The sequence below is a fragment of the Acidovorax sp. JHL-9 genome, from assembly GCF_000426205.1.
Classification (GTDB): domain Bacteria; phylum Pseudomonadota; class Gammaproteobacteria; order Burkholderiales; family Burkholderiaceae_C; genus Acidovorax; species Acidovorax soli.
The window spans coordinates 57672-115342 of record NZ_AUEX01000011.1 but is presented as its reverse complement, the minus strand read 5'-3'; the positions used below and the strand labels follow the sequence as shown (position 1 = coordinate 115342).

At 65.3% G+C, this 57671-nt stretch carries 48 protein-coding genes, 1 tRNA gene and 2 pseudogenes (1 of these 51 only partly in view); 33 read left to right on the top strand and 18 right to left on the bottom strand.

Translation table 11 applies throughout. The features are described from left to right. The first annotated feature begins 84 nt into the window (after positions 1-84). From K225_RS20655 to K225_RS0109195, 22 genes and pseudogenes are all read left to right on the top strand, one after another. Positions 85-1083, top strand: a complete 999-nt coding sequence (locus K225_RS20655; protein WP_034712226.1) for a LysR family transcriptional regulator — start codon at positions 85-87, stop codon at positions 1081-1083. 132 nt (positions 1084-1215) lie between these two features. After that, complete coding sequence (locus tag K225_RS0109295; RefSeq protein WP_026436140.1) at positions 1216-2694, top strand: 2-hydroxymuconic semialdehyde dehydrogenase; 1479 nt, start codon at positions 1216-1218, stop codon at positions 2692-2694. 8 nt (positions 2695-2702) lie between these two features. Further along, positions 2703-3086 carry a RidA family protein gene (locus tag K225_RS0109290; RefSeq protein WP_081679640.1) on the top strand — a complete coding sequence of 128 codons (384 nt, stop codon included), beginning with the start codon at positions 2703-2705 and terminating at the stop codon, positions 3084-3086. Between the two features lie 22 nt (positions 3087-3108). Then, entirely contained in the window at positions 3109-3522 is a 414-nt protein-coding gene (locus K225_RS0109285; protein ID WP_026436138.1) for a hypothetical protein, read from the top strand. Next, entirely contained in the window at positions 3519-4505 is a 987-nt protein-coding gene (locus tag K225_RS0109280) for a tripartite tricarboxylate transporter substrate binding protein (RefSeq protein ID WP_034712220.1), read from the top strand. The genes K225_RS0109285 and K225_RS0109280 overlap by 4 nt, the downstream gene beginning before the upstream one ends. Further along, positions 4505-4894: pseudogene (locus K225_RS0109275) on the top strand (sulfatase); the annotation flags it as partial. The gene K225_RS0109280 and the pseudogene K225_RS0109275, both read left to right, overlap by 1 nt. Positions 4895-4935: 41 nt before the next feature. After that, entirely contained in the window at positions 4936-6183 is a 1248-nt protein-coding gene (gene kynU / locus K225_RS0109270) for a kynureninase (RefSeq protein WP_238323212.1), read from the top strand. A 53-nt stretch (positions 6184-6236) separates the two neighbouring features. Continuing rightward, complete coding sequence (locus K225_RS0109265; RefSeq protein WP_026436134.1) at positions 6237-7214, top strand: Bug family tripartite tricarboxylate transporter substrate binding protein; 978 nt, start codon at positions 6237-6239, stop codon at positions 7212-7214. Positions 7215-7238: 24 nt separating this feature from the next. Next, a complete protein-coding gene (locus tag K225_RS0109260) occupies positions 7239-7682 on the top strand; it encodes a RidA family protein (RefSeq protein ID WP_026436133.1) in 444 nt (147 codons plus the stop codon). Then, complete coding sequence (alr, locus tag K225_RS0109255; protein ID WP_051248842.1) at positions 7679-8917, top strand: alanine racemase; 1239 nt, start codon at positions 7679-7681, stop codon at positions 8915-8917. The genes K225_RS0109260 and alr overlap by 4 nt, the downstream gene beginning before the upstream one ends. 47 nt (positions 8918-8964) lie before the next feature. Continuing rightward, positions 8965-9534: a 3-hydroxyanthranilate 3,4-dioxygenase gene (locus tag K225_RS0109250; RefSeq protein WP_026436131.1), complete on the top strand. Its 570-nt coding sequence runs from the start codon at positions 8965-8967 to the stop codon at positions 9532-9534. Next, a complete protein-coding gene (locus tag K225_RS20650; RefSeq protein WP_051248840.1) occupies positions 9531-10571 on the top strand; it encodes an amidohydrolase family protein in 1041 nt (346 codons plus the stop codon). The genes K225_RS0109250 and K225_RS20650 overlap by 4 nt, the downstream gene beginning before the upstream one ends. A 201-nt stretch (positions 10572-10772) precedes the next feature. After that, positions 10773-12692 carry a threonine--tRNA ligase gene (gene thrS / locus K225_RS0109240; RefSeq protein ID WP_026436130.1) on the top strand — a complete coding sequence of 640 codons (1920 nt, stop codon included), beginning with the start codon at positions 10773-10775 and terminating at the stop codon, positions 12690-12692. 80 nt (positions 12693-12772) lie between these two features. Beyond that, positions 12773-13378 carry a translation initiation factor IF-3 gene (gene infC / locus K225_RS0109235; protein ID WP_081679639.1) on the top strand — a complete coding sequence of 202 codons (606 nt, stop codon included), beginning with the start codon at positions 12773-12775 and terminating at the stop codon, positions 13376-13378. A gap of 173 nt (positions 13379-13551) precedes the next feature. Further along, positions 13552-13755 carry a 50S ribosomal protein L35 gene (gene rpmI / locus K225_RS0109230; protein ID WP_005795135.1) on the top strand — a complete coding sequence of 68 codons (204 nt, stop codon included), beginning with the start codon at positions 13552-13554 and terminating at the stop codon, positions 13753-13755. A 25-nt stretch (positions 13756-13780) separates the two neighbouring features. Then, on the top strand, positions 13781-14140 hold the full coding sequence (gene rplT / locus K225_RS0109225) for a 50S ribosomal protein L20 (RefSeq protein ID WP_005795139.1): 360 nt from the start codon (positions 13781-13783) through the stop codon (positions 14138-14140). A 112-nt stretch (positions 14141-14252) separates the two neighbouring features. Beyond that, positions 14253-15305, top strand: coding sequence for a phenylalanine--tRNA ligase subunit alpha (gene pheS / locus K225_RS0109220; protein WP_026436128.1), 1053 nt, complete (start codon positions 14253-14255; stop codon positions 15303-15305). A gap of 121 nt (positions 15306-15426) precedes the next feature. Beyond that, a complete protein-coding gene (gene pheT / locus K225_RS0109215) occupies positions 15427-17874 on the top strand; it encodes a phenylalanine--tRNA ligase subunit beta (RefSeq protein ID WP_026436127.1) in 2448 nt (815 codons plus the stop codon). A 21-nt stretch (positions 17875-17895) separates the two neighbouring features. Beyond that, on the top strand, positions 17896-18228 hold the full coding sequence (locus K225_RS0109210) for an integration host factor subunit alpha (protein ID WP_034712216.1): 333 nt from the start codon (positions 17896-17898) through the stop codon (positions 18226-18228). A gap of 92 nt (positions 18229-18320) precedes the next feature. Further along, positions 18321-18752, top strand: a complete 432-nt coding sequence (locus K225_RS0109205) for a MerR family transcriptional regulator (protein ID WP_026436125.1) — start codon at positions 18321-18323, stop codon at positions 18750-18752. Between the two features lie 27 nt (positions 18753-18779). After that, a tRNA-Pro gene (locus K225_RS0109200) sits at positions 18780-18856 on the top strand. A gap of 141 nt (positions 18857-18997) precedes the next feature. After that, entirely contained in the window at positions 18998-19315 is a 318-nt protein-coding gene (locus K225_RS0109195) for a single-stranded DNA-binding protein (protein WP_026436124.1), read from the top strand. Positions 19316-19476: 161 nt separating this feature from the next. On the opposite strand, the gene K225_RS0109190 is transcribed toward K225_RS0109195, so the two are convergent. Beyond that, positions 19477-22068, bottom strand: a complete 2592-nt coding sequence (locus tag K225_RS0109190) for a [protein-PII] uridylyltransferase (protein WP_026436123.1) — start codon at positions 22066-22068, stop codon at positions 19477-19479. A 72-nt stretch (positions 22069-22140) separates the two neighbouring features. After that, complete coding sequence (map, locus tag K225_RS0109185; RefSeq protein ID WP_026436122.1) at positions 22141-22956, bottom strand: type I methionyl aminopeptidase; 816 nt, start codon at positions 22954-22956, stop codon at positions 22141-22143. 202 nt (positions 22957-23158) lie between these two features. Between map and purL the strand changes: the two genes are divergently transcribed. The 3 genes from purL to K225_RS0109170 all read left to right on the top strand — a co-directional run bounded on the left by purL (position 23159) and on the right by K225_RS0109170 (position 28983). After that, on the top strand, positions 23159-27166 hold the full coding sequence (gene purL / locus K225_RS0109180; RefSeq protein WP_026436121.1) for a phosphoribosylformylglycinamidine synthase: 4008 nt from the start codon (positions 23159-23161) through the stop codon (positions 27164-27166). A gap of 101 nt (positions 27167-27267) precedes the next feature. After that, the gene (locus K225_RS0109175; RefSeq protein ID WP_026436120.1) at positions 27268-28260 is read left to right on the top strand and encodes a DUF808 domain-containing protein; all 993 of its coding nucleotides are present in this window, start codon (positions 27268-27270) and stop codon (positions 28258-28260) included. Between the two features lie 132 nt (positions 28261-28392). Continuing rightward, the gene (locus tag K225_RS0109170) at positions 28393-28983 is read left to right on the top strand and encodes an OmpW family protein (protein ID WP_026436119.1); all 591 of its coding nucleotides are present in this window, start codon (positions 28393-28395) and stop codon (positions 28981-28983) included. Here the strand turns inward: K225_RS0109170 and K225_RS22795 are convergent. Further along, positions 28887-30360, bottom strand: a pseudogene (locus tag K225_RS22795) (NYN domain-containing protein). The gene K225_RS0109170 and the pseudogene K225_RS22795 overlap by 97 nt on opposite strands. A gap of 135 nt (positions 30361-30495) precedes the next feature. Between K225_RS22795 and K225_RS20640 the strand changes: the two are divergent. Continuing rightward, positions 30496-31029 carry an anti-sigma factor gene (locus K225_RS20640; RefSeq protein ID WP_051248838.1) on the top strand — a complete coding sequence of 178 codons (534 nt, stop codon included), beginning with the start codon at positions 30496-30498 and terminating at the stop codon, positions 31027-31029. A gap of 110 nt (positions 31030-31139) precedes the next feature. On the opposite strand, the gene K225_RS0109155 is transcribed toward K225_RS20640, so the two are convergent. The 4 genes from K225_RS0109155 to K225_RS0109140 all read right to left on the bottom strand — a co-directional run bounded on the left by K225_RS0109155 (position 31140) and on the right by K225_RS0109140 (position 38369). Further along, positions 31140-32423: an O-acetylhomoserine aminocarboxypropyltransferase/cysteine synthase family protein gene (locus K225_RS0109155; RefSeq protein ID WP_026436118.1), complete on the bottom strand. Its 1284-nt coding sequence runs from the start codon at positions 32421-32423 to the stop codon at positions 31140-31142. Positions 32424-32540: 117 nt separating this feature from the next. Continuing rightward, complete coding sequence (locus tag K225_RS20635) at positions 32541-35243, bottom strand: cation-translocating P-type ATPase (RefSeq protein WP_051248836.1); 2703 nt, start codon at positions 35241-35243, stop codon at positions 32541-32543. Then, a complete protein-coding gene (locus K225_RS0109145) occupies positions 35233-36267 on the bottom strand; it encodes a sodium:calcium antiporter (RefSeq protein WP_026436117.1) in 1035 nt (344 codons plus the stop codon). The genes K225_RS20635 and K225_RS0109145 overlap by 11 nt, the downstream gene beginning before the upstream one ends. Positions 36268-36365: 98 nt before the next feature. Beyond that, positions 36366-38369, bottom strand: coding sequence for a U32 family peptidase (locus tag K225_RS0109140; protein WP_026436116.1), 2004 nt, complete (start codon positions 38367-38369; stop codon positions 36366-36368). Between the two features lie 225 nt (positions 38370-38594). Between K225_RS0109140 and K225_RS0109135 the strand changes: the two genes are divergently transcribed. The 5 genes from K225_RS0109135 to K225_RS0109115 all read left to right on the top strand — a co-directional run bounded on the left by K225_RS0109135 (position 38595) and on the right by K225_RS0109115 (position 42883). After that, positions 38595-39746: a branched-chain amino acid ABC transporter substrate-binding protein gene (locus K225_RS0109135; protein WP_034712213.1), complete on the top strand. Its 1152-nt coding sequence runs from the start codon at positions 38595-38597 to the stop codon at positions 39744-39746. Between the two features lie 76 nt (positions 39747-39822). Then, positions 39823-40464: an FMN-binding negative transcriptional regulator gene (locus K225_RS0109130; protein ID WP_026436114.1), complete on the top strand. Its 642-nt coding sequence runs from the start codon at positions 39823-39825 to the stop codon at positions 40462-40464. Position 40465: 1 nt separating this feature from the next. Beyond that, the gene (locus K225_RS0109125; RefSeq protein WP_026436113.1) at positions 40466-40717 is read left to right on the top strand and encodes a hypothetical protein; all 252 of its coding nucleotides are present in this window, start codon (positions 40466-40468) and stop codon (positions 40715-40717) included. Between the two features lie 64 nt (positions 40718-40781). Beyond that, positions 40782-41876 carry a tRNA adenosine(34) deaminase TadA gene (gene tadA / locus K225_RS0109120; protein WP_026436112.1) on the top strand — a complete coding sequence of 365 codons (1095 nt, stop codon included), beginning with the start codon at positions 40782-40784 and terminating at the stop codon, positions 41874-41876. A 20-nt stretch (positions 41877-41896) separates the two neighbouring features. Next, the gene (locus tag K225_RS0109115; RefSeq protein WP_034712246.1) at positions 41897-42883 is read left to right on the top strand and encodes an LD-carboxypeptidase; all 987 of its coding nucleotides are present in this window, start codon (positions 41897-41899) and stop codon (positions 42881-42883) included. Between the two features lie 26 nt (positions 42884-42909). Here the strand turns inward: K225_RS0109115 and K225_RS0109110 are convergent, their stop codons facing one another. After that, positions 42910-43257 carry a hypothetical protein gene (locus K225_RS0109110; RefSeq protein WP_026436110.1) on the bottom strand — a complete coding sequence of 116 codons (348 nt, stop codon included), beginning with the start codon at positions 43255-43257 and terminating at the stop codon, positions 42910-42912. Positions 43258-43415: 158 nt separating this feature from the next. Between K225_RS0109110 and K225_RS0109105 the strand changes: the two genes are divergently transcribed. Beyond that, the gene (locus tag K225_RS0109105; RefSeq protein WP_026436109.1) at positions 43416-45959 is read left to right on the top strand and encodes a penicillin acylase family protein; all 2544 of its coding nucleotides are present in this window, start codon (positions 43416-43418) and stop codon (positions 45957-45959) included. Between the two features lie 94 nt (positions 45960-46053). On the opposite strand, the gene K225_RS20630 is transcribed toward K225_RS0109105, so the two are convergent. The 6 genes from K225_RS20630 to K225_RS0109075 form a co-directional block, all read right to left on the bottom strand. Continuing rightward, a complete protein-coding gene (locus tag K225_RS20630; protein ID WP_034712210.1) occupies positions 46054-46752 on the bottom strand; it encodes a hypothetical protein in 699 nt (232 codons plus the stop codon). A 43-nt stretch (positions 46753-46795) separates the two neighbouring features. Then, entirely contained in the window at positions 46796-48070 is a 1275-nt protein-coding gene (locus K225_RS0109095; protein WP_026436108.1) for an acyl-CoA dehydrogenase family protein, read from the bottom strand. A 57-nt stretch (positions 48071-48127) separates the two neighbouring features. Continuing rightward, entirely contained in the window at positions 48128-49213 is a 1086-nt protein-coding gene (locus K225_RS0109090; protein ID WP_026436107.1) for a phosphotransferase, read from the bottom strand. A 24-nt stretch (positions 49214-49237) separates the two neighbouring features. Further along, on the bottom strand, positions 49238-49957 hold the full coding sequence (locus tag K225_RS0109085; protein WP_026436106.1) for a Crp/Fnr family transcriptional regulator: 720 nt from the start codon (positions 49955-49957) through the stop codon (positions 49238-49240). Between the two features lie 162 nt (positions 49958-50119). Continuing rightward, a complete protein-coding gene (locus K225_RS0109080; protein WP_026436105.1) occupies positions 50120-50899 on the bottom strand; it encodes an oxepin-CoA hydrolase, alternative type in 780 nt (259 codons plus the stop codon). 19 nt (positions 50900-50918) lie between these two features. Then, positions 50919-52442, bottom strand: coding sequence for a 3-hydroxyacyl-CoA dehydrogenase (locus tag K225_RS0109075; RefSeq protein WP_026436104.1), 1524 nt, complete (start codon positions 52440-52442; stop codon positions 50919-50921). 50 nt (positions 52443-52492) lie between these two features. On the opposite strand from K225_RS0109075, the gene K225_RS0109070 reads away from it, so the two are divergent. After that, positions 52493-54673: a hypothetical protein gene (locus K225_RS0109070; protein ID WP_081679636.1), complete on the top strand. Its 2181-nt coding sequence runs from the start codon at positions 52493-52495 to the stop codon at positions 54671-54673. A 95-nt stretch (positions 54674-54768) separates the two neighbouring features. Here K225_RS0109070 and K225_RS0109065 read toward each other — a convergent pair whose 3' ends face one another. The 4 genes in view from K225_RS0109065 to K225_RS0109050 are tightly spaced (at most 13 nt apart) and all read right to left on the bottom strand, a layout consistent with a single transcriptional unit that may run on beyond the window. Further along, positions 54769-55698 (bottom strand): thiamine phosphate synthase, encoded by a 930-nt coding sequence (locus K225_RS0109065; protein ID WP_026436102.1) that lies wholly within the window; start codon positions 55696-55698, stop codon positions 54769-54771. Then, positions 55691-56500 carry a thiazole synthase gene (locus tag K225_RS0109060; protein WP_026436101.1) on the bottom strand — a complete coding sequence of 270 codons (810 nt, stop codon included), beginning with the start codon at positions 56498-56500 and terminating at the stop codon, positions 55691-55693. Before K225_RS0109060 ends, K225_RS0109065 begins: the two co-directional genes overlap by 8 nt. Before the next feature lie 13 nt (positions 56501-56513). Further along, positions 56514-56711 carry a sulfur carrier protein ThiS gene (gene thiS, locus K225_RS0109055; protein WP_026436100.1) on the bottom strand — a complete coding sequence of 66 codons (198 nt, stop codon included), beginning with the start codon at positions 56709-56711 and terminating at the stop codon, positions 56514-56516. Further along, positions 56708-57671 carry the 3' portion of an FAD-dependent oxidoreductase gene (locus K225_RS0109050; RefSeq protein ID WP_026436099.1) on the bottom strand. The gene runs 146 nt beyond the window's last position, so the window shows 964 of its 1110 coding nt (coding positions 147-1110); its start codon lies beyond the right edge, outside the window; it ends in the stop codon at positions 56708-56710. Before K225_RS0109050 ends, thiS begins: the two co-directional genes overlap by 4 nt.

Genomic DNA, 57671 nt, shown 5'->3' with positions numbered 1-57671 from the left:
GTATCTGCGGACTGTTGCGCAATCATCGCTCTCGCGGCTGCCGCGCATGCATAGAATGGCCCCGCGTATCCCCGAGGGTGTTTCTTGAAGCAGCAAAGTCCCAAGCATTCGCGCCTGTCGCTGGCGCGTAGACTGCGGTTGCCGCAGTTGGCCGTGTTCGAGAAGGTCGTGGAGATGGGGTCCATCCTCGCTGCCTCGCGCGAGCTGGCCATGACCCAGCCGGCGGTCAGCAAGTCCATTCACGATCTTGAGCAGCAACTGGACGGACTCCTGTTCGTGCGCGGCAAGCGCGGCGTCGTCCTGACGGAGTTCGGCAGCTTGTTCGAGCGGCACACGAAGTCCATGCTGGCCGAGTTGCGCTATCTGGCCGAAGACTTGAATGACTGGCAGTCCGGGGCGTCGGGCCATGTCATCGTGGGCACGCTGATCACGGCCTCGGCCACGCTGCTGCCCGAAGCGATCACGAGGCTCAGGCAAGCTGTTCCCGACGTGGTGGTCACGGTCCGCGTCGGGCCCAATTCGACGCTGTTTCCCGCGCTCGCGCGCGGAGAGCTGGACGTCGTGGTGGGGGTCTTGCCCGGCGACGCCTCCGCGGTGCTGGGCGATGACATCGAGCGCGCGCGGCTGACACATGTGGCCCTCTACGAGGAGGCGCTGTGCATCGTGGTCGGCCGCCAGAATGCGCTGGCCCGCCGGCGCAAGATCCGCCTGGCCGATCTGCACGAGCTCGAGTGGATCGTTCCGACGCAGGACTCCGTCGCCTATCCGTCCGTCAAGGCGCTGTTCGAGAAAGACGGGCTCGGCATGCCGCGGCGCCTCGTCGAGTCCGTGTCGATCCTGACCAACCTGGGGCTGGTGTCGAGTAGCTCGATGGTCGCGCTGATGCCGCTGTCGGCTGCCCAGCGCTTCGCCCAGGCAGGCCTGGTCGCCATTTTGCCGCTGCAGGGACTGAGCCCTTTCAGCGATGTGGGCTACACGGTGCGTTCCGATCGTTCCCCGAGTGCGGCCACCCAACGCTTTCTGACTTCGCTGCGCGAGGTCGGCCAGGAACTTCATCGCCCGCATCGGGCTGCAGCGTCCTGACGGCGTCCGAGCAAGCGGCCCGCACGGCTCATGTATTCCTGATGAGCATATTTATTGCCAAACAATTCATTATTCAAGAATAGATTGGCTGCCTAGACTTCGCCGCATTCCATGTCGGAGTCTGTCGTGACCATCTCCTTTTCCCTTCCTCCTGCGCTGAGTTCGCTGCGCAACTATGTCGACGGCGAGTTCGTCGCTACCGACAAGTGCTTCGACAACGTCAGCCCCTTGCATGGCAAGGTGCTGGCCCCGGTGCACGAAGCCGATGCGGCGCTGGTCGACCGGGCCGTGCAGGCCGCACGCCAGGCGCTGTCGGGCCCCTGGGGCCGGATGAGCGTCGAGGAGCGCGCCAAGATGCTGCACCGCGTGGCCGATGTCATCGAGCGGCGCTTCGACGAGTTCGTCGCTGCCGAGGTGGCCGACACCGGGCGGCCGGTCGAGCAGGCCAGGGCGCTGGATGTCTACCGTGGCGTGGCCAACCTGCGCACCTTCGCCGATCTGGGCAAGGTCGCGCACGGTGACTACTTCGAAACCCGCCTGGCCAGCGGCCAGAACCTGATGAACTACACCGTGCGCAAGCCGCTCGGCGTGATCGCCAGCATCTGCCCGTGGAACCTGCCGCTGCTGTCGATGACCTGGAAGGCCGGACCGGCGCTCATCTGCGGCAACACGATGGTCGTCAAGCCGTCGGAAGAGACGCCTTCCTCGGCGACCCTGCTGGCCGAGGCCTTCCATGAAGCCGGTGTGCCACCCGGTGTCTTCAACCTGGTGCACGGCTTCGGCCCTGGATCCGCCGGCGAGGCGCTGACCCGCCATCCGGGTGTCGATGCCGTCACCTTCACCGGCGAGTCGCGCACCGGTGCGGCGATCATGAAAGCGGTGGCCGACGGTGTGAAGGACATCTCGTTCGAGCTCGGTGGCAAGAACGCTGCCGTGGTGTTCGCCGACGCCGACTTCGACGCCGCGGTGGAGGGCGTCGTGCGCTCCAGCTTCTCGAACTCGGGCCAGGTGTGCCTGTGCTCGGAACGGGTCTACGTCGAGCGGCCGATCTTTGACAAGTTTGTCGCCGCGATGAAGGCCAGGACCGAGGCGCTGAAGGTCGGCTGGCCCGACGAGCCCGGCGTCTTCATGGGCTCGTTGATCTCGCACGAGCACCGCGACAAGGTGCTGTCGTACTGCGCGCTGGCGGTGCAGGAAGGGGCCACGGTGGTGACCGGCGGCGGCGTGCCGACGTTCGGCGACGAGCGCGACAACGGCGCCTTTGTCCAGCCGACCATCTGGACCGGGCTGGCCGACGACGCCCGCTGCGTGCGCGAAGAGGTGTTCGGACCGGTGTGCCACATCGCACCGTTCGACCGTGAAGACGAGGTGATCCGGCGCGTCAACGACACGCCCTACGGCCTAGCGGGCTGTGTGTGGACCACCAACCTGTCGCGTGCGCACCGTGTTTCGCGCCAGTTCCATGTCGGCATCGTCTGGATCAACACCTGGTTCTCGCGCGACCTGCGCACCCCGTTCGGCGGCTCCAAGCTGTCGGGCATCGGGCGTGAGGGCGGGCGCCACTCGCTCGACTTCTATTCCGAGACGACCAACATCTGCGTCGCGATCTGAGGTGCGCCATGCGTGAACTGTTGACCTCCGCGCGGATTCCCGCGCCCCGATTCCGCTACACGCCCTGCGTGAAGAGCGGACCCTTCGGTTTCGTCTCGGGGATGGTGGCGCTCGACCCCGCCACGGGGGCCTTGATCGAGGGCGGCGCCGGTGCACAGACACAGCGCATCTTCGACAACCTACGCCTGGCCCTGCCCGACTACGGCTTCGCGCTCGAGCAGCTGTGCATGGCGCGCGTGTACACGACCTGCTTCGAGCGCTTCGACGAGATCAACCACGCGTGGGAGGCGCAGTTCACCACCGTGGCGCCGCCCGCGCGCACCTCGGTCGGCGTCGGCGCACTGCCGCTCGGCGCACTGGTCGAGATCGAGTTCTGTTTTCACAAGTCATGAGGAGTTTGCAGTGGAGCGTCGTTTGACATCGATTGCCGACCGGCTCTGGCAGGCGAAGCAAACCGGCGAAACCATCGCGCCGGTGCGCGACCTGATCGCGCAACTGGCCGTAGGCGGCGACCTGCTCACGCCGGCCTACCGGGCCCTGCAGGTCAACACGCAGCGGCGCATCGACGGCGGTGCGAGGCTGGTCGGTCGAAAGATCGGCCTGACCTCCGTCGCGGTGCAGCGCCAGCTCGGCGTTGATGCGCTGCCGGCGATCGCGGTGGCCGGCATACGCTGTCATCCGCGGCGGCCGAGGCTCTGCAACCGGGCACCTCTGTGCGATGCCAGATGGGAAGCGGCGCTTCAGCGCCCGGGCGCATCGCCTTCCAGACTCCACGCGCGGCCGTCTGACCACCCTTCATTTCCGACCCCCTTCAAGGAATCCGCATGAACCCGGTATCGATATCTCGCCGCCGTGCCGTCCTGGCCGCCATCCTGGCGACCACCTGGGCCCCCGGCGCATTCGCTCAGGCCTTTCCGAACCGCCCGATCACCTTGGTCGTGCCGGGCCCTGCCGGCGGCACGCCCGACATCGTCGCGCGCCAACTCGGTCAGCAGCTGCTCGGTGATTTGGGGCAACCGCTCATTGTCGACAACCGCGCTGGCGCGAACGGCAACATCGGTGTCGGTGCGGTGGCCAAGGCGTCGCCTGACGGCTATACGTTGCTGATGGGTTTCGCGCAGACCATGGCCATCAACCCGGTGGTGTTCAAGAAACTGCCCTACGACCCGGTGGCCGACTTTGTGCCGATCGCCCGGCTGGTCGAGTTCGAACTGGCGCTAGCGGTTCCGGCCTCGGTGCCGGCAACGAACATGACCGAACTGCTCGCCTGGCTGAAAGCCAACTCGGACAAGGCCTCCTACGGCTCCTTCGGCACCGGGACGCCCTCTCAGTTCGCTGGCGAGATGTTCAACCGCAAGGCCGGGCTGAAGATGGTGCATGTGCCGTACAAGGGATCGGCGCCGCTGGTGAACGAACTCCTTGGCGGGCAGGTGCATCTCGGCTTCGTGGTGCCGCAGGTCGCGCTGCCGCACGTGAAGAGCGGCAAGTTGCGCATCCTGGCCGTGACGGGCGAGCGCCGCAGCGCGAACATGCCTTTGGTTCCGACCATGAAGGAGCTGGGCTTCGAGAGCGTGGTGGCGGGCGGCTGGTATGGCTTGTTCGCTCCCAAGGGAACCCCGGTTGATATCGTCGACCGCATCGGAAAGGCCGTGGGGAGTGCGTTGAGTACGCCGGCGTTGAAAAAATTCCTGATGGATCAGGACCTGAACCCCGCCTACCAGGGGTGGCGTGAGTTCGCTGCCTTCCAGCAGACCGAGATCGCACGCTGGCGCGCGACCGTGGTTCGAACCGATTTCAAGGCCGAAGAGTGATGCCCTCTGCCAGCCGGCCCAACTTCGTCTTCATCATGGCCGATGACCTCGGCTATGCCGACCTGGGCTGCTACGGCGGTCGCGCCCCGATCTCGCCGAACCTCGATCGGATGGCAGCCGAGGGCGTTCGGTTCACCGATGCGTACGCCCATTCGCCCGTCTGTTCGCCGACGCGCTTTGCGCTGATGACGGGTCGCTATCCATACCGGTTGCGCGGCGCCGCGCAAGAACCGTTGACCAGCCGCTTTCGCGGCAGTTCCGAACTCGGCCTGTCACCCGAACATCCGACATTGCCGTCGCTGCTGCGCGACGCCGGCTATCACACCGCGCTGGCCGGCCAATGGCACCTCGGCTTCGCGCCGCACTTCGGGCCGCTGAAGAGCGGCTATGCCTTGAACCCCGGCAAGCAAATCACCCCAAGGAGAAAACCATGAGCATCCCATCCAAGATCATCACGCGAGAAGACGTTGCGATGCTCGACGCCGACGATCCGTTGGCGCGTTGTCGCGATCTCTTCCAGATTCCGGACAGCGTGATCTATCTGGACGGCAACTCGCTCGGTGCGCTGCCCAAATCGGTGCCGCCGCGCATGTCACGGGCGATCGAGCAGGAGTGGGGCGTCGGGCTGATCCGCTCGTGGAATGACGCCGACTGGTACCCGGCGCCGCAGCGCGTCGGCAAGCGCATCGCGCCGCTGATCGGCGCCGCGGCCGACGAGGTCATCGTGGCCGACTCGACCTCGATCAACCTGTTCAAGGTGCTGGTTGCGGCGCTGCGCATGCGCCCTGGGCGTCGGCGCATCGTCGGCGAGCGCGGCAATTTCCCGACCGACGCCTATGTGGCCAGCGGCGTGGCCGAACTGATGGACGCCGAGTTCGTCGCCGTCGAACCCGGGGCTGTGCTCGACGCGATCGACGAGCGCGTGGCGATCGTCTCGTTGACCCATGTGAACTACAAGTCAGGTCGCGTCTACGACATGGCCGAGATCACGCGCCGCGCCCACGCGGTGGGTGCGCTGGTGGTCTGGGACCTGTGCCACACCGCCGGCGCGATGCCGTGCGACTTGAACGGCTGCGACGCCGACTTCGCGGTCGGCTGTGGCTACAAATACCTCAACGGCGGCCCGGGCGCTCCCGCTTTTGTGTTCGTCGCCCAGCGGCACCACGCGGCGCTGCGCCAGCCGCTGACGGGTTGGCACGGCCATGCCCGGCCGTTCGCGTTCGTCGAAGGCTATGAGGCCGCACCGGGCATGGATCGCATGCTGGTCGGCACGGCGCCCCAGATGGGGCTGATTTCGCTCGAGGCAGCGCTCGAAGCCTTCGACGGCGTCGACATGCAGGCGCTGCGCCGCAAAAGCGAGGCCATGACCGACCTGTTCATCCGCCTCGCGGACCAGGAACTGGCCGGCTTCGATTTCGGCCTGGCGACACCGCGCGACGCCACGGTACGCGGCAGCCAGGTATCGCTGACCCATCCGGAAGGCTACGCGATCATGCAGGCGCTGATCGCGCGCGGCGTGATCGGCGACTTCCGCGCGCCGGACATCCTGCGCTTTGGTTTCGCGGTGATGTACCTGAGCTTCGGCGACGTCTGGGATGCGGTCGCAACGCTGAAGGACACCATGGCCAGGAAGGCCTGGATGGCGCCCGAGTTCCGACAGCGCAAGGCAGTCACGTGAGCAGGGGACCTTCGGTCGCAACCCATTCGAACTATCCAACCAGGAGCGGAGACATGTCGTTGAGCGTATTGAAGAAGGTGTTTTTGAGTTTGTGCACCGTCGCGTCGGTACTCGGCACCGCGGCAGCGCAAACCAGTGATCGTGTCAGCGGGCCGGTCAAGCTGCTCGTCGGATTCCCGGCCGGCGGCGCCGGCGACATCATTGCCCGTGTCGTCGCCGACAAGCTGTCGACCTCGCTCGGCGCGACGGTGATCGTCGAGAACAAGCCGGGCGCTGGCGGTCGCATCGCCGCCGAAGTGTTGAAGAACGCGCCGGCCGACGGCAACACGGTGCTGATCACGCCGTTGGCGCCGATGGTCATCGCGCCGCTCACCTTCCGCAAGCTGAGCTATCACCCCGAGGCCGACTTCGTCCCGGTCGCGCAGTTGGTGAAATTCCCGTTGTCGATTGCCACTGGCGCGAACAGCCCTTATAGGACCTTGGCCGAGCTTGTCGCGTGGCTCAAGGCGAATCCGACACGGGCGACCTTCGGCACCTCGGCGGCCGGCAGTCAATTGCACTTCCTCGGTGTGATGCTCGGACAGGCGATCAAGGTGGAGATGACGCATGTGCCATACCAGGGCGGCGCGCCGCTGGTGACCGACCTGATCGGCGGCCAGATTCCGGCCGCGATCGATCAGTTTCCGGTGGAGCTCTACAAGGCAGGGAAGATCCGCCTCCTCGCGACGTCGGGCGCAACGCGGTCGCCGATCACGCCCGATGTGCCCACCTTCAAGGAGCAGGGCTTCCCAGGGGTCGAAGGGGAAGCCTGGTTCGGTGCCTACATGCATGCCAAGACGCCAGCGCCGATCGTGCAGCGCATCAGCGAGGCCCTGGTGAACGCGGTCCGGCAACCGGACGTGAAGGAAAAGCTCGCGTTGGCCGGCCTGGAGGCGACGGGACTGAAGGCGCCGGAGTTCGCCGCGCTGGTGACGGCGGATCGCGCGCGCTGGAAACCGGTGATCGAGGCATCTGGCTTTCGCGGCGACTGAATCGTGCACCATCCAGAGGACCCTATGACATCCGTATCAGACACAGAAGCCACGGTCGTGCCCGGCAAGGCCACCCCGCGCGGGCGCTTCCCGCACGCCAAACGCGCCGGCGACTTCTTGTTCGTCTCCGGCACCAGCTCGCGTCGGCCCGACAACAGCTTCGTCGGCGTTGAAGTCGACGCCATGGGGGTGACGAAGCTCGACATCCGGGCCCAGACGCGCGCCGTCATCGAGAACATCCGCGACATCCTGCAAAGCGCCGGGGCGGACCTGTCCGACCTGGTCGAGACCCAGGTCTTCCTCGTCAACATGAACGACTTTGGCGGCTACAACGAAGTGTGGGCCGAATTCTTCGACTACGACGGGCCGACCCGCACCACGGTCGCGGTACACCAGCTGCCGCATCCGCACCTGCTGATCGAGATCAAGGCGGTGGCCTACAAACCCTCTGACACGAGGCAACCATGAGAGCCAACCGCCGAACCTTCACCATGTCGATGCTGGCCCTGGGCCTCGGCTCTCACGCTTCGGCCGCTCCTGTCTTGATGTCCGAGCTGAACCGCGCGTCGAGCACCGATGTCACACGATGGTCCAACGCCTGGCTGGAGATCGATGCCTCGGTTTTCGAGGAGAACCTTCAGCGAGTGAAAGACCGGCTGAGCGGCCAGACGCAAGTCTGCGTCGTCATGAAAGCCGACGCTTACGGTCATGGCATTTCGCTGCTGATGCCGTCGATCATGAAAATGAAGATTCCCTGCGTCGGCGTCACCAGCAACGAAGAGGGAAGAATGGTCCGCAGCAGCGGCTTCAAAGGGCGGCTGATGAGACTGCGCGCCGCATCGCTGGGCGAAATGGTGGAGGGAATGCGCTATGGATTCGAGGAATTGCTCGGCAATCTGGAGATCGCGCGCCAGTTCTCTCTGGTGATGCAAAAGCGCGAGAAGACCGTTGCTTATCACCTGGCGCTGAATTCCGGCGAAATGAACCGCAACGGGCTGGAACTGGATGACGACCAAGGCAGGCAGCAGGCGCTGGAAATACTCGACATGAAGGGCTTGCGTCCGGTCGGCATCATGACCCACTTTGCCCTGGACGAGAAGGATCGGGTATGGGCCGGAATTGCCGAATTCGAACGGGACGCCCACTGGTTGATCGAGAAGGCCGGATTGCGGCGCAAGAGCATCACGTTGCACGCCGCCAACTCGTCTTTGACCATGGAGGTTCCGCAAACCCATCTCGATATGGTCCGGCCAGGGCGAATCCTCTATGGATACTCTCCCAAAGGCGACTTTAAGAAGGCCATGACGCTGAAGACGCGCGTCGCCAGCGTCAATGTTTATAAGGCCGGCAGCGGCGTCAGCTATGGCCATACGCATAAGCTGCAGCGTGACTCCCGGCTCGCGAACATTCCGGTCGGTTATTCCGATGGTTACCGCCGGGTTTTCGCAAACAAGGCGCAGGTCCTGATCAACGGGCACAGGGTTCCCATTGTCGGCGCCATCACCATGAACACATTCATGGTCGATGTCACTGACTTTCCGGATGTCAGGGCGAACGACGAAGTGGTGCTGTACGGCAGGCAAGGCCGGGAGGAAATAACCCAGGCGGAGCTGCAGGTCATCATGAAAGACCTCCTGGTCGACATGGCCACGCCTTGGGGCAGCACAAACCCCAGAGTACTCGCGCGACGAAACACCCATTGAAATGCGCGTCCGCGCCAAGACCCTCACATTTTCCAAAGGAGTTCACCATGCTCAAATACGGCTACCCCCTCAACTTCCCGCGCTGGCTGGAGGACAACGCGCACTTGCTGAAACCGCCGGTGGGCAATCAGCAGATCTGGAAAGACGGTGACTTCATGGTCACCGTGGTCGGAGGTCCCAACGGCCGCAGCGATTTCCACGACGACCCCGTGGAGGAGTTCTTCTACCAGTTCAGGGGCAATGCCTATCTGCTGCTGTGGGACCGGGGTCGCTACGAACGTGTCGACCTCAAGGAGGGCGACATCTTCCTCATGCCGCCGCACACCCTGCATTCGCCGCAGCGACCCGAGGTCGGCAGCTTGTGCCTGGTGATCGAACGCCAGCGTCCGGCCGGTGCTCTCGACGCGTTTCAGTGGAGCTGTGCGCACTGCGGGCATCTGATCCAGCGCCGCGAGGTGCTGTTGCAGAGCATCGTTGACGACCTGCCGCCGCTGTACGAGCGCTTCTATGCCAGCAGTGAGGAAGAGCGGCGCTGCCCCAGTTGCGGGCAGGTGCATCCAGGTCGCGATTACCGAGCCTGGCACGGCAGTCTCAAAATGCCGGTGAGCGCGTCATGATCGACATGCATTCGCACTTCTTTCCCGCCATCACCCGCGGGGAGGCCCATGCATTCGATGCCGAGCAGGCGCCCTGGCTCGCCGTCGATCCGGGCAGCCCGGCAGGGCAGATCATGGTGGGGGACCGGCCCTTCAGGCCGGTGTACCAGGCCCTGTGGGATCCCGACTTTCGTGTTGCAGAGCTCGACCGGCAAGGGGTGGCGGTCCAGATCGTCTGCGCTACCCCGGTGATGTTCGGTTATGCATGGGAAGCGGAGAAAGCCGCCGACTGGTCCGCCCGCATGAACGATCGGGCGATTCATTTTTGCGCGGCGCATCCGCAACGCCTCAAGGCCTTGGCCCAGGTGCCGCTGCAGGACTTGAAGCTTGCCTGTGCAGAGGCCTCACGTGCCAAGGCTGCGGGCTGCGTGGGCGTGCAGATCGGCAACCACCTCGGCGACAAGGACCTCGACCATGAACAACTGGTTGACTTCCTGATCCACTGCGCCGAGCAATCGATCCCGGTACTGGTGCATCCATGGGACATGATGGGTGGCAACCGCATGAAGAAGTGGATGCTGCCCTGGCTGGTGGCCATGGCGGCCGAGACACAGCTGGGCATGCTGTCGCTGATCCTGTCGGGTGCGATGGAGCGCATCCCGGAGTCGCTGAAGATCTGCTTCGCGCATGGTGGCGGCAGCTTCGCTTTTCTGCTCGGCCGCGCGGACAACGCCTGGAAGCACCGGGACATCGTGCGCAAGGACTGTCCGCGGCCACCGTCGGAGTATGCGCGGCGCTTTCATGTCGACAGCGCAGTGTTCGACCCGGGCGCCTTGCGCCTCCTGGCCGACGTGATGGGGGTCGACCGCGTGATGCTCGGCTCCGACTACCCGTTTCCGCTGGGAGAGCAGGAGCCTGGCGCGCTGGTGCGCTCGTGCCAGTTTTTGGACTGTGAGCAAAAGGGGCGCATTCTGCAGGGAAACGCCAAGGCCTTTTTTCGACTGGATCGCGAGCCGGCTGCAGCAGAGAAGACCTTTCCAGCCTTGCCTTATAATTGAAGCCAGAAAATCCACAAGAACGAGAAAGGCATCCCGGTTATGACACCGCGAACTACCACCGAGAGGTTCACGACCTGCTGAGGGTCGGGTGGTCGCGCATGTACTGAATTGGTCCAGCCTTGAATCGGACCAGAGTTCCCTGAAATGAAGCGCGGCAACCGACCGCGCTTTTTTTATTCTTGTTCCTGAGGTTGCCAATACATGATCCAAGTCACGCTCCCCGACGGCTCCAAACGTGAGTTTCCCGGCCCTGTCACCGTCGGCGAGGTCGCCGCTTCCATCGGCGCCGGGCTGGCCAAGGCCGCCCTGGCTGGCAAGGTCGACGGCAAGGTGGTCGACATCAGTTTCGTCATCGACCACGACGCGCCGCTGTCCATCGTGACGGCCAAGGATGCCGACGGCCTGGAGGTGATTCGCCATTCCACGGCCCACTTGTTGGCCTACGCCGTGAAGGAGCTGTTCCCGGAGGCGCAGGTCACCATCGGCCCGGTCATCGAGAACGGCTTCTACTACGACTTCGCCTACAAGCGCCCCTTCACGCCGGAAGACCTTGTCGCCATTGAAAAGCGCATGACCGCGCTCGCCGCCAAGGATGAGCCCGTGGTGCGGCGCGTGCTGCCGCGCGATGAGGCCGTGGCGTACTTCAAGGGCCTGGGTGAGCACTACAAGGCAGAAATCATTGCCAGCATTCCCAGCAACGAAGATGTGAGCCTTTACCGCGAAGGCAGTTTCGAAGACCTGTGCCGCGGCCCCCATGTGCCCAGCACCGGCAAGCTCAAGTTCTTCAAGCTGATGAAGGTGGCGGGCGCCTACTGGCGCGGCGACCACCGCAACGAGATGCTGCAGCGGGTCTATGGCACGGCCTGGGCCACGAAGGACGAACTGCAGCAGTACCTCACCATGCTGGAAGAGGCCGAAAAGCGCGACCACCGCAAGCTGGGCCGTGAGCTCGACCTGTTCCACATCGACGACCACGCGCCGGGCGTCGTTTTCTGGCACCCCAAGGGCTGGACCGTGTGGCAGGAGGTGGAGCAGTACATGCGCCGCGTCTACCGTGACAACGGCTACCAGGAAGTCAAGGGCCCGCAGCTGCTCGACAAGACCCTGTGGGAAAAGACCGGTCACTGGGACAAATACCGCGACAACATGTTCACGACCGAATCGGAAAAGCGTGAATATGCCCTGAAGCCCATGAACTGCCCGGGCCACATCCTGATCTTCAAGCAGGGCATCAAGAGCTACCGCGACCTGCCGCTGCGCTACGGCGAATTCGGCCAATGCCATCGCAACGAGCCCACGGGCGGGCTGCACGGCATCATGCGTGTGCGCGGCTTCACGCAGGACGACGGGCACATCTTCTGCACCGAAGACCATATCCTGCCCGAGTGCACGGCCTACACGGCTTTGCTGCAGAAGGTCTACAAGGACTTTGGCTTCGAAAACATCATCTACAAGGTGGCCACGCGCCCGGAGGCGCGCATTGGTTCCGACGAAAGCTGGGACAAGGCCGAGCACGCACTGATGGAGAGCCTGCGTGCGTCGGGCTGCGAGTTCGAAATTGCGCCGGGCGATGGTGCCTTCTACGGCCCCAAGATCGAATACACGCTCAAGGATGCGATCGGCCGGCAGTGGCAGTGCGGCACCATGCAGGTGGACTTTTCCATGCCTGAGCGCCTCGACGCCGAATATGTGGGCGAGGACGGTGCGCGCCACCGGCCCGTGATGCTGCACCGCGCCATTGTGGGCAGCCTGGAACGCTTCATCGGCATCCTGATCGAGCAGCATGCGGGCGCGTTGCCGGTGTGGCTGGCGCCGGTGCAGATTGCGGTGCTCAACATCACCGATGCACAGGGCGACTACTGTCGCGAAATTGCCGCGAAACTGCAAAAATCGCTGCCCCATCAAGACCTTAGGGTGGCGCTCGATCTGCGCAACGAGAAGATTACGTATAAAATACGCGAGCATTCGTTGCAAAAGCTGCCTTATATACTCGTCGCTGGTGACAAGGAGAAGGCAGCAGGTGCCGTCGCAGTGCGCGCCCGGGGCAATCGAGACCTCGGTGTGATGTCCGTTGAAGCGTTCGCCAAGCTGATCGCCCAGGACATCGCTTCCAAAGTGTGATTCTGAATGAAAACATGCTCTGGCGTGCGTTCGTTGTGCGGTGTTAGCTACTTATTTCGTAGCATTTTGATTCAAGGAAGATAGCCATCGCTACTGAATTTCGTGATCGCCGCCACCGTGAAGAGCGCAAGCACCGCCTGAACCGTGAAATCATGGCCCCGGAAGTTCGTCTTTCCGGTCCTGACAATGAGCCTTTGGGCGTGGTCAGCCTCATGGAGGCCTTGCGCATGGCCGGTGAATTGGATGTGGATCTGGTGGAAATTGCCGCCACCGCCAATCCTCCGGTGTGTCGCCTCATGGACTACGGCAAGTTCAAGTACCAAGAGCAAAAGCGTGCTGCGGAAGCCAAGGCCAAGCAGACGGTCATCGAGATCAAGGAAGTCAAGTTCCGTCCGGGTACGGACGATGGCGACTACAACATCAAGATGCGCAACATCCGTCGCTTTCTGGCGGATGGTGACAAGTGCAAGATCACGCTGCGGTTCCGTGGCCGTGAAATCACGCACCAGGAATTGGGCTTGGCCTTGCTGAATCGCATCCGCGACGAACTGGCAGATTCCATCATCATCGAGCAGTTTCCCAAGCTGGAAGGCCGCCAGATGATCATGATGATTGCACCGGGCAAGAAGAAGCCTGCAGCCAAGCCGGTGGCAGAAGCTGCTCCGGCGTCCGGCACTTCGGCCTGAACTGGATTGGAGAATTTGAACGCTGCACCCGCAAGGGTGCCGTGTTCAATCAGGTGGTGCTTTGGCACTGCCGCACGAGAGGCGAAAGCCTTTCGATAAAAGTGGCTCGGGGCCAACAAGTTTGCAGATCGGTTTGCAAACGCCTCACGAGCACAACGAAAAGGAGCATTCACATGCCCAAAATGAAGACCAAGAGCAGCGCGAAAAAACGTTTCCGCGTTCGTCCCGGTGGCACCGTCAAGCGCGGTCAAGCCTTCAAGCGTCACATCCTGACCAAGAAGACCACCAAGAACAAGCGCCACCTGCGTGGTGCAGTGAATGTGCATGAGACCAACATGGGCTCGATCGCACAAATGCTGCCCAGCGCTGGCCTTTAATAACTGACGAACAAGGAGTACATACATGCCTCGCGTCAAACGTGGTGTAACGGCCCGTGCCCGTCACAAGAAAGTTCTCGCCCTTGCCAAGGGTTTCCGTGGTCGCCGCGGTAATGTCTTCCGCATCGCCAAACAGGCGGTAATGAAGGCTGGGCAATATGCCTACCGTGACCGCCGCACCAAGAAGCGCGTGTTCCGCCAGTTGTGGATCGCCCGTATCAACGCCGCTGCCCGTGAACTGGGCCTGACCTACAGCCAGTTCGCCAACGGCCTGAAGAAGGCATCCATCGAGATCGACCGCAAGATGCTGGCTGACCTCGCAGTGCACGACAAGGCTGCCTTTGGCAGCATCGTGGAGCAAGTCAAGGCCAAGCTGGCTGCTTGAGTTCACGATGAGCAGCTATCGTTCTGATAGCTGCTTGCGCAATAACAGCAAGGGCTAGGGCTTGTAAAGGCACTAGCCCTTGTTCATTTTCACGAGTCGATAAAGAGTCGATATGAACGAGTTGGATTCCCTGGTCGAGAGCGCGACGCAACTGTTTGCCCAAAGCGCCACTCCCGCTGATCTGGAAAACGCCAAGGCGCAGTTTCTGGGCAAGTCGGGCCGCGTGACCGAGCTCATGAAGGGCATGGCGCAGCTTTCCGTCGAGGAAAAAAAATCTCGCGGCGCAGCCATCAACGTCGCCAAGCAGGCCATCGAGGCGGCCCTCACGGCGCGCCGCCAGGCGCTGGCCGACGCGGAGCTGCAGGTGCAGCTCAAGGCCGAGGCGCTGGATGTGAGCCTGCCGGGCCGCCAGCGCGGGCAGGGCGGGTTGCATCCGGTATCGCTCACGCTCGAACGCATCGAGGGCATCTTCGGCTCCATGGGCTTTGACGTGGCCGAAGGCCCCGAGATCGAGACCGACTGGTTCAATTTCACTGCGCTGAACACGCCTGAGGACCATCCCGCGCGGTCCATGCATGACACCTTTTATGTGGAGGGCGGCGCTCCCGGCGCACCAAACCTGCTGCGCACGCACACCAGTCCGGTGCAGGTGCGCCATGCCGTGCAGCATGTCAAGAAGCACCGTGCACTGCTGGACGCGGGCCAGCCGATGCCCGAGATTCGCGTCATCGTGCCGGGCCGTACCTACCGAGTGGACAGCGATGCCACGCATTCGCCCATGTTCCACCAGTGCGAGGGCCTGTGGATTGGCGAGAACGTGAGCTTCAAGGACCTGAAGGTCATCTTCACGGCCTTCTGCCGCACTTTCTTTGAAAGCGATGACTTGGTGCTGCGCTTTCGGCCCAGCTTCTTCCCGTTCACCGAGCCCAGCGCCGAGATCGATATCCAGTTCCAGTCTGGCCCGCTGGCTGGCCGCTGGCTGGAGGTGGCGGGCTCGGGCCAGGTGCACCCCAATGTGGTGCGCAACATGGGACTCGACCCCGAAAGGTACATCGGTTTCGCCTTTGGCATGGGGCCTGACCGCCTGACGATGCTGCGCTACGGCGTCAACGATCTGCGTTTGTTCTTTGATGGCGACATCCGTTTCCTGTCGCAGTTTCAATAACGCAAAAAGTGAGCTTCCAGCGCTGATATTCATTGGGTTTTAATACATCTTTATATTGAAATCTATTGTTGACAAGCGCAACCAGCTATATTTTTAAGAGCTAACGCCAAAGAATCTCCCTATGCAATTCCCCGAGTCCTGGTTGCGCGAATTCTGCAATCCACCGCTGACCACCCAAGAACTGGCCGACATGCTGACCATGGCCGGCCTGGAGGTCGAAGAGCTGCGTCCCGTCGCGCCGCCGTTCACCCGCATCGTCGTGGGCGAGATCAAGGAGGCCGTGCAGCACCCTGACGCCGACCGCCTGCGCGTGTGCCAGGTGGACGTGGGGCAGGGCGCCTTGCTCAACATCGTGTGTGGTGCGCCCAATGCCCGCGTGGGCATCAAGGTGCCTTGTGCGCTGGTGGGTGCCGAGTTGCCGCCTGGCGACGATGGCAAGCCGTTCCTCATCAAGGTGGGCAAGCTGCGCGGCGTGGAGAGCCAGGGCATGCTGTGCTCGGCACGCGAGCTCAAGCTGTCGGAAGACCACGGCGGCCTGCTGGAGCTGGATGCTTCGGCGCCCGTGGGCCAGGACATCCGAGCGCACCTGAATCTGGATGACACGCTGTTCACCCTCAAGCTCACGCCCAATCTGGCGCATTGCCTGAGCGTCCATGGCATTGCGCGCGAAGTGTCGGCACTTACGGGCACGCCGCTGCAGCAACCGTCGTTCCCTTCTGTGGGCGCGACGCTGTCCGACAGGCTGCCCGTGAAGGTGAGCGCCCCCGATCTGTGCGGCCGCTTCTCGGGCCGCATCGTGCGCAACGTCAATACGCGCGCCGCCACCCCGCAGTGGATGCTGGACCGCCTAGCCCGCTGCGGCCAGCGTGGCGTGTCGCCGCTGGTGGACATTTCCAACTACGTGATGTTCGAGCTGGGCCGCCCCTCGCACATTTTTGACCTGGACAAGATCCATGGTGGCCTTCAAGTCCGCTGGGGCAAGCCGGGCGAGCAGCTCAAGCTGCTCAACGGCAATACCATCACGGTGGATGAGAAGGTGGGCGTGATCGCCGATGATCGCCAGGTCGAATCGCTGGCCGGCATCATGGGTGGCGACGCCACGGCGGTGTCCGACGACACCAAGCATATCTACATCGAGGCCGCCTTCTGGTGGCCCAAGGCGGTGGCAGGGCGCTCGCGCCGCTTCAACTTCTCGACCGATGCCGGTCACCGCTTCGAGCGCGGCGTGGATCCGAGCCTGACGGTGGAGCACATCGAGCGCATCACCCAACTTGTCATTGACATCTGCGGTACGCCCGACACGGCGTGTGGCCCCATGGATGACCTGGCGGTGAATTTGCCGGTGCCCCAGTCCGTCACGCTGCGCGTGGCGCGTGCTGCCAAGGTCATTGGCATGCCGCTCACGCAGGTGCAGTGTGCCGATGCATTGCAGCGCCTGGGGCTGCCCGTGGTGCAGGGCGACGGCAAGCTCACCGTCACGCCGCCGTCGTTCCGTTTCGACATCACGATCGAGGAAGACCTGATCGAGGAAGTGGCGCGCATGGTGGGCTACAACCACCTACCGACCACACCGCCGCTGGCGCCCATCACGCCCAAACTTTCACCGGAGGCCACGCGCAGCCCGTTTGCGGTGCGCCGCTCCCTGGCGGGGCTGGGTTATCAGGAAACGATCAACTTCAGTTTTGTGGAAGAGCGTTGGGAGCTGGAGTTGGCTGGCAATGCACAACCCATCAGGCTGCTCAACCCGATTGCAAGCCACATGAGCGTCATGCGTTCCAGTTTGCTGGGTTCTTTGCTACAGGTTTTGAAATTCAACCTGGACCGCAAGGCCGAGCGTGTGCGCGTGTTCGAGCTGGGACGGGTGTTCCTGCGCGACGCTGGCGTGCGCAACACGGACACCACGGTGGAAGGCTTCCATCAACCCATGCACGTGTCCGGCCTGGCCTATGGCCCGAACGATGCATTGCAATGGGGCCGCAAGGAACAGGCCATCGACTTCTTTGATGTAAAGGGCGATGTGGAGGCCTTGCTGGCGCCGCTGCGCGCCACCTTTGAGCCGGGCACCCATCCCGCCATGCACCCCGGGCGCTGTGCCCGCGTTTTGGTGAATGGGCGCGCCATCGGCTTCGTGGGCGAGCTGCATCCGCAGTGGCGCCAGTCGTGGGATCTGCCCCAGGCGCCGGTGCTGTTCGAGCTGGAGCTGGATGCCGTGCTGCAGCGCGTGGTGCCCCAGTTCAAGGCGGTGGCCAAGCACCAGGCGGTCGAGCGCGATCTGGCCGTGGTCGTGGCCGAGCGGGTGACGCATGCGCAGGTGATGGATGCCATCACGGCGGCCATCCCCGGCGGCATGTTGCGTTCTGCCGTGCTGTTTGACGTGTACCGTCCCAAGCCTTTGCGCGCCGGTGAGACGGCTCCCGCAGGCGGCCTGGCTGCCGGCGAAAAAAGCCTAGCGGTGCGCCTCACGCTGGGACGCGACGAGGCCACACTGACCGAAGCCGAGATCGAGGCTGCGGTGCAAGCGGTGGTGGCCCGATGGGTAGCCGACACTGGTGGACGGTTGCGTGTTTGATCTGGAATCGGGAGCGCCTGCGTGATTGAATTTGCGGTAGACAGTATCGAAACCCCTGCGCTGACCAAGGCGCAGCTGGCCGATCTCCTGTTCGATCAGATCGGGCTGAACAAGCGCGAGTCCAAGGACATGATCGACGCTTTCTTCGACCTCATCGCCCAACGCCTGGTGGATGGCAAGGACGTCAAACTCTCGGGTTTTGGCAATTTCCAGATCCGGACCAAGGCGCCACGGCCAGGGCGCAACCCGCGCACGGGTGAGGCCATCCCCATCCAGGCACGCCGGGTGGTGACTTTCCATGCCAGCAGCAAGCTCAAGGAGCAGATCCAGTCAGCTGCTTCGGTGGCTGGGTGAAGCGTGAACAGCTTGACTCCATTGTTGTTTCATTCTGGCGTTCGCAGCCTGTCTGCAGTACGCTAGCCAGCTTTCCGTCCGAACCAGTACCTATGGGCACCCAGCTTCCTTCGATTCCCGCCAAGCGGTACTTCACGATTGGTGAGGTTGCGGAGTTGTGCGGCGTCAAGCCACATGTCTTGCGCTATTGGGAACAGGAATTCACCCAGCTGCGGCCCATGAAGCGGCGCGGCAACCGCCGGTATTACCAGCACCACGAGGTGCTCATGATCCGGCGCATCCGTGATCTGCTGTACGACCAGGGCTTCACCATCAGCGGGGCGCGCAATCGCTTGCAGGAACCGGTGCCTTTCGCGCACGATGAAGCGCCGCCGCAGGTGCTGGTGCCGGAATCGGTGCACGGTGTCGTGACCGGCGATGCCATGGAAGGCCTGTACGCCGATTCCGCCAGCACCTGGCTCGACAGCCATGGGGTGCGCCAGGAATTATTTGAAATTCGCGCACTTCTTTCCGGGGAGCGATGAATTATCTGTATATAATCTAAGTCTTGTCGGCGTGTAGCGCAGCCTGGTAGCGCACTTGCATGGGGTGCAAGGGGTCGCGAGTTCGAATCCCGCCACGCCGACCATTGATAGCAAAAGCCCAGAGCCGCAAGGTTCTGGGCTTTTTTGCCATGTGCAGGCCGGGGCCCGCGGGTCTTGGCCAGAGCCTGTGCACGATCCCCTGCGAGATGGTGAACAGGCTCTTATCCTCCCCTACCGGAAATCCCATGATCAGTGGACTCGTTGCAGGCAAGCTTTTTGGATCGGTAGAACTGCGCACCGACAAGGCGGGCAAGCCCTTTGCCGTGGCCAAGGTGCTGGCGACCAGTGGCGATGGCGAAACGCTGATCGTGAATGTGATTGGCTTCGAGCCAGCCTTGTGCGCTGCCTTGCAGGCGCTGGGTGAGGGCGAGCCCGTTGCCCTGGCCGGCGGCCTTACGCCCAGGGTATGGACCGACAAGCAGGGCAATACCCGGCCCGCGCTGGATATGGTGGCTCACCGTGTGCTGACGGCTGGCGACGCAGGCGACGGCCGCAGGGCGTGATCGCCTGGAGGCGGCGGGGGAATCGACCGCCGCCACTCATACGGTTTTGCCTTCAAACGTATAACTTCGTTGGTTCGCCTTGCCGTGCTAGAGCACTGTCTGCGGCTTCCCGCCTCGTTATCCGCTTGAATGCAAGACCGTATCCGGCCATGGACCGTCATTCAGGCCGAAAGGGCTTGCAGCAACTCGGTCTCGATCTCGATCTGCCGGGCGTTGCTTTGCAGTTCCGGGCCCTGGATCAGGAAGGTGTCCTCGACGCGTTCGCCCAGTGTGCTCACCTTGGCCAGCTGCACGCTCAGCTGGTGGCGGGCCAGGATGCGGGCCACCAGGTAGAGCAAGCCGGCGCGATCGCTCGCCGAGATGGCCAGCAGCCAGCGCTGTGCTTTTTCGTCCGGGCGCAGCGTGACGCGGGGCGCCACCGGAAAGCTCTTGACGCGGCGTGACACGCGCCGGGCGGCGGGGTCGGGCAGCGGCCCCCCGGTTTCGATGGCGCGCACCAGATCGTTTTCGACCATGTGCGTGAGTTCGCGGTAATGGCCCGGCTGGTTGGAGGCAACGACCTGGAAGGTGTCGAGCGCGTGGCCATTGTTGGCCGTGTGCACGCGCGCATCCAGAATGCTGAATCCCGCACGATCGAAGTAGCCGCAGATGCGGGCAAACAGGTCTGCCTGGTCGGGTGCGTAAACCATGACCTGCAAGCCATCGCCCGCGAGCGACTGGCGTGCGCGCACCACCGGGTGGGCCGCACCCACATGGCGCGACAGGTGGCGGGTGTGCCAGGCGATGTCGGCGGCCTCATGGCGCATGAAGTAGCTGACATCCAGCGTGGCCCACAGCGCCTTGTGGGCCTCGAAGGGCAGGGCATTGAGTGCCAGCAGCACCAGCGCCTCGCGCTTGCGGGCCTCGATTTCGGCCGCCGCGTCGGGTGCGCGTCCGCCCAGGGTGCGCAAGGTGGCGCGGTACAGGTCTTCGAGCAGCTTGCCCTTCCAGGCGTTCCAGACCTTGGGGCTGGTGCCGCGGATGTCGGCCACCGTGAGCAGGTACATGGCTGTCAGCTTGCGCTCGTCACCCACGCGCTGCGCAAAGGCGGCGATCACGTCGGGGTCGCTCAGGTCCTGCTTTTGCGCCACGGTGCTCATGGTGAGGTGCTCGCGCACCAGGAACTCGATGAGCCGGGCGTCTTCCCGGGCCACACCATGCTGGCGGCAAAAGCGGCGCACTTCCGTGGCGCCTACCAGCGAATGGTCGCCACCGCGGCCCTTGCCGATGTCATGGAACAGCGCGGCGATGTACAGGATCCAGGGCTTGTCCCAGCCCGCGGCGAGCTGCGAGCAGAACGGGTATTCATGCGCGTGCTCGGCCATGAAGAAGCGGCGCATGTTGCGCAGCACCATCAGGATGTGCTGGTCCACGGTATAGACGTGGAACAGGTCGTGCTGCATCTGCCCCACGATGCCGCGAAATGCCCACAGGTAGCGCCCCAGCACCGAGGTCTGGTTCATGAGCCGCATGGCATGCGTGATGCCCGAGGGCTGCTGCAGGATGCGCATGAAGGCGGCGCGGTTGACCGGGTCGCGCCGAAAGGCGCCGTCCATCACGCCACGTGCGTTGTACAGCGCGCGCAGCGTGCGCACCGAGAGATCCTTGAGGCCCACGGTGGTCTGGTAGAGCAGGAAGGTCTCCAGGATCGCGTGCGGGTCGCGTTCGTACAGGTCATCGCTGGCCACTTCGATGAGCCCGGCTTTCTCGAAAAAGCGCGCGTTGATCGGCCGTGGTTCGTGGGTCGATGGACTCAGGCGCTCTTCGATGTTGAGCAACAGGATCTGGCTGAGCTGCGACACGGCCTTGGCCGCCCAGTAATAGCGGCGCATCAGGGTTTCACTGGCGCGCATGGGCAGGCGTGTGCCATCGGGCGCTTGCGACCGGTAGCCAAACGATTCGGCCACGGCCGTCTGCAGGTCGAACACCAGCCGGTCCTCGTGCCGGCCGGCGGCGGCGTGCAGGCGGGCGCGGATCAGGCACAGCAGGGCCTCGTTGTGTTCGATCTGGCGCACCTCGAACGCCGTGGCCAGGCCGCTGGCCGCCAGCTCTTTCCAGGTGCTGCCCAGGCCTGCGGCGCGCGCCACCCACAGGATCATCTGCAGGTCGCGCAGCCCTCCGGGTGACTCCTTGCAGTTGGGTTCCAGCGCGTAGGGCGTGTTTTCGTATTTGGTATGCCGCTGGCGCATCTCCAGGGTCTTGGCCACCAGAAAGGCCTGCGCGTCCATCTGGGCGCCGTACTGCTGGCGGAACTGCGCAAACAGGGCCGGGTTGCCGCAGACCAGGCGCGCCTCCAGCAAGGAGGTCTGCACCGTCACATCCAGCGCCGCCTCGGCCAGGCACTCTGCCACCGTACGCACGCTGGAGCCTATTTCCAGGCCCGCATCCCAGCAACTGCCAATGAAGCTTTCGAGCCGGGTGCGCAGCTCGCATCCCGCCTCGGGCGTGCTGCCTTCGGGCAGCAGCACCAGTACATCGACGTCGGAAAAGGGAAAAAGCTGCTCCCGTCCAAAGCCGCCCACCGCCACCAGGGCCAGGTCGGGCGGAAGTTGGGCGCGTTGCCACAAGGTCTGCAGCAAGCCGCCCGCCAGGGTGGAGAGCTTGCGCAGCATCACGCGGATGCCACGGGTCGAGGCGCCTGTGGCCTGCATGCTGGCCAGCAGGGCCGCCTTGTCGAGGCGGTAGGCGTCCCGCAGGGCGTGGATTTCGGTCATGGGCAAGGGAAATGAAGAAAGTGATGGGCCATGACCTGGGCAAGCAAGAGTCGTGCTCGCGGCGTGCGCACCTCAGGTGGCCGTGGCGGTCACAAAGGTGGGCAGCGGGGGTGAGCCGGCCGATAAGGTCATCACCTCGTAGCCCGTTTCGGTGACCAGCACGGTGTGCTCCCACTGGGCCGACAGGCTGTGGTCCTTGGTGACGATGGTCCAGCCGTCGTTGCCGAACTCCTTGATTTCGCGCCGGCCGGCGTTGATCATGGGCTCGATGGTGAACACCATGCCGGGCCTGAGTTCTTCGAGCGTGCCGGGGCGGCCATAGTGCAGCACCTGGGGCTCCTCGTGGAACACCTTGCCGATGCCGTGGCCGCAGAACTCGCGCACCACCGAAAAACCATGGCCCTCGGCAAACTTCTGGATGGCGTGGCCAATGTCGCCCAGCCGCGCGCCGGGCTTGACCTGCACGATGCCATGCCACATGGCTTCAAAGGTCAGCGCCGACAGGCGCTTGGCGGCGATCGAGCACTCGCCGATCAGGAACATGCGGCTGTTGTCGCCGTACCAGCCGTCCTTGGTGATGACGGTGACGTCCACGTTGACGATGTCGCCCTTCTTGAGCGGTTTGTCGTTGGGGATGCCGTGGCACACCACGTGGTTGACCGAGGTACACAGCGACGCCGGGTAGGGCGGGTAGCCCGGCGGCTGGTAGCCCACGGTGGCCGAGATGGTGCCCTGCTGGGCCATGCATTCGGCGCCCAGGCGATCGATTTCCTTGGTGGTGATGCCGGGTTTGATGTGCGGCGCGATGTAGTCCAGCACTTCAGAGGCCAGGCGGCAGGCGAGGCGCATGCCGGTGATGTCCTCTGCGGTTTTGATGGTGATACTCATGCCGCAATTATCCCATCGCCCCCCAAGCCTTGCCGGGCAGGGGCATGGGCAGTGGGCTGCTCCCGGTAAAATGGCGGGCTGCGCCAAAAGCATCCCTTGCGTCATCTGGCCGGGCAGTGGCCACCTCTGCGGGGTGGCCGAACCCGGTGACGCAGGAGGCCCGTCGCACCTTATCCCCTCTCATTTCGAACAGGCCGCTACCGTGACCTTGCACATGACCACGCTGGCGGGCGGCAACGCCCTCAGCTCCTTTCGCGCCCAGCAACTTCAACCCGCGCTGGAGGCCATCCACCCCCGGATCAGCGGCATTGCGGCACGCTTCGTGCACCTGATCGCTACCGATGCAGCCCCCACGCCCTCCGAAAAAGAGCGCCTGGCAGCGCTGCTGGCCTATGGCGACCCGTATGCGGGTCCGGCCGATGGCACCGTCCTCATCGTCACGCCGCGCCTGGGCACGCTCTCGCCCTGGGCTTCCAAGGCCACCGACATCGCGCGCAATTGCGGCCTGGCCATTCGCCGGGTCGAGCGCATCACCGAATACCATGTCAGCCTCAAGGCCGGCCTGCTGGGCAAGGCGCCCGAGCTGACAGCCGAGCAACTGGCCCAGGTGGCCGCCCTGCTGCACGACCGCATGACCGAATCGGTGGTGGCCGACCGCAGCGCCGCTGCCGCGCTGTTCACCGAGCTGCAACCCGTGCCCATGGAGCATGTGGACGTGCTGGCCGGTGGCCGCGCTGCCCTGGAGGCCGCCAACACACGCTTCGGCCTGGCCCTGGCCGACGACGAAATCGACTACCTTGTGACCGCCTTCACGGGCCTCAAGCGCAACCCCACCGACGTGGAACTGATGATGTTCGCCCAGGCCAACAGCGAACACTGCCGCCACAAGATCTTCAACGCCCAGTTCACCATCGACGGCGTGGCGCAGGACAAGAGCCTGTTCGGCATGATCCGCAACACGCACCAGCTGGCGCCCCAGCACACGGTGATCGCGTATTCGGACAACGCCTCGGTCATGGAAGGCCACCAGGTGGAGCGTTTCGTGGCAAAAATGGCCACAAGCGCCAATGAATCAAGCGTTAACAGCTATCAAAAGAGTAGCGTTATCCAGCATGTGCTGATGAAAGTGGAAACGCACAACCACCCCACGGCCATCTCGCCGTTCCCGGGCGCATCGACCGGCGCGGGCGGCGAGATCCGTGACGAAGGCGCCACCGGCCGCGGCTCCAAGCCCAAGGCCGGTTTGACCGGGTTTACCGTCTCCAAGCTGTGGGGCAGCGCCGTGGGCAAGCCCGAGCACATTGCCAGCCCGCTGCAGATCATGGTCGAAGGCCCCCTGGGCGGAGCCGCGTTCAACAACGAATTCGGCCGCCCCAACCTGAACGGCTACTTCCGCGAGTACGAGCAGAACGTGGGCGGCGTGCAGCGCGGCTACCACAAGCCCATCATGATCGCGGGCGGCGTGGGTGTGATCGATGCCGAGCTGACGAAGAAGATCGAATTCCCTGCGGGCTCGCTGCTGATCCAGCTGGGTGGCCCCGGCATGCGCATCGGCATGGGCGGCAGCGCTGCCAGCTCCATGGCCACCGGCACCAACGCGGCCGAGCTGGACTTTGACTCGGTGCAGCGCGGCAACCCCGAGATCGAACGCCGCGCGCAAGAGGTCATCAACCACTGCTGGGCGCAGGGCACGGCCAATCCCATCCTGGCCATCCATGACGTGGGCGCGGGCGGCCTCTCGAACGCCTTCCCCGAGCTGACCAACGACGCCGGCCGTGGCGCGCGCTTTGACCTCCGTGCCGTGCAGCTCGAAGAGTCCGGCATGAGCCCGAAGGAAATCTGGAGCAACGAGTCGCAAGAGCGCTATGTGCTGGCGATTGCGCCCGAATCCCTGCCGCTGTTCCAGGCCTTCTGCGAACGCGAGCGCTGCCCGTTTGCCGTGATCGGCACGGCCACCGAAGAGCGCCAGCTGGTGCTGCACGACCCCGCCGCCACAGAGGGCGACCAGAAGCTGCCCGTGGACATGCCCATGAACGTGCTGCTGGGCAAGCCGCCCAAGATGCACCGCGACGTGGCCACTGTGGCGCGTGAGTTTGCCCCCATGGACCTGACCGGCGTGCCGCTGCAAAAGGCCGTGATCGACGTGCTGGCCCACCCCACGGTGGCGTCCAAGCGCTTCCTCATCACCATCGGCGACCGCACCGTGGGCGGCCTCAGCCACCGCGACCAGATGGTCGGCCCCTGGCAGGTGCCCGTGGCCGATTGCGCCGTGACGCTGGCCGATTACAAGGGCTTTGCCGGCGAGGCCATGAGCATGGGCGAGCGCACGCCGCTGGCCGCCATCAACGCGCCCGCGTCGGGCCGCATGGCCGTCGCAGAAGCCATCACCAACCTGCTGGCCGCACCCATCGAACTGCCCCGCGTGAAGCTCAGCGCCAACTGGATGGCCGCCTGCGGCGAACCGGGCGAAGACGCTGCGCTGTACGAAACCGTGAAGGCCGTGGGCATGGAGCTGTGCCCCGCTTTAGGCGTGTCCATCCCCGTGGGCAAGGACAGCCTGTCCATGCGCACCCAGTGGAACGAAGGTTCGGACAAGAAGAAGGTCACGTCCCCCGTCAGCCTGATCGTGAGCGCCTTCGCCTCGCTGTCCGACGTGCGCGGCACGCTCACGCCCCAGCTCGATGCCACCGAGGCCGACACCACGCTGGTGCTGGTCGACCTGGGCAAGGGCCAGAACCGCATGGGCGGCAGCATCCTGGGCCAGACGCTGGAGCAGAGCGGCGACGTGGTGCCCGATGTGGACGACCCCAAGGATTTGGTGAACCTCGTCAACGCCGTGAACGCGCTGCGTGCGCAGGGCCGCATCCTGGCCTACCACGACCGCAGCGATGGTGGCCTGCTGGCGGCAGCCGCTGAAATGGCCTTTGCGGGCCATGTGGGCGTGGCGCTGAACGTGGACATGCTGGTCACCGAAGGCGACGGCATCAGTGACAGCCGCATGGAAACCGGCGACGCCAAGAACTGGGCGCAGCAGGTCAGCGCGCGCCGCGAAGAACTCACGCTCAAGGCCCTGTTCAACGAAGAGCTGGGCGTGCTGCTGCAGGTGCGCACGGCAGACCGCAACGACGTGATGCAGACCCTGCGCGAGCACGGCCTGTCGAAGTTCAGCCACTTTGTGGGCAAGACGCGCCCTGCGTCCTCCGAAATCGACGCGGGCAAGGGTGAGCTGCAGGTCTGGCGCGATGCCAAGGCTGTGTTCAGCGCCAAGCTGGCCGACCTGCACCAGGTCTGGGACGCGGTGAGCTGGAAGATCTGCCAGCAGCGCGACAACCCCGCCAATGCCGATGCCGAGCACGCCGCAGCAGGCGAGCCCACCGATCCTGGCCTGCATGTGCAGCTCACGTTCGATGCCGCCGACAACGTGGCCGCGCCGTACCTGAACCTGGCCCGCCCCAAGGTCGCCATCCTGCGCGAGCAGGGCGTGAACTCGCATGTGGAAATGGCCTACGCCTTCACCGAGGCGGGCTTTGAGGCATTCGACGTGCACATGACCGACCTGCAGACCGGCCGCGTCCAACTCGAAGACTTCAAGGGCGTGGTGGCCTGCGGCGGCTTCAGCTACGGCGACACGCTGGGTGCAGGCATTGGCTGGGCGCGCTCCATCACCTTCAACCCCGTGCTGGCCGCGCAGTTCCAGGGCTTCTTCGGCCGCACCGATACGTTCGGCCTGGGCGTGTGCAATGGTTGCCAGATGTTTGCCGAGCTGGCCGACATCATTCCCGGCGCGCAGGACTGGCCGCGCTTCACCACCAACCAGAGCGAGCGCTTCGAGGCCCGCCTGTCGCTGGTGGAAGTGCTGGAGTCGCCCAGCCTGTTCCTGCAGGGCATGGCGGGCAGCCGCCTGCCGATTGCCGTGGCGCACGGCGAGGGCTATGCCAACTTCAAGTACCGCGGCAACGCCGACAAGGCCATTGCCGCCATGCGCTATGTGGACAACCACGGCCGCGCGACGGAGCAGTACCCGTTCAACCCCAACGGCAGCGCGGGCGGTCTCACGGCGGTGACCACGGCCGACGGCCGCTTCACGGCCATGATGCCGCACCCCGAGCGCGTGTTCCGCAACGTGCAGATGAGCTGGACCAGCGAGGACAAGGCGCAATACAGTGCCTGGATGCGTATCTGGCGCAACGCGCGCAAGTGGGTTGGGTGAGCGGTTTTTTGCTATTGAAATAGAAGCTTAGTGCGTATGCTGTATAAGCGCTAGGCGCTATTTTTATATGTAAACATCTCGTCAAACTCTGGGAGTGATCCATGGCCGCTGGCAGCCTTCTTGCCTTGTTGGACGACATTGCCACCGTCCTCGACGATGTGGCTCTCATGACCAAGGTCGCTGCCAAGAAAAGTGCCGCCATGGCCGATGACGTGTCGGTCATGACCAAGGTGGCGGCGCAAAAGACGGCGGGCGTGCTGGGCGACGATCTGGCGCTCAATGCCCAGCAGGTCACTGGCGTGCGCGCCGAGCGCGAGATTCCGGTGGTCTGGGCCGTGGCCAAGGGCTCGCTGGTGAACAAGGCGATCCTGGTGCCGGCGGCGCTGCTGATCAGTGCCTTCGCGCCCTGGGCGGTGACGCCGCTGCTCATGGTGGGCGGCGCATTTCTGTGCTTTGAGGGGTTTGAGAAGCTGGCACACAGGTTTTTGCACAGCCCGCAGCAGGACGAGGCCGCGCACGAAAGCCATGCCCAGGCCAACGCCAACCCGGCCGTGGACCTGGTGGCTTTTGAAAAGGGCAAGATCAAGGGGGCCGTGCGCACCGATTTCATCCTGTCGGCCGAAATCATCGCCATCACCCTGGGCACGGTGGCCGGTGCGCCTTTCGCGCAGCAGGTGGCGGTGCTGGCCGGCATCGCGGTGGTCATGACGGTGGGCGTTTATGGCTTCGTGGCGGGTATCGTCAAGCTCGATGATCTGGGGCTGTGGCTCCACAACCAGCCCGGCGCAGCGGCCCGTGCGCTGGGGGCAGGCATTGTGCGCGCCGCGCCCTGGTTGATGAAGGCACTCTCGGTGGCGGGCACGGCGGCCATGTTTCTGGTCGGCGGCGGCATTCTGGTGCACGGGGTTCCAGCACTGCACCACGCCGTGGAGGGCGTGGGTGCGGCGGCGGCGCTTTGGCCTGCGGGTGGACTGTGGGGGGTGCTGGTTCCCAACCTGCTCAACGCCGTGATCGGCATCGTGATGGGCGGCCTGGTGGTGGCGGGCGTGACGCTGGTGAACCGGCTGCGCAAGGGCACTGCCGCGGCCCCTTGATGCCGAGGTGCGTGTGCCGCACCACGCTCAGGGTAATTACCAGGAGTTTGACCTGAGGCAAGGTTGACCATTTTGCTAACAGGCTCAATGGCGGTACGGGGGTTGTCCCCGTTCAACCGCATCGAGTTCTGTATGAAAAAAAATCTGCTGGCTGTCGCCGTTCTGTGTGCCTTGACCTCTGGCGCTGCCTTTGCGCAGCAGGCCGAAAGCCCTTGGCTGGTGCGCGTGCGCGCCGTTCATCTGGACAGCGCCAACAAGGACAGCACGGGGCTGGGCCTGTCGGTCAACAACAAGACGATTCCTGAAGTCGACATCACGTACTTCTTCAACAAGAACGTGGCTGCCGAGCTGGTCCTCACGGTGCCCCAAAAGCACGACGTGCGTTCCAACGGCACCAACATTGGCACGCTCAAGCACCTGCCGCCTTCGCTGCTGCTGCAATACCACTTTGATGCCCCCGGCTTCAAACCCTATGTGGGTGCTGGTGTCAACTACACGCGCTTTTCCAGCCTGAACTTGCCCGCTGGCGTGGGCATCGATCGCAACAGCTGGGGCGGCGCCCTGCAGGTGGGCCTGGACATTCCACTCAACAAGAACCTGTCGCTGAACTTCGACGTGAAGAAGGTCTATATCAAGACCGATGTGTTTGCGGGCGGCGCCAAGGCAGGCACCTTCAAGGTCGATCCCGTGCTGGTGGGCGTGGGCCTCGGTTGGCGTTTCTGATGCGAAGGCGCTGCCTGCGCGGCGCCTGGCATCACATGGCTCCAAGGTAAAAGGGCTGGCGCCTGCGCCGGCCTTTTTTTTTGACGGGGCGATTTTTCCCGACCACGGCGCGCTGGCAGTTTGCGGGCGTGCGGCTGGCCGGGGACATGGGCTGAGGCGCGCGCGACGGGGAGCTGTGGCCGCAAGCGGCAACAGCTCCCCGCATTACGGGGCGGTGCTGCCTGCGGGTGGCTTGCGTGGTCGGCGGGGCCGGGCAGGGGCCTTTGGGGGCTTCTGTGGATCATTTTCCGCTGCGGCCTGCGGCAATGCGCTGGCCGCGCTGGAAGGCGCTTGCGGCACTGGCTGCGCTTCGGGTGCCGCGGTTGCGGCGGGTTCCGCGGCCACTTCGGCGGCCGGCGTTGCCGCTGTGCGGTTGCGGCCACGGCCGCGCGCAGGGGCCGCTGGCGGCGCGGGCTCTGCCACTGCGGCAGGCGGCGCTGCGGCAGGTGCTTGCTGCCGGAAATAGCTGCTCACGGGCCGCTCTGCCGTCGCGTCGGGCAGCGCCGGGGCGGCATTGCCCGTGCTGCGAAACACGTAGGCGCCGGATTTTTCGTCGCGGCCAAACTCCAGCAGTCCGCGCTGCTGGGCTTCTTCGAGCAGGTTGCCAAAGGCCCGGAAACCATAGTAGCTTTCGCTGAAATCGGGTTTGCGGCGCTTGATGGCTTCCTTGAGCACGGACGCCCAGATCTTGCCGCTGTCGCCGCGCACGGAGAGCAGGGCGTCAAACGTCTCCACCGCCAGCTCGATGCCCTGGGTGCGGCGCACCTCCTGCGCTTCCTTGCGGCTGCGCTCTTCCTCGGGTGAGCGCCGGGCCATGGGCGCGGCATCGGGCGGTTGGCGCCGCGCCTGCGCGCGCTGGCTCTCGCGCACCAGGTCGTCGTAAAAAATGAACTCGTCGCAGTTGGCGATCAGCAGGTCCGAGGTGGACTGCTTGACGCCCACACCGATGACCTGCTTGGCGTTTTCGCGCAGCTTGGAGACCAGTGGAGAGAAGTCCGAATCGCCGCTGATGATGACGAAGGTGTTGACGTGCGACTTGGTGTAGCACAGGTCCAGCGCGTCCACCACGAGGCGGATGTCGGCCGAGTTTTTGCCCGACTGGCGGACATGGGGGATCTCGATCAGCTCGAAATTGGCCTCGTGCATGGTGGCCTTGAAGCCCTTGTAGCGGTCCCAGTCGCAATAGGCCTTCTTGACCACGATGGAACCCTTGAGCAGCAGGCGTTCGAGTACCGGCTTGATGTCGAACTTGTCGTATTTGGCGTCGCGCACTCCCAGTGCGACATTTTCGAAGTCGCAAAACAGTGCCATGCTGATGTTGTCGGTGGGGGAGGCCATGGTGATTCCGGTAACGTTGCTGGCTGGATCATCACACGGAAACTGCGGTACACCGTGAATGGTTTCGGCATGGGCCGGGCAGAGCGGTGGGCGCGGGCATACTCCCCATCCTTTGCTGTCTCCACGGATTGCCACATGCCCGATTCCCCATCCACTGCGCTGGCTTCCTCCACCCCCACCCGCCGTGGCGTCAGCGCGTGGTGGCGGGCGCTGGCCATTTCCCTGATGGTGCTTGCACTCATTGCCTGGGCGGCTAGCGCGAGCATGCTCGAACAGCTCAAGGCCCAGATTGCGCACCTGCAGTCCAAGGTGAGCGTGGTGGCCCAGGTGCAGTACCTGTCGGTGCTGCTCGACGGCCAACAGCTGCCGGCCTTGCTGGTCACTGCCGATGTGCAGGGCAGCATGTTGCAGCTGCAGCGCCTGAACGAAGTGCGCGAGGGCCGGGACGACAGCATGCAGCTGTGGGCCTTGGAGGGCGACAAGCCCCCGCGTTCGCTGGGCGTGGTCACCAGCGCCTACCAGACGCTGCAACTGCCGACTGCCACCGCCGCACTGGCGGGGGTGCAGGAACTGGCCATCAGCGTGGAAGACAAGGGCGGAGTCGCCGAAGCGCGCGGGCCCCGCTTGCCTTATCTGTTCAGGGGCGCACTGGTCAAGAAAGCCCTCTGAGGTTTGCTATTGAAAATATGGCCAATGGCGCTTGTTGCATAAGCGCCAGAGCCTGAAATGGCTCAATTATTCGCCCACCGCGCAGTGCGACCCGCGCGGTGGGCGCTGCCTCAGACTTTGTCGAGCGCCTGCACCAGGTCGGCCTGCAGGTCGTCGATGTGCTCGATGCCCACCGACAGGCGCACCATGTTCTCGCTCACGCCCGCCTTCGCCAGCTCTGCGGGGTTGAGCTGGCGGTGCGTGGTGGAGGCCGGGTGCGTGGCCAGCGACTTGGCATCGCCGATGTTCACGAGGCGCGTGAACAGGCCCAGCGCATCGAGGAAGCGGGCGCCAGCAGCGCGCGGGTCGGCGTCGCTGGCCTTCAGGCCAAAGCTCAGGATGCCCGAGGCGCGCCCGCCCAACTGGCGCTGCGCCACGGCGTGGTCGACGTGGTCGGGAAGGCCCGCGTAGCGTACCCATTCGACCTTCGCATGGCTTTGCAGGAACTTCGCCAGTGCCAGCGTGTTGTCGCAGATGCGGTCCATGCGCAGCGGCAGGGTCTCGATGCCCTGCAGCGTGAGCCAGGCGTTGAACGGCGAGAGCGCCGCGCCCATGTTGCGCAGCGGCACCACGCGCGCGCGGCCGATGAAGGCGGCTGCGCCCAGCGCCTCGGTGTAGACCACACCGTGGTAGCTCACGTCGGGCTCGTTCAGGCGCTTGAAGCGGGCCTTGTGCTGGGCCCAGGGGAACTTGCCGCTGTCCACGATGATGCCGCCGATGCTGTTGCCGTGGCCGTTCATGTATTTGGTGAGGGCGTGCACCACGATGTCGGCGCCGTGCTCGATGGGGCGGCACAGGTAGGGGCTGGGCACGGTGTTGTCCACGATCAGCGGCACACCATGGTCGTGCGCCACCTTGGCGAGTGCGGCGATGTCGGTCATGTTGCCCAGCGGGTTGCCAATGGATTCGCAGAACACGGCCTTGGTGCGTGCGTCGATCAGCTGGGCAAAACTGGCCGGGTCGCGCGGGTCGGCAAAGCGCACCTCGATGCCCTGCTGCGGAAAGGTGTGGGCAAACAGGTTGTAGGTGCCGCCATACAGCGTGCTGGCGCTGACGATGTTGTCACCGCTCTCGGCAATGGTCTGGATGGCCGCCGTGATGGCCGCCATGCCAGAGGCCAAGGCCAGCGCCGCCACGCCGCCTTCGAGGGCTGCCACGCGCTGCTCCAGCACGTCGGTGGTGGGGTTCATGATGCGCGTGTAGATGTTGCCCGGCACCTTCAGGTCGAACAGGTCGGCGCCATGCTGGGCACTGTCGAATGCATAGGCCACGGTCTGGTACAGCGGCACGGCGGCAGACTTGGTGGTGGGGTCGGGCTGGTAGCCGGCGTGGACGGCCAGGGTTTCGATGTGCATGGGGCAGTCTTTCGGTGGTGGGGTTTGTCGATGAGCCGCAAAGTCGCGGCGCCAGCGCGCATTCTTGCACCGGCCGCTGCTGGGGCCCATCGAATCGTTCGCAATGTGCTTATGGGGCTACGGGGTGGGGTCGTCCATGGCGCTGCCGCCGGCCTTGCGCTGGCGCCGCCAGGCCTTTTCCAGCTCGACCACGCCATACACCACCAGGGCCGCTGCCAGGCAAATGCCCAGTTCGCCCAGGCTCAGGGGCTCGGTCTTGAAGATGGGGTTGAGAAATGGCACGTAGATGGTGGCCATCTGCAGCAGGAACGTGAGCAGCACGGCGTAGAGCAGGGGCCGGTTGCTGGCCAGGCCCAGTCGCCACAGGGGTTCGCTTTCGGAGCGGATGGCCATCACATGGGCCATCTGCGCGAGGGTGAGCACGGTGAACACCATGGTTTGCCAGTGCGCATGGCCGGTGTGCAGGGCCCAGGCCTGCACGGCCAGGCACAGGCCGGCGATCAGCAGGCCCATGCCCAGGATGTGCTGCCACATGCCCTGGGCGAACAGGCTCTCATTCGGCGGGCGGGGCGGGCGCTGCATGATGCCGCGCTCGGCGGGTTCGGCCGCCAGGGCCAGGCCGGGCAGGCCATCGGTCACCAGGTTCACCCACAGGATGTGGATGGGCAGCAGCGGAATGGGCAGCAGCAGCAGGGGCGCGAGAAAGATGGTCCAGATCTCGCCCGAGTTGCCGGTCATGGCATAGCGCACGAACTTGCGGATGTTGTCGTAGATGCGCCGGCCTTCCTTCACCGCCGCCACGATGGTGGCGAAGTTGTCGTCCAGCAGCACCAGGCTGCTGGCCTCGCGCGCCACGTCGGTGCCGCCCTTGCCCATGGATACGCCGATGTCGGCGCGCTTGAGCGCCGGAGCGTCGTTCACGCCGTCGCCCGTCATGGCCACGAAATGGCCCTGGGCCTGCAGCGCCTCGACGATGCGGATCTTTTGCGCCGGGTCCACGCGGGCATATACATGCACCTGCTCCACCCGGGCGCGCAGGGCCGCGTCGTCCAGCTGGGCCAGGTCGGCGCCGGTGAGCACGGGCGCGTCGGCGCTTGGCACGATGCCCAGCCGGTGCGCAATGGCGCGTGCGGTGGCGGGGTGGTCGCCCGTGATCATGACGGGTGTGATGCCTGCGCTGACGCAGTCGCGCACGGCGGCCTGCGCCTCGGGGCGTGGCGGGTCGATGAGGGCGATCAGGCCCAGCAGCTCCAGCTGGCTTTCCACGGCGTCGATGTCGTTGGTGTCCGGCAGGCGCGCATGGTGGCGGCGCGCCAGGGCCAGCACGCGCAGGCCCTGGGCGGCCAGCTGGCTGGCGGTGGCCAGCACCGTGTCGCTGTGCAGTGCGGCGGTGCCGTCGGGCGACCAGTGGGAGGCGCAGCGGGGCAGCACGGATTCGGGGGCGCCTTTGGTGTAGGCCACGAACCCCTGGGCGTCCCGATGGAACGTCGTCATGCGCTTGCGGTCGGAGTCGAAGGGCTGCTCCTGCACGCGTGGCCAGGCGGTGTCGAGCTGGGCCTTGTCCAGCCCGCCCGCGTACGCGGCCAGCACCAGCGCGGTCTCGGTGGGGTCGCCCTGCCAGTGGGCGTCGGTGGGGTGGTCGTCGCCCGTGGCCTGGCGCGTGGCGTCGTTGCACAGGGCGGCGGCACGCAGGGCCTCGGCGTGGGCCGGGCCTGGCAGGGGGTCGCCGGGCACCCAGCGCGTACCGTGGGCCACCAGCAGTTCGGCGTGCATGCGGTTTTGCGTGAGCGTGCCGGTCTTGTCCGAGCAGATGGTGGTGACCGATCCCAGGGTCTCGACCGAGGGCAGGCGCCGCACCAGGGCATTGACGGCCACCATGCGGCGCGCGCCCAGCGCCAGCAGCACCGTGACCACGGCAGGCATGGCCTCGGGGATGGCGGCCACGGCCAGGCTGATCGCGGTGAGGGCCATGAGCAGCGGGGCCTCGCCGCGCAGCACCCCCACCACGAAGATCACGAGGCAGATGCCCAGCACGCCAATGGCCAGCCGCTTGCCAAATGCGGCCAGGCGCAGCTGCAGCGGGGTGCTGCGATCGTCGGTGTCGAGCAGCGTGGCGACCTTGCCCAGCTCGGTGTGCATGCCGGTGGCCACCACCAGCCCGCGCGCCCGGCCGTGGGTGGCGGTGGTGCCCTTGAAGGCCATGTTGGTGCGGTCGCCCAGGGCGCCTGCGTCCTGTGCGGCCAATGCCTCGGTCTGCTTGGCCACGGTGACCGATTCGCCGGTGAGGGCCGATTCGTCCACCTGCAGCTGCGCGATCTCGATCAGGCGCAGGTCGGCCGGTATCTGGTTGCCCGCTTCCAGCAGCACGATGTCGCCGGGCACCAGCACCGTGGCGGGCACCACCTGGATCTCGCCGCCGCGCAGCACGGTGGCGTGCGCCGCCGCCAGCTGGCGCAGTGCTGCCATGGCTTGGTCGGCGCGCCAGGCCTGCACGAAGCCGATGATGGCGTTGAGCACCACGATGACCAGGATGACCAGCGTGTCGGTAAGGTCCCCGATCACGCCGGAGACCACTGCCGCGGCCAGCAGCACCAGCACCATGAAGTCCTTGAACTGGTCGGCCAGCAGCGCCAGGGGGCTGCGCTGCGCGTGGTTCTGCAATTCGTTGGCGCCGTGCTGCATGGCGCGCTGCGTTGCCTCGTCATCGTGCAGGCCGGTGTGGGGGTTGACGCGGTACACCTGGGCGAGCTCCCGGGCGTCACGCAGGTGGGCATTGGCTGGTGGCGGAATGCCGGACGGGAGAGTGGTTTCAGGCGCCATGAAGGAAGACCACGTAGGTGTTGAGAAGATAGACGGCCGCCAAGCCGAGGCTGACAGCGCCCACGGCGCGCAACACCCGGCCACGCGGGCGAAAGAACAGCCCCACCAGTGCAAGCCCGGTCATCACGATGGCTGAACTGGCGGTAACTGCATGGACCAGCGAGACATCTGACAGCAGCACGCCGGGTCGGTAGAAAAAGTCATCCACGGCAATAATGGTCACGTTGAACAGGTTGCTGCCCAGCAGGTTCCCAATGGCCATGTCCAGAGCGCCCAACCGCAGTGCCGACAGCGTGACTGCCAGTTCCGGCAGCGTGGTGGCCATGGCCACGAACAGGCTGCCCACGAAACTGCGATTCCAGCCCATGGTGTTGGCCAGCTCCACGGCGGCGAAGGGCAGCCACAGGCCGGCGATCACCACCACCGATGCTGCCAGGGTGAAGCGCACCAGGGCGTGGCGCAGCGGCAGTGAGGGAGGGGCATCTGCTGCGGCGGATGTGTCGGGGTGCGAGCGCTCGTAGGCAAAAAGGGTTCGCATGGCGATCAGGTACAGCATCAGCATGATGGGTGTCATCAGCCCAACGCTCCATACCGATACCTGGGTGGTGCCCGAGGAAACGGATGGGGGGCGGAGTTGACCAATGAGCAGGCCTGTCAGCAAAAAGCCCAGCAGCACCACACCAAAGGCGGCAGCCAGCACATGGCCTTTGCTCGCCCGGCTCCAGACCGCCTCGCGGCGGTAGATGAGGTCGATCAGCACCAGAAAAGCGAGGTTCAGCACGCAACTGCCCAGCGCATTGCCCACCGCCAGGTTGGGCGCCCGGGCCAGTGTCACGCTGGTGATGCCTGTGGCCAGTTCGGGCAGCGAGGTGACGCTGGCCACCAGCGTCAGCCCGATCCAGCTCCCGGACAGCCCCGTGTGCTGCGCAATGGCGTCGCCGTAGCGAGAGAGCTGGAAACCCGCCGTTCCGATGAGTGCCGCACAGGCAATGAATTGCAGCCAGGCCCAGACGGGCGCACTCATGAGGTCACGCCCCGGCGAGGGGCGATGGGGGTGGCTGCCGTGATGGGAAATCGCTGGGTCACGGGGCTGTGCATCCTTGTGTCCAGCCACCCACAGGGTCAGGCGGTGTGCTGGGGGCGGGTGGTGTAAAACTTGACGGGAGTCTCGTTCGTCTGCTGCAGCACATGGCGTTTCATGCGGCCTACCACATGCATTTCACAGGGCTTGCAGTCAAAGCGCAAGGTCAGTTTCTCCTTGCCATTGATCAATATCAAGGGTTCGGCCTTGATGGTGCCCTGCACGCCCGTGACGCCCTTGGCCTGCTTGGGACACAGGCTCATCGAGAAGCGCACGCAGTGCTTGGTGATCATGAGGCTGACTTCGCCTTCTTCTTCATGCGCCTCGTAGGCCGCGTCGATCACCTTCACGCCATGGCGCACATAAAAATCGTGCGCCTTGTGGTTGAACACGTTGCCCAGAAAACTCAGCGTGTCGTCGGGGTAGGGTGCTGGCGGCTCGGCCGGTGTGGCGCGCGGCAGGCGCGCAAAGCCCTTGGCGCGTGCCGCCTCCAGCTGTTCCAGCGCTTCGCGGCGCAAGGCGTTGAGCGCCGAGGCGGGCACGAACCAGGGCTGCGAGAGCTGCAGCGCGATGTCGTTCACTGCAAAAATGCTGGCGCCAAAGCGACCGAGCTGCTCGCGCAGCGATGCCTCGGCCCTGGCGGTATCGGTGGCGCTCTGGTGTGCGTGGGCCATGCGTGCGCTGCCGGTGGTGCCGTCTTCGTCGGTCAGCGTGAGGGCAAAGCCCTCGGGTGTTTCGGCCAGTTGCACCCACAGGCCGATGCGCCGGTCGCTCGATTTTTTCTCCAGCGTGCGCACCCAGTCCATGTCGCGGTTGCGGTTGACCTCGGTGCCCTTGCGCAGATCCTTGAAGCCCTCCATCGGGTCCTTGGGGAACACGCGCCACAGGCCGACGCTGCGGGCCGACACCGGCTCGGCCCGGTTGATGGCCATGCCCACCAGCTCCTTGTGCAGGTCGTAGTAGCACAGGCCGTCGCCGTTGTGCAGCACGGTGGCGGGGTCGCTCACCTCCAGCTCCACAAAGTCGGGGCCGAGCTTGGTCACCCAGCCAATCGCCTGGCCGGGGTTCTTGGGGCTGTCGAAGGCGCCGATGTCGTCCTTGCGGCCGGTCACGAAGTAGTCGGTGAACTCGCGGTTGAAGTTCTGCAGCGGATCGGGCGTGAAGGTGAAGGTGGTGCGCCCGCTCGACGAGCGCGCCAGCGGATGGCCCGAGGCCTCGCGCTCCTCCAGGATCTCGTCGATGAGCGTGCGGTAGTGGGCGGTGATGTTCTTCACATAGCCCATGTCCTTGTAGCGGCCCTCGATCTTGAAGCTGCGCACGCCGGCGTCGATCAGCGCGCGCAGGTTGTCGCTCTGGTTGTTGTCCTTCATCGAGAGCACATGCTTGTCGTGCGCGATGAAGCGGCCCTGGGCGTCGGTCACCTGGTAGGGCAGGCGGCAGGCCTGGCTGCAGTCGCCCCGGTTGGCGCTGCGGCCGGTTTGGGCATGGCTGATGTTGCACTGGCCGCTGTAGGCCACGCATAGCGCGCCGTGGATGAAGAACTCGATGTTGGCGCGGCCCGGCGCATCCACCGGGCCCAGGGCCTTGTGCACCGCGGCGATCTGCTGCACGGTCAGCTCCCGCGCCAGCACCAGTTGCGACAGGCCCGCGTCCTGCAGAAAACGCGCCTTCTCGGGCGTGCGGATGTCGGTCTGGGTGCTGGCGTGCAGCTGGATGGGCGGCAGGTCGATTTCCAGCAGGCCCATGTCCTGGATGATGAGCGCATCGGCCCCGGCGTTGTAGACCTGCCAGGCCATCTGGCGGGCGGCTTCGAGCTCGTCGTCACGCAGGATGGTGTTGAGCGTGATGAAGATGCGGCTGTTGAAGCGGTGGGCGTGCGCGATCAGGCGCTCCAGATCGCGAATGTCGTTGCCCGCACCGGCCCGGGCGCCAAAGGCGGGGCCGCCGATGTATACGGCATCGGCGCCGTGGTTGACCGCCTCGATGCCGATGGCGGCATCGCGGGCGGGGGAGAGCAACTCGATCTGGTGGGGCAGCAAAGACATGGGGCGATTATCCCAGCGCCGGCTGCTGGGCGTGGATTTCCCGCGCATCCGTGGGTGTTGCCCGCATGGCGGGAGGCGTACCTTGGTTTATTAGTTGAAGTGATAAGCATGAAAAATTCATGCTCTATTGCTAATGGGCTGCCTGGGGCCGGGCGCGGGCGTAGGATGCGGGGTTTTTCGCACCCTTGAAGGTTGCGTGCTTCTTATATTGATGGAGATTGAGCCATGCTGCCTGTTTCTCGCCTGCGTTTTTCCCTGCAATGGACCGCTGCCGCCGCCTTGGCTGTCGCCTGCGGCGCCACGCTGGCCCAAGAGGTCCAAACCGTCAAGATCGGCCATGCCGGCCCGATTTCCGGCGGCATTGCCCACATCGGCAAAGACACTGAAAACGGCGTGCGCATGGCCGTGGACGACCTGAACACGCAGAATCTGGTCATTGGCGGCAAGAAGATCAAGTTCGTGATCGCCGCCGAGGACGACGCCGGCGATCCACGCCAGGCCACCGCCGTGGCGCAAAAGCTGTGCGACCAGAAGGTGGCCGGCGTGGTGGGCCACCTGCAGTCGGGCACATCCATTCCCGCCTCGTCGGTCTACAACAAATGCGACCTGCCGCACATCACGGCATCGGCCTCCAACCCCGACCTGACCAAACCCGGCTACAAGACGTCCTTCCGCCTCATCGCCAACGACAACGCCCTGGGCGCCGCGTTGGCCCTGTTTGCGGCCGACACGCTCAAGCTCAAGACCGTGGCCATCATCGACGATCGCACGGCCTATGGCCAGGGTGTGGCCTCGGTGTTCAAGGCCACGGCCCTGCAAAAAGGCCTGAAGGTGGTGGGCGAGGAGTTCACCAACGACAAGGCCACCGACTTCATGGCCATTCTCACGGCCATCAAGAACAAGAAGCCCGATGGCATCTTCTACGGTGGACTGGATGCGCAAGCAGGCCCCATGCTGCGCCAGATGGAGCAACTGGGCCTGGGCGATGTGAAGTACTTTGGTGGTGACGCCCTGTGCACGCCCAAGCTGCCCGAGCTGGCCGGCAAGTCGCCTTCCGTCAAGAACGTGACCTGCGCCACCGGCGGCGCATCGGTGGACAAGATGCAGGGCGGCAGCGAATGGAAGAAACGCTACGACGCCAAGTTCCCCGGCCAGTTCCAGATCTACAGCCCCTACGCCTACGACGCCGCCATGGTGCTGGTGGATGCCATGAAGCGCGCCAACTCGGTGGACCCCGTGGTGTACGGCCCCTTCCTGAGCAAGACCCAGTACAAGGGCGTGACGGCCAACATCAGCTTCATTGCCAAGGGTGAACTGGCCGCGCCTGCCGTCACGCTCTACACCTACCAGGATGGCAGCCGCGTGCCGCTGAACTGACGCGCGGTTGACGTGCACGGGACGCGCCGGGGCTTCCCGGCGCTTTCCGGGGGATTTGCCACTACAGTGAGGCCCCATGTACCTGCCGCCCCAGTTCCATTCGCACGACCCGGCCCACGCCCGCGCATTGATGCGCGCGCACCCGCTGGCCAGCCTGGTTTCCAATGACGACGCAGGGTTTCCCTTCGTCACTCATTTGCCGCTGCATGTGCAGCAGCGCGGTGATGCCCTGGTGCTGCTGGGCCATTGCGCACGGCCCAACCCGCACTGGCGCTACCTGCAGGCGCGGCCCCAGGCCCTGGTCACCTTCATGGGGCCGCAGGCCTATCTTTCGCCCTCGGTGTACCCGGATCTGGCCCGGGTGCCTACATGGAACTACCTGGCCGTGCACTGCCGTGTGCAGGCAAGTCTGGTCGAGGAGCCCGCCGCCAAGGATGCGCTGCTCAAGCAGCTGATCGGCGACCACGAACCGTCCTATGCCGCGCAGTGGCGCGCTCTGGGCGAGGACTTCGCCCGCAAGATGCTGGCGGGCATCGTGGCATTCGAGCTCGAAGTGCTGGAGCTGCAGTGCAAGCTCAAGCTCAACCAGCACCGGCATGAATCCCATGCATCCCTGTACGCGCAGTACCGGCAAGGCAATGCCGATGCCCGGGCGCTGGCGCAATGGATGGAGCGGCTGGGCATGGCGCCCGGGTCCGCGCACAACCCGGAGGTCTGAGATGCGTGCTGTTTTTGGGTTGGTGGGCTTGGTGGTGGCGCTGGCCATTGTGGGTGTGCTGGCCAAGAAGCAGCTGGCGGCCACGCGCGCACCGGTGTCTTCGCTGCAGCTGCCGGCGGCGCCCGGCGGTGCAGCCGCCCCGGCGCCAGCAGACTCGGTGCGCGCACAAGGCCAGCAGGTGCAGCAACAGGTCAGGCAGCAGATGGAGGGCCTCATGCAGCAGGCCCGGCCCATGCCCGATGATCCCAAGTAATTTTGAATGAAAATGGCCTGTGGCGCATATCAGCAAATCGCTTGATGCTATTGAATATATAGCAATGCAATTGCGGCAAGACGAGCACTGGATGCGCCAGGCGCTGGCCCAGGCGCAGGCCGCGGCGCTGGCGGGCGAGGTGCCGGTAGGGGCTGTCGTGGTGAAGGATGGCCAGGTGATTGCCACCGGCCGCAACGCCCCGGTGCAGGGGCATGACCCCACCGCGCATGCCGAAATCGTGGCCCTGCGGGCCGCGGCACAGCGGCTGGGCAACTACCGGCTCGATGGCTGCACGCTCTACGTCACGCTGGAGCCTTGCGCCATGTGCAGCGGCGCCATGCTGCATGCGCGCGTGCCGCGCGTGGTGTTTGGGGCCAAAGACCCCAAGACCGGCGCTGCGGGTTCGGTGCTCAACCTCTTCGGGCATGCCGCCATCAACCACCAAACGCAGGTGCAGGGCGGGGTACTGGCGCACGAGTGCGGCACGCTGCTGAGTGCGTTCTTTCGCCGCCGGCGCGCCCAGCAGCGCGCCGAGGCGCTGGCGCAGCATCCGCTGCGCGACGATGCCTTGCGCACACCCGACGCGGCCTTTGCCCATCTGCCCGATTACCCCTGGGCGCCGCATTACCTCAGCGACCTGCCCAGCCTCGCGGGGTTGCGCATGCACTACCTCGACGAGGGGCCCGTGCAGGCACCGCGCACCTGGCTGCTGTTGCACGCGAGCCCGGCCTGGAGCTACCTGTTTCGGCACGCAGTGCCCATCCTGCTGGCCGCCGGGCACAGGGTGGTGGCGCCCGACCTGATTGGTTTTGGTAAAAGCGACAAGCCCAAGAAAGAGGCCGTGCACCGCCCGGATTGGCACGCGCAGATGCTGCAGGAGTGGGTTACTCGGCTGGACCTGCGCAATGCCGTGCTGCTGGCGCAAACCGGTGCGCCGGACATGGCCATGTCTGCGCGCGCCACCTTCGAAGCCCCAGCGCCCCGGGGCAACGCTTATGAAGCGCCATTTGCCGATGCAGGTCACCGCGCCGGATTGCGTGCCTTTGCGCGCTTCGGAGCCCGCGTGGTGGTGGGGCCACTTTTGGGGACTTTTGATCTGGATCGCCCTGAAGCGGCCCGGCAGCTTGTCGAGCAGGCCATGCAATACTTTGACCATTGATCTCAACCGCGCACACCATCTTGTCCTCCTCACACCACCACAGCACCGAAGACGGCCACGCCCATCACCATGGCCCCCAGCACATCTACATCTACTCGCCCGCCGGCTCCATCCGCGACAAGGCGGCCTTCAAGCGGGGCATTGCGCGCCTGAAAGCCCTGGGCCACGAAGTGGAAGTGGACCCCGACGCCCAGGCCGTGCACACCCGCTTTGCCGGCGACGACGCCACGCGCCTGGCCGCCATCCACCGCGCGGCGGCCAGCGGGGCCGATGTGGCGCTCATCACGCGAGGGTCTTACGGCCTGACGCGCATCCTGCCGGGCATCCGCTACAAGGCGGTGGCCAAGGCCATCGACGCTGGCCTGAAATTCGTGGGCCTGAGTGATTTCACGGCATTCCAGACGGCCGTGCTGGCGCAGACCGGTGCCGTGACCTGGGCCGGCCCCGGTCTGCTCAGTGACTTTGGCGTCGAGGGTGAGCCCGACGACATCATGCTGGCCTGCTTCGACGATCTGCTCACGGGCCACGGTGAGGGGACGGGCTGGCGCATGGCGCGAGAAAAACCGCAGGCCGACGGCAAGCCCGCAGTGCCGGACCTGTATGTGAAAAACGCCACCCTCTGGGGTGGCAACCTGGCCGTGCTCACCGGCCTGGTGGGCACGCCCTACCTGCCTGCGGTGCGTGGCGGCATCCTGTTCGTGGAGGACGTGGGCGAGCACCCCTACCGCATCGAGCGCATGCTCACGCAACTGCTGCATGCGGGCATCCTGGCGCAGCAAAAGGCGGTGGTGCTGGGCCAGTTCACCAACTACAAGCTGGCGCCCCACGACAAGGGCTTCAAGCTGCAATCGGTGGTGGACTGGCTGCGCAGCCAGATCAAGGCGCCCGTGCTCACCAACCTGCCGTTCGGGCATGTGCAGACCAAGGTGGTGTTGCCAGTGGGGGCCAAGGTGTCGCTGTCGGTGGAGGACCGCGATGCGCTGCTGTATTGGGGGCACCAGCACTGAGAACGTGAACACGTCCTGAGGACTGATCAAAGGTGGGTGGGCTTGGATGCCCCGCCCAGCGCGCGGGGAAGCTGCCCCTGGAACAGCAGTGTCAATTGGGCCAGTGTGGCATGGGCGAGTGCCTCGCCCCGCAGTGGAGTGAGCACGGCGAGCAAATCGCTGCGCAGGTACCACAGCGCCTCTATGTCGCCTGCGTAGCGCAGCCGCATGTTCATGCGGGCGACGTCACTGCCACTGAGGCCCGCCAGGGACTGGATCATTGCATACCGGATATCTTCGAGGTCCTGGTTGCGCACCCAGGCCGTCGATGCTGGAGCATCGCGGCCCAGAAGGCCGTGCAGGCTGCTGCGAAGATTGGGTTTGTTCCAGCGCATGAAGAGTTGCAGGAATGTCCACGAGTGGCAGGGCAGTTCAAGTTACGCGGGAGCGAGACTGTGCGCAAGGGGCGTGCTCCTTTTTTTGCATAAAGACAACAAACTGCGCCCTTTTATTTCAATTCGCCGATGCGGAAGCGGTCAAGGAGACAGACACCATGGTGTGGTTACAGCGTGCAATCGTCGGATGGGTGGCAGCGGCCTTGCTGGCGGGTGCCGGCGTCGCCCTGTATGTGCAGCGTGCTTTTCCGGCACTGGACGGGCGCATCGTGGTGGACGGGTTGCGCGAGGAGGTCAGCGTGCAGCGCGACGCTGCCGACGTCACGCACATCCGCGCGCAGTCTGCGCAGGATGCGTGGTTTGCCATGGGTTACGTGCATGCGCAAGAGCGCACCTGGCAACTGGAATTCAACCGCCGCGTGATGCACGGCGAGCTTTCCGAAGTCTTCGGGCCCGCTACGCTGGAGACCGACAAGCTCATGCGCGGGCTCGACATCATGGGCCATGCACGCCAGCAATATGCCGGGCTGCCCGCCCACGCCCGCGAGGCCCTGCAGGCCTACAGCCAGGGCATTCATGCGTTCCACCAAAACCTGCCGCAGGCATTGCCGCCCGAGTTCCATGTGCTGGGGGTGAGGCCCGGTGGTACCGCCGGCGCAGTCTGGGAGCCCGAGGACAGCGTGGCCTGGGCACTGATGATGGCGCTGGACCTGGGCGGTAACTGGGGCAATGAGTTTGCCCGCCTGTCCGTGGCCAGAACGCTGGACACCGGGCGCCTGTGGCAGCTGATGCCGCCCTATCCGGGCGAACCACCCGCTGCATCTGCCGATCTGGCGTCGCTGTACCGGCAACTGGGCATCTACCGTGAGGCGCAGGCACCTTCTGCGCCCGCAGACAGCGGGGGTGAAAAGCCCGTGGCAACGGGGGCCGGGCCGCAAGAGCCTGCGGGGGGCGTGTTTTCACCAGAAGTCAGCCAGGGCATGCTGGCCTGGGCGCAGGACCTCACGCGCAATGCGGGCACCTCCGAAGGCAAGGGCAGCAACAACTGGGTGCTGGCAGGCTCGCGCACGGTCAGCGGCAAACCCCTGCTGGCCAACGACCCGCACCTGGGCCTGAGTGCGCCGGCCATCTGGTATTTCGCGCGGCTGCAGGCACCGGCGGGCGTGGCTGCAGATGGCACCCCCATCGGTGCGATCGACGCTGTCGGCGCCACCTTGCCGGGGCTGCCCTTCGTGGTGCTGGGGCGCACAGGCAGCGTGGCCTGGGGGTTCACCAACACCGGCCCCGATGTGCAGGACTTGTACCTGGAGCAGATCAACCCCGCCGACCCGACCCAATACCGCACACCCGAGGGCTGGCTGCCTTTTACGCTGCGCACGGAAACCATTCGCGTCAAGGGGCAACCGGATGTCGTGCTGCCGCTGCGCGCCACGCGCCATGGCCCGGTGCTGAGCGATGTACAAAAATCGCATGCCGAGGTGCTGGACTTGCGCAAATACGTGCTCGCGCTGCGCTGGAGCGCGCTCGATGCCGACAACCAGACGGTGCTTGCCGGCCTGCAGAGCAACCAGGCGCAGTCGGTGGACGCGCTTTTCCAGGCGCTGGAGCCCTACCACTCGCCCATGCAGAGCGTGGTGGCCGCCGATGTGCAGGGGAACATCCGCTTCAAGGCCATGGGCAAGGTGCCTGTGCGCCATGCCGGCAACGATATTCGCGGCATCGCGCCGTCGCCCGGCTGGGATGCGCGCTACGACTGGCAAGGCTGGCTGCCTTCTGCCCAGACGCCCGAGGATGATGGCCGCAGCGGCTGGGTGGCCACCGCCAACCAGCGCGTCACCGCGCCCGGCTATCCGCACTACCTCACGCAGGACTGGGTCTTGCCCTACCGCCATGACCGCATCGCCCAGCTGATAGCGGCCACCCCCCGGCATGATGCGGCCAGCATGCAGGCGATTCAGGCGGATGCCTTGTCGCTGGCCACCCAGCGGCTGCTGCCCCATCTGCGCAAGGCCGCGCCGCAGCACCTGCTGGCGCCCTCCGCGCAGGCCCTGCTGCGTGATTTTGACGGGGTGATGGACGCCAACCGGGCTGCGCCGCTGGTGTTTGCGGCCTGGACGGATGAGCTGGCGCGCGGTGTGATTGCCCCCCGTGTGGGCGACGACCGTTTCAAAGCCACCTACGGCAAACGTGACTACCGCGCGGCCCTGGAGGGCATTCTGGAGCGCGACGATGCCTGGTGGTGCCAGCCCCTGTCGTGTGCCGACCAGTCGGCTGCCGCGCTGGCGCGCGCGCTCGATCGCCTGCAGGCCGCTTACGGCGCCGACCCGGCCCGGTGGCGCTGGGGCGATGCCCACCCCGCGCTCAGCAGCCACAAGCCTTTGGGTAACGTGGCCCTGCTGGCGCCGTATTTTGATGTGAGCGTGCCTTCGCCCGGCGATGCCTACACGGTGAACGTGGGTCAGTACAACCCGGGCGACGCCAAAAACCCTTTTGTGAACCGCCATGCAGCTTCGCTGCGGGCGGTGTATGACCTGGCCGATCTGGAGCAGTCCCGGTTCATCTACCAGACGGGCCAGAGCGGGCTGGTGTTCTCGCCGCGCTACCGCGACATGCGCGCCACCTGGGTGCAGGCGGATTACCGCCACTTGCAGCGCGAGCCCGCGCACATGCGGCACGACCTGCGGCTGGTTCCTGCGCCATAGGGGTCTGCTGAGCCCTGAAATCGTTGGCTGCGAATCCGGCAAGGCTGATCCATGCGGCAGCCTCAGGATGTGAGGAAATCATGCTGCTGGCGCTTTATGGGTACGCGCTGGCAGCGACGAATAGGGAGGCAAATGATTCCGTGTCGGGCAGTATGTAGGCTACGCCGCTGGAGTGCCCGAACAAGGGGGCAATCCACTGGTCGTAGAACACCTCGGGCGTGTTGATGCAGCCGTAGCTGATGCGCTTGTCCTGCACGCCATGGCTGGCCAGGCGCTGCAGGCGCCGCTCGGCGGCGCTGACGCTGCGCACGCGGTGCAGCGAAACGGCGGCGTCGTAGTCAATCCAGACAATGTCTTCGCCGCGCAGGTTGCGGCCTGGCTCGGTCACAAAACGGCCGGCGGGGGTGGTGCGCTCCTCGGGCCGGATCTGGGCCAGCGGGCGCTGGCCGATGCCGGGCACCGAATGGTCGCCGCGCGCCGCCCCCAGCAGCACGGGGGCCGTGCCCAGCCATAGTGCCTGTGCCGAAAAGATGTGGATGCGGGCAGCCAGCTTGTCCACCACGGCAAACGGCAGGCCCTGGTTGTCGCCCGTGCCTTCGATCCAGCGCACCAGCTGGCGTGCCTGCGGGGTGGCGCGCGCAGCAGGCCAGGCGCTTTTTGCAGGGTTCTCATCCGCGGGCTGGCCGGTTGGCGCCGCCTGGGCCTCGGGCCATGCCGCAGCCGCCAGCAGTGCGCCCAGGCCACACAGCACGGAGCGGCGGCGCAGGGGCGGGGTGGTGAAGAAAAGGGGCACAGTGCCCCCATCGTAGCGGTTCGGTGCGTGCTTGCGCTGGCGCTCAACAGCCGCGCGTGACCGGGGGGGGCGCCTCGTGCCGGGGCGCTGCGTACTTGCCCAGCTCCCATTTCGCGATGGCATTGCGGTGCACTTCGTCGGGGCCGTCGGCAAAGCGCAGCGTGCGCGCACCGGCGTAGGCGTAGGCCAGCGGGAAGTCGTCGCACATGCCGCCGCCGCCGTGCACCTGCATGGCCCAGTCGATCACCTGGCAGGCCATGCTGGGCGCCACCACCTTGATCATGGCGATCTCGGTGCGTGCGACCTTGTTGCCGGCGGTGTCCATCAGCCAGGCTGCCTTGAGCGTGAGCAGGCGCGCCATGTCGATCTTGCAGCGGGCTTCGGCAATGCGCTCCTGCGTCACGGTCTGCTGGGCCACGGTCTTGCCAAAGGCGGTGCGGGAGCTGGCGCGCTTGCACATCAGCTCCAGCGCGCGTTCGGCCAGGCCGATCAGGCGCATGCAGTGGTGGATGCGCCCGGGGCCCAGGCGCCCCTGGGCGATCTCGAAGCCCCGGCCTTCGCCCAGCAGGATGTTGCTGACCGGCACGCGCACGTTGTCGAACGTCATCTCGACATGGCCGTGCGGCGCATCGTCGTAGCCGAACACGTTGAGCGGGCGGATGATGGTGATGCCCTGGGTATCGGCGGGCACCAGCACCATGCTTTGCTGCGAATGCTTGGGGGCTTCGGGGTCGGTCTTGCCCATGGTCACGAACACGGCGCAGCGCGGATCAGCGGCACCCGAGATCCACCACTTGCGGCCGTTGATGACGTATTCGTCGCCCTGGCGCTCGATGCGGGTCTGGACGTTGGTGGCGTCGCTGGATGCCACCTCGGGTTCCGTCATGGCGAAGGCCGAGCGGATCTTGCCTTCGAGCAGCGGCTTGAGCCAGCGGGTCTTGTTGGCTTCGTCGCCATAGCGCGCGATGGTTTCCATGTTGCCGGTGTCGGGCGCCGAGCAGTTGAACACCTCGCTGGCCCATTGCACGCGGCCCATGATTTCGGCCAGGGGTGCATATTCCTGGTTGGTCAGGCCGGCACCGTCATAGCCCGACGCCGCCGCGCTGTCCACGGGAAGGAACAGGTTCCACAAACCGGCGGCCTGGGCCTTGGGCTTGAGGTTCTCGATGGTCTGGAGCGCGCTCCAGCGCTTGCCGGCGGCCGTGTTGGCGGCCAGTTCGGTGGCGTAGGCGGCTTCAGCCGGGTAGATGTGGTCGTCCATGAACTGGAGCAGCCTGGCCTGCAGTTCCTTGGTTTTGGGCGAGTAGTCAAAGTCCATGGGGTTCTTCTCCTTTGGTGATCGTGGGGTGATGGCGCCTGTGCCCGTGTTGCGTCCTCAGCCCCGCTGCGCGAACGACCAGGCCAGCTCGGCCATCGGCCGCGCCGTGTCGCCCGAGGCCTTGGCCTGTGCGCTGGAGGCGGTGCCCGCCTCCACGCGCTTGGCAATTCCTTGCAGGATGGCCGCGATGCGGAACATGTTGTAGGCCATGTAGAAGTTCCAGTCGGCGCGCAGCGCCTCGGGCGTGGTGATTCCGGTGCGCTCGCAGTACCGGCGGATGTAGCTGTCTTCGCTGGGAATGCCGAGGGCGGCAAGGTCTTGCCCCGCAATGCCGCGGCCCATTGCCGCCGGAATGTGCCAGCTCATGCAGTGGTAGCTGAAGTCGGCCAGCGGGTGGCCCAGCGTGGACAGTTCCCAGTCCAGCACGGCGATCACGCGCGGCTCGGTGGGGTGGAACATCAGGTTGTCCAGGCGGTAGTCGCCATGCACGATGGAAACCTTGCTTTCATCCCGCGCGCTGGCGGGCATGTTTGCGGGCAGCCATTCCATGAGCTTGTCCATTTCGGCAATGGGCTGCGTGATGGATGCCACGTACTGCTTGCTCCAGCGGCCGATCTGGCGGTCGAAGTAATTGCCGGGCTTGCCGTAGCCGGCCAGGCCCCGGTCGGCAAACTGCACGGTGTGCAGCGCCGCGATCACGCGGTTCATCTCGTTGTAGATGGCGCCGCGTTCGGCTTGCGACATGCCGGGCAGGGACTGGTCCCACAGCACACGGCCCTGCATGCACTCCATCACATAAAAGGCGCGGCCAATCACCGACTCGTCTTCGCACAGCACATGCATGCGCGGAACGGGCACGTCGGTGCCATGCAGGCCGCGCATCACCGCAAACTCACGCTCGATGGCATGGGCCGAGGGCAGCAGCTTGGCCACGGGGCCGGGTTTGGCCCGCATCACATAGCTGGCGGTGGGCGTGTTGAGCTTGTAGGTAGGGTTGGACTGCCCGCCCTTGAACATCTCCACGGTCAGGGGGCCGGCAAAGCCCTCCATGTTCTGCGCGAGCCAGGCGCTCAGCGTGGCGATGTCGAACGCGTGCTGGTCGGAGACGGGCCGGGTGCCAACGAAGTGGTCAAAGTTGCTCATGGATGGCGAGGCGTTGGTTGTGCTTCAGTTGTCGGTTTCGGCAATGCGCATGAGTGCAGCGCGATCGCGCACCACCAGACCCCCCGGCTCGATGCGGATCGCGTCCTCGCGTTCCATGGCCTTGAGTTCCTGGTTCACCCGCTGGCGCGATGCGCCCAGCAGTTGCGCCAGCTCTTCCTGCGCCAGTTGCAGTCCGATGCGCATCTCGCTGCCATCGGACAGGCTGGGAATGCCGTAGCTGCGCACCAGATGCACCAGTTGCTTGGCCAGCCGCGCCCGAAGGGGCAGGGTGTTGAGGTCTTCCACCAGGCCGTAGAGTTGCCGGATGCGCCGCGCATGCAGGCGCAGCATGGCTTCGGAGAACTCGGTGTGCGCCGCAAGAATTTTCTTGAAGTCTGCCTTGGCCACGCACAGGATCGTGGTGTCGCCGTGCGCATAGGCATCGTGCGTGCGCCGATCCCCGTCGAAGATCGCCACATCGCCAAACCAGATGCCTGGCTCCACATAGGTCAGCGTGATCTGCTTGCCCGAGATGGAGGTGGAGCTCACCCGCACGGCACCGCGCGCGCAGGCAATCCACTCCTCGGGCGGGTCGCCCCGGGCGGCGATGAGGCCGCCGTCCTTGAAGCGTTTGACGTATGCACATCGGAGGATGTCGTGGCGCAGGGAAGGTGAAAGAGAAGAAAACCAGCGACCGGAGTTGATCGCTTCACGTTCATCAATGGTAAGAATCGGGTCGTCCATGGCCTGTCTTGTGTGTGACTGGAAACCGGTTCATTGTCGCGTGAGGGACGGACGCCTGACGTCAGGGGTGTCGCCTGCGTGTCTGCGGCCTTTGCAGAAAGCAAAACCCCCCGAAGCCTTGTGGGGCGCCGGGGGTGCGTGGATGGGTGAGGGGGCGGGCGGCTATTCGTATCTCGGCGTGCGTTTTTCCAGAAATGCCGCGATACCGGCACCCGCGTTGGCATGGTGCAGGTTCTTCACAAAGTGGTCGCGTTCGCTGGCCAGGTGCGTGGAGAGCGTTTTGTGGGGCGCTTCGGCTACCAGTTCCTTGATGCTGGACAGTACGTTGGGCGCCCGTGCGTTGAGCTGATCGGCCAGCGCCAGCGCCGTCGCCAGGGCGCTGCCCGGCTCGGCCACGCGGTTGACGACGCCCAGGGCGTGCAGGCGTTCTGCCGCAATGCGGTCGCCGCACATGAGGATTTCGGTGGCCAGCTGGCGCGGCAGTGCCTGCGCCAGGCTCCAGCTGGCGCCTCCATCGGGCGAGAGGGCTACGTTGCTGTAGGCCATCACGAACACCGCATTGCGGGCTGCCACCACCAGGTCGCACGCCAGTGCCAGCGAGAAGCCGGCACCTGCCGCTGCGCCTTCGACCGCTGCGATGACGGGCTTGGGAAAGGCGCGAATGGTTTCGATCCAGCTGTGCAGGCCTTCGATGCCTTGCGCCTGCACCTGCGGGTCGGCCTGCCGGGTGGCTTGCAGGTGCAGCAGGTTGCCACCCGAGCAGAACATGCCGTCCGCTCCTGTGATGACGACGCTGCGCACTTCGGTGCTGCTTTCTGCGACGTTGAGTGCCTCGATGCCCGCGGCATACATGACCGGGTCGATGGCGTTGCGCAGCTCCGGGTTGCGGAGTGTCAGAACCAGGGTCTGGCCCTCGCGGGCGGCTTGAAGTTGTGCGGGCATGGGGTGGTGCAGACAGGGGTTAATGCTCTTCAACGTGTGCCAGGCTCAGGCCGATGGCCCCTCGCCGGCGCAACCAGGGGCTGGGGCGATACCGTGGGTCGCCATACACCGTCTGCATGTTGAACAGCACTTCAAGGATGTTGGTGGGGCCCCAGCGGTCGCCCATGGCCAGCGGCCCGAGGGGGTAGCCGAGTCCCAGCGTGACAGCGGTTTCCAGGTCACGCGGGCTGCAGATTTGCTGCTGACAGATGTCGCTGGCAATGTTGACGATGGTGGCCACCACGCGCTGGGTGACGAAGCCACCACTGTCGCGGATCACGCTGACGGCCTTGCCGTCGCGGGCGAAGAGGGCGTGGGCTGCATCGCGAATGTCCACGCGCGTGGCCGGATTGGTGGCGAGCACCCGCCGCCGCGTTGCTGCGTCGTCGATCAGCATGTCGATGCCGATGGTGCGGGCGGGATCCAGGCGCTCCACCACGGCTACGGTGGTGATGTCGAAACCCAGCGGAGCCACCAGCGAGATGGCTGTTTGTGAGGGCGAGGTGCCCGTTTCGATTGAGGCGCCCAGGTCCTTGAGCAGCTGGTAAAGCTCGGCGCGCCGGGCGGCGCGCGGCGACACCCAGACCGGCGGAATGCTGCTCACTTCGGGCGCAGCTGGTTCGGTGGGAATCTGCGCCACGCCGTTTTCGTAGCGATAAAACCCTTCGCCCACTTTCTTGCCGAGCATTCCGCCCGCCAGACGCTGCGCTGTGATGACGCTGGGGCGAAACCGCGGTTCCTCGTAATACTGGTGGTAGATGGATTCCATCACCGGGTGGGACACATCCAGCGCTGTCAGGTCCAGGAGCTCGAAGGGCCCCAGCTTGAAACCCGCCTGGTCGCGCAGGATGCGGTCGATGGTGGCGAAATCGGCCACGCCTTCGCTGACGATGCGCAAGGCCTCGGTGCCGAAGCCACGTCCGGCGTGGTTGACGATGAAGCCCGGGGTGTCCTGCGCCTGCACCGGGGTGTGTCCCATCTGGCGTGCGTATTGGGCCAGCGCCTCGCACACCGCGGGGGCCGTCTTGAGCCCGCCGATCACCTCCACCACCTTCATCAAGGGCACGGGGTTGAAGAAGTGAAAACCTGCCAGCCGCTCGGGCCGTTGCAAGGCTGCGCCGATGGCGGTGACTGCCAGCGACGATGTATTGGTGGCCAGCACGGCCTGCGGCCCCACCACGGCTTCCAGTTGTTTGAACAGTGCCTGCTTGGCATCCAGCCGCTCCACGATGGCTTCGATCACCAGGTCGCAGGAAGCCAGATCGGCCACGGCGGCTGCGGGCTGCAGTTGACTGGCCCAGTGGGTCATCTGCTCACTGGAAATTCGCCCTTTTTGCAGCAGGCGTTGCCATTGGGCCTGAATGCTTTGGCGGGCCGACTCTGCGGCATCCGGTTGCATGTCCAGCAAGAGAACCCGGCTGCCGGCCTGGGCTGCTATCTGTGCTATGCCTCGGCCCATGGCGCCGGCACCTACGATGCCTATGGTGGAAAACTGATTTTTCATGGCGGCATTATGGCGGTGGCGTTTCAAGGCACTTGTGTGCAAAAATAACCATGCCAAAAAAAGAAACGTTTGTGAAAATACGTAAATTCATTTTCGGACTCGGGTGTTGGTTGGTTGCCAGTGGTGCAACGGCCATCTCGCTGGGGCAAAGCCGGGGATCTGTCATCCTCGGTGCTCCGGTGGATCTCGCTTTTGGTGTGCAGCCCGATGCCGGTGCGGACCTGGCTTCGTCCTGCATCACGGCCGACGTGGCATTTGGTGACTCCGCTGTCGCCGAGAACAAGATCCGGGTAACTCCCCTGGTGGACTCGTCTGCGGTGCGTGTGCAGGTGGCAGGTTCGGTGAACGAGCCTGTCGTCACGGTGACGGTGTCGGCGGGTTGCTCGGGCAATGTCACTCGTACTTACACTTTTCTGGCCGATCTGCCGGTGGCGCATGTGCCGGGTCGCGTCGTGAACATTGACCAGTTGGCGTCGGCTCCCCCAGCCGTAGCCCGTGATTCCGGCGCAGGCGCAGACCGCAGCGTGTCGTCACCTGCCGCGCGCCGCCGTGCGCAAGCGCCGGTCGAACCCAGAGAACAGGGTGAGGCTGTGGCTGCTGCACCTCTCAACCCCCCGGCCGTCAAGCCAGCAGCCCGGATTGCGCCACCGCGCCCCCCCCGGGTGGTTGCGCCCAAAGCAACTGAAAACGAAGCGCGCACTGCCAAGGCTGTCGCGCCGCCGCCCGTGCCGGAGCGCTCACGCTTGGTCATGGAGCCGCTGGATGCTTTGGCCGAACCATCGGTTGCCCTGCGGCCTTCGGCCGACATGGGGGCCGTGCCAGCCCAGTCTTCGGCATCGCAACGGCAAGAAGCAGCGGTGGCCTGGAAGGCGCTGAACACACCCTTGGAAGCGGTGCAGCGAGACGACGAACGTGTCCGCGCGCTGGAGGCCGAAATGGCTGCATTGCGTGCCAAATCAACCGCCGAGCGCCTTTCGGTGGCGGAGTTGCAGCAGCGGCTGGCATTGATTGAGAGCCAGCGCTTTCCTGCAGGCGTTGTTTACGTGCTGCTGGCCTTGCTGGCGCTGGTTTCGGTCCTGCTGGCCTGGGTCTGGACCCGGGCGCGCCGCGATGCCCAGCTGGCCATGCGGGCCTGGCGCGATTCGGTGGCGTTGAGCACCCAGCACAGCGATGCCGGTGCGCACGACCCCCATGGCCTGAGGCCGCACCCCCAGGGCACCAGGGCATCCGAAGAGTCTTCCCCGTTGGGCGAAGATACCTGTATCCTGCCTTCGGAAACGGAGCCCTTCAGTTCGAGCGAGACACCCGCACCCGCCACGCCAGAGCGTGCACAGACGCTGGCACCGGTCGCAGCGGCTGGTTTTCTCCGCGAGAGTTCCCCGCAAATCGTCAACCCGGAGGAGCTTTTTGACATCCAGCAACAGGCCGAATTTTTTGTCTCCGTGGGGGAGCACGAGCAGGCCGTGGAGGTGATGAAGCGTTACATCGCAGACCATCAGGAAACCTCGCCTTCGGCCTACCAGGAGCTCCTGTGGCTGTACCACAAGCTGGGCCGGTCGGATGATTTTTCCCGCTTGCGCGAACAGTTCAGTCGCCATTTCAATGTGCAGGTTCCCGCGTTTTCAGCGTTCAGCCACAAGGGCAGAACCCTGGAGGATTACCCCGATGCGCTGGCCGCCATCGAGGCCGAGTGGACTTCGTCGTCCGTGGTGCAGTTGCTCGAGAAGTTGCTTTTCCGGCGTGATGGCAGTGCCGCAGTGGCCCCGTTTGATCTGGCTGCGTTTGACGATCTGCTGCTGCTGCTGGCCATCGCCCAGACCACTCCGGCAAGTGCCCGCGGAGCACCGCCTCCGCGTTTGCGCACCACGCCGCTTGCATCGCCGCTGGACCGTGCGGCGTCCGTGCCTGCCGCTGGCCAATCCCCGGTTCCTGCCGTCGGCCTGCCTCTGGATTCGTTCGCCGCCAGCCGCGCATCTGATTTTGGCCCGCATGCGCCATCGGCAGGGTTGCCCGGCAATACCGCCTTGTCGCCCGGCGCAGGCCTGGATGCACCGCAGCCGGCGCTGGACCTGGATCTTTCCAAGCCTCCGCATCTCACGCTGAGCGATCAGCCACCTGTTCCGGTCACTGCTGCGCCGCGTCCGGACCAGCCCGTTGGCTTTGGCATGGCCAGCGACCTGATGGAATTGCGTCTCGAACGCGAACAGCGCAAGACCGATCCCAAGGCGTGATCAGGGGCCGGGCGCTGCGTGGCACGGCCGGTTGAAAATCCCGTTCACCGCAGTCTGCCGACACGGTGCAACCACCATGCTCCGCCAATCTCCATCTATCCAGCGGTCCCTGCTGCGGGGCTGTGCACGGCGGCCAAGCGTGCCATCAACTGGTGCGCGGCATCTTCGGGGGCGGGTGCATTGACGAGCGCGCGCACCACGGCGATGGAGCCTACGCCGGTGCCCAGCACTTCGCCAAACTGATCGGCGCCAATGCCGCCAATGGCAACCAGTGGATACTCCCGCATGAGGCGCGCATAAGCCGCCAGCCGGCCCAGGCCTTGGGGCGCCGTGGCCATTTTCTTGAGCGTGGTGGGGAATATCGCCCCCATGGCGATATAGCTGGGACCGACGGCATCGGCGCGCAGCATTTCGGCGTAACCGTGCGTGCTGACACCCAGCCGCAGCCCCGATGCCTGCAAGGTTTGCAGCTCGGCGGGCAGCAGTGCATCGAGGTCTTCCTGCCCGAGGTGGACGCCATAGGCGCCGGCCTCGATGGCCTGGCGCCAATGGTCGTTGATGAACAGCAGCGCTTGCGTGCCCTGCACGGCCTGCACGGCGGCGGCCACCTCGCGCGCCACGGCGGCGGTATCGCTGGATTTGTAGCGCAATTGCACCGTGGGAACGCCGGCCCGGGCCATGCGGCCTACCCACGCTGCATCGGGCAGCACGGCATAAAGGCCGAGCTGCCGGGGGCACGGTGCAAAGGAGTGGGGCCGGAGCAGGGGCTGCAGGCCATAGTCCTGCGGTTCGTCGGGCCACGGCGCAGCGGCGAACCGGCCGGTGCGCACCGTGCGTGCCTGCCATGCACGGGCCGCGCACTCTGCATCGTGGGCGAGGAATCCGAGGGCGCTGCAGGCCTGTAATGCCGCCTGGTACACGGGATCGGGCGATGTGGTCGCCGGTGTGGACTGCGCCGGAAAACCGGGAAACGCGCTGGCGTGGTGCAGCAAGATTTCTTGCAGCATGGTGTGGACATCACTCATGGGCGTGGTGCCAGAAAGGGGTGCCCAGCACCGGGGTGCTGGCCTGGGCGGTGTCCTGGGCGGCCATGGCGCCGGCACGGCGTGCGGCCCGGCCGGCCTGCACCGCATCGGCAAAAGCGCCGGCCATGGTCACGGGGTCTTGCGCCAATGCCACGGCGGTGTTGAGCAGCACGCCGTCGTAACCCCATTCCATGACCTGGCAGGCATGCGAGGGCAGGCCCAGGCCCGCGTCCACCAGCAACGGTACATCCAGGCGCTCGCGCAGCAGCTGGAGCGCATAGGGGTTGACGGGCCCGCGCCCGGTCCCGATGGGGGCGGCCCAGGGCATCACGGCCTGGCAGCCCACGTCCACGAGGCGCTGGCACAGCACCAGGTCTTCGGTGCAATAGGGCAGTACCTGAAAACCGTCCTTGATGAGTTGCTCGGCGGCTTCCACCAGGTTGAGCGTGTCGGGCTGCAGCGTGTAGTCGTCGCCGATCAGCTCCAGCTTGATCCAGGGGGTGTCGAACACCTCGCGGGCCATGCGCGATGTGGTGATGGCCTCCTGCACGCTGTGGCAGCCGGCGGTATTGGGCAGGATGGGCACGTTCAGGCGGCGCAGCAGCTCCCAGAAGCTGTTGCCCGCCTCGGCGCCGTGGCTGCCCTGGCGGCGCAGTGATGCGGTCAGCATGGCCGGGCGTGCGCGTTGCACGGCGGCCTCCAGTAAGGCCGGAGACGGGTAGCGGGCCGTGCCCAGCAGCAGCCGGCTGGTGAAAGGCTGGCCGTAAAGAACCAGGGCGTCGTCGCAAGGGGATGAGGTCATGGCAAGCGGGGTGTCAGCCACCCGTCACAGGAGAGATGATTTCCACCCGGTCATCTGCCAGCAGCATCTGTTCGGCATAGCGGGTGTTGGGCACGAAGACGGTGTTGACCGCGACGGCAAAGGGTGGGCGCGCCGCCACGGTGGTGATGGCATCGGCCACTGTGGCACCGTCCGGCAGTTCGTGGGGTGTCTGGTTGATCAGGATTTTCATGGGGCCGCGCGCTTGTCGTCTCCGGTGGGCAAGGCAAGATCGAAACGGGAGGCCAGCGGCGACTGGCCGGTGGCCATGAGCTCCAGCACCACATCGAGCATGGCCGGGGCAATCATGAAGCCATGGCGGTACAGGCCGTTGACTTCCAGCACCCTTGGGCGCGGCTGGCGAACCGCCGGCAGATTGTCGGGCAATGTGGGCCGGCACTGGGTAGCGATCTCCACGATGCGGGCTTCGGCAAATCCGGTGTGCACGGCATAGGCCGCGCTCAGCAGTTCGAGCGTGGACCGCACGCTGGCCGGTGAAAGGTCTTCCGATTCGATTTCGGTCGCGCCGATGACAAAGATATGGTCTTCCTTGGGTGCGATGTAGATGGGGTAGCGCGGGTGCACCACGCGCGTGGGCCGCTGCAGCGTGACCTCGGGCGCGTGCACGCGCACCACCTCTCCGCGCACACCGCGCAAGGCGCTCCACTGTCCCCGTGCGCCCAGACCCCGGCAGTCGATCAGCCAGTCGGCCTGCCCGGGGGTGCCCGGAGAGAATTCATCCGGATCGCGGGGTGTGTGCCAGTGGCAACGCACTCCCAGGCGGCCCATCTCATGCACCAGCGTGGCCAGCAGCTGGCGATTGTCCAGCTGGCCTTCACCGGGCAGGTACAGCCCCTGCATGAAGCGGTGCGCCAGGGTGGGCTCGGCCGCGGCCACGCCGGCACTGTCGAGCACCTGCATCGCGGGCAGTTCGGGAATGGTGGCCTGGGTGGTTTGCAGCAGGCGCTGCAGCCGCTGGGCCTCGGCGGCGTCCTGGCGGTGCCAGACGATCAGCGTGCCTTCCTGCTGAAAGAACACCGGTTGCGTCAGCGCTGCCAGCATTTCGCGCCAGCGCGGGAGCGAGTATTGTCCCATGCGCACAACGCCCGGTTCGGTCACGGCGGACTCGGCCAGCGGGGCCAGCATGGCGGCG

Excerpts from the sequence above, each read along its gene's own strand:
- K225_RS0109290 (WP_081679640.1), top strand. The coding sequence starts at position 2,703 with ATGCGTGAACTGTTGACCTCCGCGCGGATTCCCGCGCCCCGATTCCGC.
- K225_RS0109280 (WP_034712220.1), top strand. The coding sequence starts at position 3,519 with ATGAACCCGGTATCGATATCTCGCCGCCGTGCCGTCCTGGCCGCCATC.
- kynU (WP_238323212.1), top strand. The coding sequence starts at position 4,936 with ATGAGCATCCCATCCAAGATCATCACGCGAGAAGACGTTGCGATGCTC.
- K225_RS0109265 (WP_026436134.1), top strand. The coding sequence starts at position 6,237 with ATGTCGTTGAGCGTATTGAAGAAGGTGTTTTTGAGTTTGTGCACCGTC.
- K225_RS0109260 (WP_026436133.1), top strand. The coding sequence starts at position 7,239 with ATGACATCCGTATCAGACACAGAAGCCACGGTCGTGCCCGGCAAGGCC.
- alr (WP_051248842.1), top strand. The coding sequence starts at position 7,679 with ATGAGAGCCAACCGCCGAACCTTCACCATGTCGATGCTGGCCCTGGGC.
- K225_RS0109250 (WP_026436131.1), top strand. The coding sequence starts at position 8,965 with ATGCTCAAATACGGCTACCCCCTCAACTTCCCGCGCTGGCTGGAGGAC.
- K225_RS20650 (WP_051248840.1), top strand. The coding sequence starts at position 9,531 with ATGATCGACATGCATTCGCACTTCTTTCCCGCCATCACCCGCGGGGAG.
- thrS (WP_026436130.1), top strand. The coding sequence starts at position 10,773 with ATGATCCAAGTCACGCTCCCCGACGGCTCCAAACGTGAGTTTCCCGGC.
- rpmI (WP_005795135.1), top strand. The coding sequence starts at position 13,552 with ATGCCCAAAATGAAGACCAAGAGCAGCGCGAAAAAACGTTTCCGCGTT.
- rplT (WP_005795139.1), top strand. The coding sequence starts at position 13,781 with ATGCCTCGCGTCAAACGTGGTGTAACGGCCCGTGCCCGTCACAAGAAA.
- pheS (WP_026436128.1), top strand. The coding sequence starts at position 14,253 with ATGAACGAGTTGGATTCCCTGGTCGAGAGCGCGACGCAACTGTTTGCC.
- pheT (WP_026436127.1), top strand. The coding sequence starts at position 15,427 with ATGCAATTCCCCGAGTCCTGGTTGCGCGAATTCTGCAATCCACCGCTG.
- K225_RS0109205 (WP_026436125.1), top strand. The coding sequence starts at position 18,321 with ATGGGCACCCAGCTTCCTTCGATTCCCGCCAAGCGGTACTTCACGATT.
- K225_RS0109195 (WP_026436124.1), top strand. The coding sequence starts at position 18,998 with ATGATCAGTGGACTCGTTGCAGGCAAGCTTTTTGGATCGGTAGAACTG.
- K225_RS0109190 (WP_026436123.1), bottom strand. The coding sequence starts at position 22,068 with ATGACCGAAATCCACGCCCTGCGGGACGCCTACCGCCTCGACAAGGCG.
- map (WP_026436122.1), bottom strand. The coding sequence starts at position 22,956 with ATGAGTATCACCATCAAAACCGCAGAGGACATCACCGGCATGCGCCTC.
- K225_RS0109175 (WP_026436120.1), top strand. The coding sequence starts at position 27,268 with ATGGCCGCTGGCAGCCTTCTTGCCTTGTTGGACGACATTGCCACCGTC.
- K225_RS0109170 (WP_026436119.1), top strand. The coding sequence starts at position 28,393 with ATGAAAAAAAATCTGCTGGCTGTCGCCGTTCTGTGTGCCTTGACCTCT.
- K225_RS20640 (WP_051248838.1), top strand. The coding sequence starts at position 30,496 with ATGCCCGATTCCCCATCCACTGCGCTGGCTTCCTCCACCCCCACCCGC.
- K225_RS0109155 (WP_026436118.1), bottom strand. The coding sequence starts at position 32,423 with ATGCACATCGAAACCCTGGCCGTCCACGCCGGCTACCAGCCCGACCCC.
- K225_RS20635 (WP_051248836.1), bottom strand. The coding sequence starts at position 35,243 with ATGGCGCCTGAAACCACTCTCCCGTCCGGCATTCCGCCACCAGCCAAT.
- K225_RS0109145 (WP_026436117.1), bottom strand. The coding sequence starts at position 36,267 with ATGAGTGCGCCCGTCTGGGCCTGGCTGCAATTCATTGCCTGTGCGGCA.
- K225_RS0109140 (WP_026436116.1), bottom strand. The coding sequence starts at position 38,369 with ATGTCTTTGCTGCCCCACCAGATCGAGTTGCTCTCCCCCGCCCGCGAT.
- K225_RS0109135 (WP_034712213.1), top strand. The coding sequence starts at position 38,595 with ATGCTGCCTGTTTCTCGCCTGCGTTTTTCCCTGCAATGGACCGCTGCC.
- K225_RS0109130 (WP_026436114.1), top strand. The coding sequence starts at position 39,823 with ATGTACCTGCCGCCCCAGTTCCATTCGCACGACCCGGCCCACGCCCGC.
- K225_RS0109125 (WP_026436113.1), top strand. The coding sequence starts at position 40,466 with ATGCGTGCTGTTTTTGGGTTGGTGGGCTTGGTGGTGGCGCTGGCCATT.
- tadA (WP_026436112.1), top strand. The coding sequence starts at position 40,782 with ATGCAATTGCGGCAAGACGAGCACTGGATGCGCCAGGCGCTGGCCCAG.
- K225_RS0109110 (WP_026436110.1), bottom strand. The coding sequence starts at position 43,257 with ATGCGCTGGAACAAACCCAATCTTCGCAGCAGCCTGCACGGCCTTCTG.
- K225_RS0109105 (WP_026436109.1), top strand. The coding sequence starts at position 43,416 with ATGGTGTGGTTACAGCGTGCAATCGTCGGATGGGTGGCAGCGGCCTTG.
- K225_RS0109095 (WP_026436108.1), bottom strand. The coding sequence starts at position 48,070 with ATGGACTTTGACTACTCGCCCAAAACCAAGGAACTGCAGGCCAGGCTG.
- K225_RS0109090 (WP_026436107.1), bottom strand. The coding sequence starts at position 49,213 with ATGAGCAACTTTGACCACTTCGTTGGCACCCGGCCCGTCTCCGACCAG.
- K225_RS0109085 (WP_026436106.1), bottom strand. The coding sequence starts at position 49,957 with ATGGACGACCCGATTCTTACCATTGATGAACGTGAAGCGATCAACTCC.
- K225_RS0109080 (WP_026436105.1), bottom strand. The coding sequence starts at position 50,899 with ATGCCCGCACAACTTCAAGCCGCCCGCGAGGGCCAGACCCTGGTTCTG.
- K225_RS0109075 (WP_026436104.1), bottom strand. The coding sequence starts at position 52,442 with ATGAAAAATCAGTTTTCCACCATAGGCATCGTAGGTGCCGGCGCCATG.
- K225_RS0109070 (WP_081679636.1), top strand. The coding sequence starts at position 52,493 with ATGCCAAAAAAAGAAACGTTTGTGAAAATACGTAAATTCATTTTCGGA.
- K225_RS0109065 (WP_026436102.1), bottom strand. The coding sequence starts at position 55,698 with ATGAGTGATGTCCACACCATGCTGCAAGAAATCTTGCTGCACCACGCC.
- K225_RS0109060 (WP_026436101.1), bottom strand. The coding sequence starts at position 56,500 with ATGACCTCATCCCCTTGCGACGACGCCCTGGTTCTTTACGGCCAGCCT.
- thiS (WP_026436100.1), bottom strand. The coding sequence starts at position 56,711 with ATGAAAATCCTGATCAACCAGACACCCCACGAACTGCCGGACGGTGCC.